The organism is Lacticaseibacillus nasuensis JCM 17158, from assembly GCF_001434705.1.
In the GTDB taxonomy this organism is placed as follows: domain Bacteria; phylum Bacillota; class Bacilli; order Lactobacillales; family Lactobacillaceae; genus Lacticaseibacillus; species Lacticaseibacillus nasuensis.
In genome coordinates this window covers 57,057-114,727 of the sequence record NZ_AZDJ01000003.1, presented here as the reverse complement: position 1 = coordinate 114,727, position 57,671 = coordinate 57,057, and the positions used below count along the sequence as shown (strand labels likewise).

Sequence of the window (57,671 nt, the reverse complement as noted above, 5' to 3'; positions counted from 1 at the left end):
CGCAACATTACGTCGCCTTTCGGGGGACTCGCGCCAGTTTCGTCGACTGGAAGGAAGACTTTAACCTCACCTACACCCGCGTCATCCCGTCCCAACGGGCAGCAGCGGTGTACCTCGACGAGATGCACCGCCGTTACCCGGGCCAGCTCTTCGTCGGCGGTCACAGCAAAGGTGGCAACCTGGCAGCCTTTGCGCTGGGACACAGCCTGCCTGCCACCCAAGCCGCCATCGCCATGGCGTATAACTTTGACGGGCCGGGACTACAGGAGCCCTTGCCCAACGCGTTACAAGGCAAGCTTTTGAAACTCGTCCCGGAGAATTCCTTAATCGGCATCATTCTTGATCCCGCGCAGGATTTCGGCGTGGTCAAAAGCACCGGCAGTGGCTTTCGCCAGCACGACCCCTTCACCTGGGTCGTCAATGGCACCAACTTCACCTACCTTGCCGCCACCGACCGCCGCACCCAATACGCGCAGCGCACGTTGGCCACGTGGCTGGCTGGGCTGGATGACACCACCAAGGCCCTGGCGTTGAATCAGCTGTACGCCGTTATTCAAGCCACCGACGCCCAGACCTTCGCAGAGCTGCAACAGCGCTGGCCGCAACACGCCAAAACTATCCTCGCCGGCCTCACCCACGCCGATCCCGCGGCCAAGGCGGCGTGGCGGGCGGTGGCCGGTCAGTTGTGGTTAGCGCTGACCGCAGACATCCACCCGCCGGCGCCACTGGCCGCCTGGCGCGCCCATCATGACCACGAAAAATCGGGACTGTGACGAAAGCCACAGTCCCTTTTGCGCATCCGAGTATTCCAGTGATGTTACGTGCCAAAAGGCCGGCATCGAGCTGATAGCTAAACCAGCCACTAGGTCCAAAGTGCGGACCCAGCGTCTGGTTAGGCTATCCGTCGATGCCAAAACCGCCTTTTGTCACAGCCCGTTTTTGTCACTTCACCAGTTCGGTGTCGATGCCGTCCAGCTTGTACGCCGGGTGCGCCAGCGAGTTCTTCGTGAAGCGCAGGAACATGCCGTAGCTCACCGTCACCGGCAGCGGCTTGGTGGCCTTCACCTGATAGACGAGCTGGTATTGGTGCGGCTTGGCCGTTTTCGCCACGTATAACGCGTCGTCTTTCAGATTAGCCCAACTCGCCGCGTCACCGTCGCCCTTAGTGCCGCGCTTGGCCGCCTGGCGCGCGATCCGCCAAAAGCGCGCCTCTTGCTGGTCGGTGAGGTGATCCGCCTTGTTCGATAACAGCACCTTGGCCTTGGTGCTGTTATAACTAGGAATGGTGGCCGGTTTGGGCTTGGCGGTCGCGCAACCAGCCAGCCCCACCAGCAAACCACCAATCAATATTTCTTTTCGCATTGTCTGGTCCTCCATCATGATGGTCGCAATCTCTGCGCCATCTAGGGACCTGTTTTTCTTGCGAATGGCAAAAAAAAGACCCGCCGAGGCGAGTCTCATCTTGATTAGTCTTCTGCAACGAATGGCAGCAGACCCATGATCCGGCTGCGCTTGATCGCAACCGTCAGCTTACGCTGGTTCTTGGCGCTAGTCCCGGTCACCCGGCGTGGCAAAATCTTGCCGCGTTCGGAAATGAACCGTTCCAGCAGGTTCGTGTCTTTATAGTCGATGTATTCGATATGGTTAGCGGCGATGAAGTCTACCTTGCGGCGACGACGACCACCACCACGACGTTGTTGTGCCATGGAATGTCACTCCTTTTCTGTGGATTGGGTAATTTCGTTAAAATGGCAAATCATCATCTGAGATGTCGATCGGCTGGCCGTTGTCGGCAAACGGATCGCTGCTGTTCGCCGCGGCGGTGTTATTAGCACCGGAGTTGGCGGCAGGTTGCTGGAAGTTGCTTTGGCTTTGCGGCGCAGGCCGGTTCGCCTGCGGCTGCTGGTTACCGAAGTTCGGGGCGCTTTGGCCGCCGAATTGGTTCCCACCACCGAAGTTGCCTTGGCCAGCCGCCTGCGGATTGCTCCCTGCAGGTTCGCTAGGCCGCGCTTCGGTGACCGCGCGACTTTCCAGTAAGGCGAAGTTTTCGACGACGACTTCAGTCACATACACACGCTGGCCCTGGTTGTTCTCGTAGTTACGAGTTTGGATGTGCCCTTGCACACCCACCATTGAGCCTTTGCGGGTAAAGTTGCTGAAGTTCTCGGCACTTTTTCGCCAAATGACGCAGTTGATGAAGTCCGTTTCCCGCTCCCCTTGGGCATTGGTAAACTGGCGATCAACGGCGATGGTGAAGGTGCCAACGGCTGTCCCACTTTGGGTATACCGCAGATCAACTTCTCGAGTCAGCCGACCCGTCAACGAAACCGAGTTAATCATCGCAAACTCTCCTTTCTCAGATAACGGATGCTTAGTCTTCGCGCTTGACGATCATGTGACGCAGAATGTCGCCACTGATCTTGGACAAACGATCGAACTCATTAATTGCAGCTGCATCAGATGCAGTTGCGTTCACGATATGATACGTGCCTTCGCTGTACTTGTTGATCTCGTACGCGAACTTACGCTTTTGCCAATCCTTGGAGTCAATGATGGTGGCACCATTTTCCTTCAAAATATTGTCAAAACGTTCAACCAATTCTGCTTTACCTGCTTCGTCGATATCAGGACGAATGATGTAGGTAATTTCATATTTGGTTTCAGCCATGACGGTTCACCTCCTTATGGTCTTTGGCCCCTAGTCTGTCTAGGAGCAAGGAGCAGTACAGCCTAAAAAAGGCCATACACTCACAAATTAGTAATATACCATAGAATCGCGACCAGCACAAACGTCGCATCCCTTAATACATACGCGAATCGTCACAGACTCACTGTTTGAATCCGCATAATATTCTTGTTCAGCGAGATGTCCTCGATGATGTCGGCGTAATTCATCGCTTTGGGAATCGAAATCTCGTAGATGCTGGTGTAGATTTGCGTGTCCTCGGATTGTGTCACCCGGAAGTTGACGTCGTTGACCTCGATTTTGTGCTTGTCGAAATAGTTCTGGATAAACTCCTTGGTTTCGAGCTTATGCCGGTACTGAATCTCGATTTTCTTCATGGCGTTGACGTGGATGATCTTCTTCAACCCCACCAGCACGATGAGAATCACCACGGTGGCGGCCAGCGCAATCTCGTAGTTACCCATGCCGATGGCCAAGCCCAGCCCGGCCACGGCCCACAGACTCGCGGCGGTGGTCAAGCCACGCACGGTGCGGTGCTGCACGATGATGGTGCCGGCGCCAAGAAACCCGATGCCACTGACTACCTGGGCAATCAACCGGGCGTCATCGGCGCGCACGACACCAGCCAGCTTCGGGTGGGCCAAGGCGATGTTCAAGGCGTTAAAGCCGATTTCTTTTTGGACCAGCGCCATGATGCAGGCCCCGACACACACCAGCATGTGCGTCTTGATCCCCGCGGGGCGATTCTTGTGTTCGCGGTCGTAGCCGATGAAGCCGGAGACGATGGTGGCCAAAATGAGCCGGCCAATAATTTCGATGAGACTTAATTTGAATGTGTTCACGACTTGCCTCCTGTCTAGGACTACTATACCAGACCTAAATTTGGAAGTTCATCAACACTCGCGACTGCGAGGGATTTTCGCGCAAGGTTTGCAGGGTGTGGGCGAAATCGCGCGCAGCAGCCACCAAGCCTAAGCGTTGAAACTCACGCACCACCGCTACGCCTGCTACGTGAACCAAATCACCTATTACAGCCACACCTAACTGTGCCGTGCCGAATCACGTTTCTGAGTAGCAATCAGTTCCCCTTGCAGGAAATCAACCAAGTCTTTAACGGCCTCGTTGGACCCGCGGCGAACATTAATTGTGGTATCCAAGGCAATGAAATTTGACGGAATTGGAATCAAGTTGAAGTCTAGCTTGGGGAAAACTTGCTTGGCGGTTGCCAAAGTTGTGATGGTGGTTGATTCGGATGTTGTCGTCACCGCTCGCAACGCATCTGCAATGGTCGGAACAAGCATGTGCGTTGTCAAAGAAAGGTTTGCCTTTTGGAAGCTCATCTCGACGTATCGCTGGAAACTGCTGTGATCGGCCAACCCGACGTACTTTGTCTGATTGAGTGATTTGAAGATGGCGCTGGAATACGGCTGATAGAGCTGATGCGGCTGATAACCCAGACAGTTGCTGGACAGGAAGAAGTAGAGCTGACGCACTGGCAAATCAAGTGACATAAAGTCACTCTCCAGCAATTTTTGCCCGATAACAATATCAAGGTGCCGCATCTCTTCAGGGTCGGCATTATCAGCAAGTAATCTCACTTCAAGTTTGGGTCGCCTGTTCGCTTCGGCATATACGCTTGCCAGCTTGGTCACCTGACTGCTCATGAATGGATCGGTCACCGCGATGGTGAGCGGCGGCCTCTCTGCAGTCGCCAGCGAGTCGATTGCTGTCACCAACCGGTCTTCCTCGCTGATGATAGCTTGCAGTCCATTAATCATGGCCTGCCCGGCTGCGGTGAGTTTGATTGGTTTCGTTCGGGTGATCAGTCTGGCCTGGTAGGTCACCTCCGTCTTCTTTAATAGATTGCTGATGTATGGCTGACTAAGATAAAGCTTGTCAGCCACTTCAGAGATCGTTTGAGAATAGTTCACTGCTTTCAAAATTTGTAAAAGTGTCCGATCGGCTTTCATAGTCCCTCCGCAGATTTATAACAATTCTAAAATAATCTAATCAAACTTACCTATTGGAAGTTTAATTATCGCACGAATACAATAGCACTAAAAGAGGAGGAACAGAAAAAAATTAACGGACCGGAATAATTTCAGTCGCTTCAAGCTCGTCGTTTTGTCACCAGTGTCTCGTGATTTGGCGGCAAAACCAAGGGGCCTAGTTGAGTGAAGCGGCTAGAGTGGGACCGGCGAATCCCACATGAAGGAACCTACTAAAGCACACAACAGTTGGGACATGCATCAATCAGATAGAGGCGTAAGATCATGAAAAAAACTCCAAAACAAGATCAAATGTACATGCAACCGGCACCGCAGATTATTGTCTCCGTTCGTGATAAGAATGGGCGTAATAACGCGCAGACTGTCGGCTTTGCGGGCAATGCAAACTATCATCCTGATATGCTGATGATCAGCATTATTCCTGAACATCTGACTTATGACATTCTTCGGGAAACTGGGTGTTTTGTCGTTAACTTACCAATGGAGAATTTTAAAAAGGAGCTATATTACATTGGTTCACATTCGGGTCGTGATGTTGACAAGTTTGCTGCTCTTGATTTGAAGTGGGAGAACGGCTCAGTTGTCGATGCCCCGCTACTCACGGATTGCCCCGTCAACATCGAATGTCGTGTTGTCATGTCGATCAAACCAGAGCCGGGCCACAATGAGATATTCTTTGGTAAAGTGGAAAAAGTCCATGTAGATGAAGAGTATCTCGATGAACAAGGTCACATCCTGTGGGAGAACATGGACTTATTCTCATCATTGGGCTCCATGAAGAAATATCGCGATGTCGCACCAGAATAATGATCGGGTTGTTTCAGGCAACATCAAGTTAATTGTAACAAGCTGTCACTTAAGCCCATTAACATCGATTCATGCATCATTGAATATTGAACAGCACAAAGACCGCTAGACATCCAAGTCTAGCGGTCTTTGTGCAATCACACGCTCTGCGCTGAAGTCACCTTACTGGCTTAACGCATAAAAGAATATCTCGTCATAAGTCCGCCCCATGCGAGGCAATCACCCGTTGGTACCAGGCAAAAGAATCCTTGCGCACCCGCGCCATCGAGCCATGGCCAAAATCGTCGGCGTCGACGTAGATGAAGCCGTAACGCTTCTTCATTTCCCCGGTGCTGGCCGACACGATGTCTAAGGCACTCCAAGCGAGGTACCCCATGACTGGCACCCCGTCGCTCAGTATGGCCAGCCGCATTTGCGCCAGGTGCGCCCGCAAATAGTCGATGCGATACTGGTCGTGGACCTGGCCGTCAACCAGCGTCTCGGCGCCGCCGATGCCGTTTTCAACGATGAACAACGGCAGGTGCCAGCGCGCATTAGCCCAATTCAAGGCGTAGCGTAATCCCACCGGATCGATGGCCCAGCCCCACTGCGATTGCGGCACATTGGGATTGGTGGTGAGATCCGTCGCCTCGTTGTAGGTGTAATCGGCATCGGCCGCTTGGTGCTTGAGCGTAAAACTCATGTAGTAGCTGCAGCCGACGAAATCGACGGTGCCCGCCGCCAGAATCGCCGCGTCTTCTGGGGCCTGGTGAATCGTTAGGCCATGCTCGGCCCAATACGGCGCCAGCCAAGCCGGATAATGCCCTAGCGCCTGCACATCCCCGAAGTAGTAGCGATAGTCCATCGCCTTGCTGGCCTTCAACACGTCTTGCGGCGCCGGCCCAGCCGGGTAAATCGGGCACAGGGCCAGCATGCCGCCGACTTGCAGCGTCGGAGAAATGGCATGGGCGATTTGGACGACTTGCGCGCTGGCCACCAGTTCGTGGTGCGCGGCTTGAAACATCGCCTGCTCCGCATTTTCCCCCGGTTGCAAGAGGAGCCCGGAGTCTTGCAGTAAGGCGTGCGGGTCGCGCCAGTTGGCTTGGTTGTTGATTTCGTTAAACGTCAGCCAGTACTTGACCTGGTGGTGGAAGCGGCGCAGGCACACCGTGGCAAAGCGCACAAAGGCGTCCAGCACGTGCCGACTAGCAAAGCCTCCATAGGCCTGAACCAGATGCAGCGGCAACTCGAAGTGCGACAGCGTCACCATGGGCTCGATGCCATACTCGTGGCAAGTCGCAAACACGTCGTCGTAGTACTGCAGCCCCGCCTCGTTGGGCTCGGGGTCGTCGCCATTGGGGAAGATCCGCGTCCAGGCGATGCTGGTGCGAAAACACTTGAAGCCCATCTCGGCCATCATGGCGATGTCTTCACGATAATGGTGATAAAAATCGGTCCCCCAGTGATTCGGGTACACGCCGTCTGCCGTCACCGTGGGCGTCACCGCGCGCGGGGTTTGGCGGTCGCCGGCCAACATCACGTCGGCAATCGATACGCCTTTCCCATCGGCCTGCCAGGCGCCTTCGGTTTGGTGGGCGGCCACCGCCCCGCCCCACAGAAACGACGCGGGGAACGCTGGGCCTTGCATTGGCTGTTTTGTCATCACGAACCTCCTATTGTTGCGGTTTGCGCCGCAGAAGTAACGCCTCGGTGCCGGTCAGGGCCACCGTGCGCGCGTCGGGTTGGCCGATGCCAACATAGACATCGCTACCGACGTTAGGCGTCAAGGTTTCCCCAGTGGTCGAAACGACGCTGAACGCGTCCGGGGCTAACGTCAACGCGACACGCTGACTGGCGCCGGCGGCTAACGCCACCCGCTGAAAGGCCACCAGCCGCGGATGTAACGGGGCCAAGTCACTGTCGACATGGGCGTAGACCTGCACCACTTCTTCGATCGCGGTGTCGCCAGTATTGGTGATGGTCACCGCCACGCCTTGGTACGCCCGCTCACCGGTCAGCTCGGCATCGCTTAGGGTGACATGGCTATAGGTCAGCCCGTAGCCAAAGGGGTACAACGCCTCATGCGTCATGTAGCGATACGTGCGGCCGGTCATGCGGTAATCGGTGAACGACGGGAGTTCCTCGGTGGTGCGATAGAAGGTCACCGGCAACTTACCGCTCGGTGATACTTTGCCGAACACCAAATCCGCCACTGCGACGCCGCCTAACGCGCCGGGGTACCACACGTCGAGAATCGCCTTCAAGTTGGGGTTGGTTTCCGCCCCGCCCAGCGTCAACGCCGAGCCGGCGGTGAGAATCAAGACAATCGGCTTGCCTAAGGCCAAGAGCTTATCCAACAGTTGTTGCTGGTGGCCGGGCAGCCGCAGGTCGGTTTTGTCCCCGGCGGCTTGGGCATTGCCCGCATCGCCTTGCTCGCCTTCAATGCTCGAGTCTAGCCCGAGGCACAAGAAGGTGACGTCACTGTGCTCGGCGGCGGCCAAGGCTTCGGCCTCACGGTCATCGGCCTGGGCCAAGGGCTCAACGCGATCGAGGAACAGGTGACAGCCGGCCGCGTAGTTCACCCGCGTCGTCGGCGCCACCGCCTGCCGCAACCCCGCCAAAATGGTGACGGCGTTTGACGGCGTGCCGGCGTAGTTGCCTTGCAAGACCAGCGTCGAATCGGCGGTTGGGCCGATCACGGCGATCGCCTTAAGCTGCTCACGCTGCAGGGGCAAGTAATGGTCATTTTTCAACAACACGGCGCTTTCCCGGGCGGCCTTCAACGCTAACTGGTGATGCGCTGGTGAGTCGATTTCGGTGTAGTCAATGGCTTGGTAAGGGGCGTCTGGGGCGTGCAGGCCCAACAGGATGCGGGTGGTCATCAGCCGCACGGTCGCCTGGGTAATGGCGGCTTCGCTGATCAGCTGCTCCGCCAGCGCTTGCTTCAGGTACTGGGCAATGTGGCCGGCGCACAAATCACACCCGGCTTTAATCGCCAGCGCCATGGTTTCGGCGTCGCTAGCCGTATAGTGATGCGCCGTGCGCACGTCTTCTTCAGCACCGTAATCGGACACAATGTGCCCGGCAAAGCCCCACTCCTCACGCAACGTCTTGGTCAACAGCGTCTCAGACACCGGCGCCGGCACGCCGTCAACCGCATTATACGCCGCCATGACGCTTTCGACGTGTCCTTCTTGCACCGCCGCCTTAAACGCCGGCAGGTAAGTTTCATGGAGGTCTTTTGGCGTCGGGGCCACGTTAAAGCCGTGACGAATGCCTTCCGGGCCGCTGTGCACGGCAAAATGCTTGGCACACGCCGCCAGCTTCAGGTACTTGCCGTCGCCTTGCAGCCCGTGAATATAAGCCACGCCGTTGCGCGCCGTCAGATAAGGGTCTTCGCCATAGGTTTCGTGGCCGCGACCCCAGCGCGGATCGCGGAAGATGTTCACATTCGGGGACCAAAACGTCAAGCCCTTATAGATGTCGTGATCGCCATGCGCCACGGCCACGTTGTGCTTGGCCCGGGCCTCGGTGGCCACCACATCGCCGATGTCGTGCACCAACGCGGGATCAAACATCGCCGCCAGCCCAATGGACTGCGGAAAAACGGTGGCCGTCCCGGCGCGGGCGACGCCGTGTAAGGCCTCGTTCCAATAGTTATAGGCTGGTATCTGCAGACGCGCGATGGCCGGGGCATCATATTCCAGTTGCCCGATTTGTTCATCGATGGTCATCTTGCCCACCAGCTCGGTGGCTTGCTGCCGCGCCACCGCGCGACTCATGCGTTGTTCTGTCATGACTACTTTCTCCCTTCAATCAATGGCTGCACGGCTTGTTCCCCTGCATAAAGGCACCCGGCCTGGAGCCGGTGAAACAATGCCGGCACCGTGACAAAGCTGTACTGGGCGGCCGTCAACCGCTGCAAAATCTCCGGCAAGGCCTGCACAGTGGCGGGCTGGCCGTCGTGCATCAAGACGACATCCCCTGGCTGCGTCAACGTCGTCACGCGCTGGATGATGCTCGGGGCATCATGCGACCGCCAGTCCTCCGAGTCCACCTGCCACGTCACCGCCGGGCGCCGCGCCGCCGCGGCCACGGCGGCATCGATATCACCAAACGGCGGCCGGAAAAACGTGGTGCGCAAGCCCGTCGCCGCAAAGACGGCTTCATCCGTGCGCGTCAACTCGGTTTGAATCTCGCCGGGCGACAACCCCAGTAGCGACCGGTGCGTATAAGTGTGGTTACCAATGGCATGACCGGCCGCCACGATTTGTTTCACGAGGTTCGGAGCCGCCGCGACGTGTTCCCCCCACAGCATGAAGGTGGCCACGGCATGATAGCTAGCCAGCGTGGCCAGAAGCGCCGGCGTCGTCACCGGATCCGGGCCATCATCGAATGTTAACGCTACTCGTTTCATTTTTTCCTCTACTGAAAATCCAGTAACCCAGCCGTGATCGGTTGCGTCGCCGCGTATACCTGCCGATACAGCTGGTACAACTGCGCGTACCGCGCCACGTTGGCGGGTTGTGGTTGATACACCGTCTGCGGGGCGATGAACGAATCGGCGCAAGCCTGCAGGTCAGCGAACCAGCCGCTGCCCACCGCCGCCAGCATCGCCGCGCCCATGCCAGGCCCTTGCTCGCTGGCAAGCCGCACGATCGGCTTGTTCAAGATATCGGCTTGAATCTGCAGCCACAGCGGGCTTTTCGCCCCGCCACCAATCGACACCAGTTGCTTGAAGTCCCGCCCATTGGCTTGGTAAATCGCGAGGATATCCCGGAACGAGAACACGATGCCTTCGAGCACGGCCCGGACGAAATCGGCCCGGGTTTGCTTGCTGTCGACGCCGATGAAGCTGCCCCGAATCTTGGCGTCGGCATACGGCGTCCGCTCGCCCACCAGATAAGGCGTGAACAACAAACCGTGAGCGCCAATGCTCGACTGCGCGGCGCTAGCCACAAAGGCGGTGAAGTCGTCGCTTGGGCCGAAGGTTTGCTTCAACCAGCTTAAACTATACCCCGCCGCCAGCGTGACGCCCATCGAATAATACGCATTTGGCACGGCGTGGTTGAACAAATGTAACTGGCCGTGATAATTGACGTTCGCCGTGGGTTCGTAGGTCAACACGACGCCTGATGTGCCGATGCTGACCATGGCAGAATCCGCACGTAAAATGCCGGCGCCGATTGCGCCACACGCATTGTCGGCGCCGCCGCCAAACACCGCCGTGGCACTGGTGAGCCCAACCGTCGAAGCATACGCCGGGGTCAGCGACCCAACGTTGGTCGTGGCCGTGATGAGCGGCGGGCACAACCGCGCGGGGAGGCCAAACGCGTCGAGAACCGCCTGACTCCAAGTCTGGTTGGCCTCATCCAGCATCACCGTCCCGGCCGCATCGGAAAGTTCCATCGCCAACTGCCCGGTCATGCGGTAGCGCACGTAATCCTTCGGCAGCAAGAAGTGCGCCGCCTGCGCAAACAGCTCGGGTTCGTTCTCCTTGACCCATAACAGCTTCGGCAAGGTGAACCCTTCCAGCGGCCGGTTGCGGGTGATGGCGATGAACCGCTCCCCAAGCTTGGCCGTGATCTCAGCCGACTGCGTGGTCGTGCGCGTATCGTTCCACAGAATCGCCGGGCGCAACACCGCGCCGGCCCGGTCTAGCAGCACCAACCCGTGCATCTGCCCGGAATAACTCAACCCGCTGATGGCCGCCGGAGCCACGCCGCTATCGGCCAGCAGCTGGCGCAGCGCGGTCGTCGTCCCGGTGACCCAGTCCTCTGGATTTTGCTCGCTATACCCTGGTTGCGGCTGGGCTAAGGGATAAGCCGCACTCGCCTGGGCAACGACTTGCCCGGTTTCGTCGACCAGAAGCACCTTCACGGCACTCGTGCCTAAATCGACCCCAATGACATATTTCATAGTTTTCCTCCACCAAAAGCGCCCGCCTCGCTGACGCCACTGCTTGCACAGCGTGGGCAGCGAGGCGAGCGCAGAATCCGTCTCCGGTAAATTTACTTCAAAGTATCCACGATGTAGTGGTTCAACGTCGCTTCGAGTTCTTCCCAGCGACCGGACTTCGTGGCGCCGCGCAACGCGGCTTGCGGCTTATCCAAGACCAGTTCGTTCAAGGTCTTGAAGCTTTGCTTGCCGGCTTCGATTTCGGCACCAACGCCACTGTCATAGCTGCTGTAGCGCTCGGTAATGAAGTCTTCAAAGACCTTGTCTTGCTTCAAGCGCAAGGCCACCTTCAAGCCAGCGGCGAAGGTGTCCATGCCGGTAATGTGGGCATAGAACATGTCTTCTGGCGTGAATGAGGAGCGCCGTGGCTTGGCGTCAAAGTTCAAGCCGCCCTTGCCCAGGCCGCCATTTTCAACGACTTCGTACATTGCCAAGGTCGATTCGTACAAGTCGGTCGGGAACTGATCGAGGTCCCAGCCAATCAGCTTGTCGCCTTGGTTGGCGTCCAAGGACCCCAGCAAGCCGGCGTCCCGGGCCACGCGAATCTCGTGTTGATAGGTGTGCCCAGCCAAGTTGGCATGGTTGCCTTCCAGGTTCAGCTTGTAGATGCCATCCAACCCGTATTCCTTCATGAACGCGATGGTGGTCGCGGCATCGAAGTCGTATTGATGCATCATCGGCTCTTTCGGCTTTGGTTCCAGCAGCAGCTGGCCCGTGTAGCCGATTTCCTTGGCGTAATCCGCCGCCATGTGGAAGAAGCGGCCGAGGTGATCCTGTTCGCGCTTCATGTCGGTGTTCAACAGGGACTCGTAACCTTCACGGCCGCCCCAGAAGACGTAGTTCTCAGCGCCAACCTTCTTGGCGGTATCGAGGCCTTCCTTGACTTGCGCCGCGGCATACGCGAACACATCGGCAAATGGGCTGGACGCCGCCCCGGCAACAAACCGTGGGTTGGTGAACATGTTAGCGGTGTTCCATAGCACCTTCATGTGCGAGGTCTTTTGGTAATCGACGAACATGTCGGTGATTTCTTCGATATTTTTGTTGGTTTCCCGCAGCGTGTCGGCTTCCGGCGCGATGTCGCGATCATGGAAGCAGAAGAAGTCAACGCCGAGCTTGTCATAGAATTCAAAGGCCGCATCGACCCGGGCCTTGGCCAGGTCCATGCCCGTTAAGCCATCCCACGGGCGAATCGCGGTGCCATCGCCGAAGATGTCATCGAGTTTTTGGCCAAAGGTGTGCCAGTATGCCACGGAGAAGCGCAACCAGTCGCGCATCTTCTTGCCACCGACTTCCTCGTCGGCGTTGTAATAATGAAAGCCTAACCCGGCCTTCAACGACTTGGTGCCAACGAACGGCACCGCTTCAACGTTAGGAAAATATGATTTTGTCATGCTAAACCCTCCAAAAAAATCATGATGTTTACTTGTTTGTTGTTCAAACCAACTTACTTAGCCAAAAAATTTTGGCTATTCCTTCAACCCACCGGCAGTGACGCCACCGATGATGTACCGCGACAAGAACAGGTAGATGATGATCAACGGAATGACCGTCAACCCAATGCCCAGGTACATCGCCCCGAACTCGGTGCGGTAGATGTTGGCCGTGAGTAACTGGACCAACATCGGCAAGGTGTACTTCGACTGGTCGTTGATCAAGATCAACGGCATGAGGAAGTTGTTCCATGAGGTCACGAAGGCGAAGATGCCCATGGTGGCCAGCCCCGGCTTCATGATTGGCAACATGATGCGGTGGAAAATCTTGAGCTCGTGCGCCCCTTCCAGTCGCGCGGCATCCGCGTAATCCGGCTGGTAGACGGTTTCCATATACTCCACGAGGAAGAACACGGTGTTCGGCGCCGCAATCGATGGAATGATCAGGGGAATGAAGCTGTTTAACAGATTCAACTTCGTCATGAACTGGTAGAACCCGATCATGCTGATCTGCGGTGGAATCATGATCAATCCAACCATGACACTGAACAGGAGCTTCTTGCCCTTAAAGTTGTAAGCCGTAAAGGCGTAGGCGCCTAGCGCGGAAAAATAGACGGTCAGAATGGTCGAGCAGGCGGCGATGATGAAACTGTTGCCCATGCCTTGCCAAACGTTAAACCCCTGGTTCATCAAGACGTGCCAGTTGTGCACCAGGCTGCCGCTAGGTAACAGGGACAAGCCTTGGCGAATCTGTTCGACCGAGCGCGTCGCGTTAACCAACAGAATCCAAAACGGCAAGATGCTCAGCAGGGTCAAGATGCCGCAAATGACGTAGATGAGCGTACGCCGTGCGCGTAATGCTTTTTGCATTATTTGGCCCTCCCAACTTTAGTTCTGCCCTTGAACGCCCGGAACATTAACAGGCTCAAGACGATGGAAATCAGCAGCAGGATGACCGAGGCCGTGGCCGCCAAGTAGAAGTTCCGGTTGCCTTGGAAGGCCTGCTCGTAAATGTACATGGTGATGGTCAACACGGAATTATTCGGCCCGCCTTGCGTGAGCAAGAACGGAATGTCGAAGATCTGCAGCCCCCCAATCAGGGAGGTGACCATCGTGTACAACAGGATCGGTTTGATCAGCGGCAAGGTAATCTGCCGGAAAATCTGGCCATCCGTCGCCCCATCGACCCGGGCGGATTCGAATAGCGATTCGTTGATGCCAAGAATCCCGGATTGAATGACGATCATCGTTTGCCCGTACCACATCCAGAACTGGATGAAGGAGACAATGAAGATGGTGGCCCAGTTGCTTTGGAAGAAGTTGTTCGCGGAGCTAATCAGCCCCAACTTGATCAATAGCATGTTGATTGGGCCCATTGGGTAGCTGAACAAGGCTGAGAACAGCACCGCCACAGAAGCAGCCGTGATCACGTTCGGCAGGTAGAATGCCACCTTGAAAAACGTCGTCCCCTTCAGCTTCAACTTCTGGTTCGTGAACCACGAGGCCAGTAGCAGCGCAAAGCCGATTTGCGGGATAAAGTTTAAGATCCACAACAGGAACGTGTTCTTAATAGCCTTGATGAACAAGTCGTTGTGAATGATCGCGAGGTAGTTCTTGAACCCGACGAAGTTCGACGTCGTGTTCCATCCAGCCAAGTCTGTGAAACTCAGATAAATCGTATAGATAATTGGATACAGCGAGAAAATCAAGAAAACGATGAAGAACGGTGTGAGGAAATAGTAGCCATAACGGTTATACCGTTCAAAATGACCCTTATGGTTCGGCTGTAAATCTGCAGGTGCCGTTTTCATCCAAACCCCTCCTTTGGTCAAAGTTATGTGTAACCCAGACGCCGCGAGTCTACCCGCGCCGTCAGACTACTTAACGGTGATATCAGGGAAGGCGTTTTGGACAGTATCCTTGAAGGCTTTTAGCGCAGCGGCCTTGGAAATCTTACCTTGAGAGTAAGGCGTCAGGGCGTTGTCGACGAAGGCCTTTTGAATCGTTTGGTCGTACTTGGTCAGCAACTTGCCGTCGATGTCCTTAGCGGATTCAGCAAACTGCTTGTACTGATTCTGACCACCCAGGAACTTGCTGGTGAACTGTGGCGTGATCTTCTTAACCACGGTTTGGTTCGAGACAAAGTCGTTTTGATCCTTCGCCCACTTCGTCTGGAACTTCGGATTCGTGGCGACCCACTTGGCAATCTTGGCTGCTTCGTGTTCCATTGGTGAATTCTTCACAGCGCCAAGGTACGTGCCACCCCATGAATAGGACCATGGGCCTTTAACGACGCGCCAGTCACCAGCAGTGTTGTTGCCGGTCTTAGAAGACTTAGCGTTTGGCTGTAACCAGTAGAACAGGCCCCATGATGGCAGGCTGTAACCCATGATGTTGTTGCTGGACATGCCAGAGAAGTATTCACTGGACTGCTCAGTGGTGTCTTGGGTCAACTTGCCACTAACGAATTGCTTGCTCATGTCCATCAGATCCAACATGCTCTTATCGATCTTCAGCTTGTTGTTCACGACCCAAGGCGTCTTGCGGGCCCCAATCATGGGTTCGAACAGGTCGCTGATACTGGAAGTCATGAAGATTTTCCCATTGGACTTCTGGTTCACTTCTTGGGCGGTCTTGGTAAAGTCAGCCGCTGTGTCAACCTTGGCTTGCATCTGTTCAGGCGTGGTGACGCCGAGGTACTTCTTCGCAAGGCTGGCGCGATAGTAGTAAGCCCCTGGTGTCGCTTGCCAGGACAAAGCGACTTGATGACCCTTGGCGTCTTGGCCGACTTGCTTCACGTAGTTCGTGGTGTTGGCACTGGCTGACTTGATGCCGACCTGGCTGAGGTCCGCCATCTTGCCGGAATCCACGTACTTCTTCACGAAGGAGGCATCCAAGGCAATCAAGTCAGGCCCATTCTTGGTCCCCAGTACTGGATCAAGTTTCGTCTGGAAGTTCTCGAATGGCACGACAGTAATCTTGATCTTGTAATCCAAATTTTTGTGCATCGGCTTGTAATAGTTATTGATGATCTTCTTCATGTCCGTGGTGAATGTCCACACCTGTAACGTCTTGCCCTTGGTGCTGGACTTCGAACTATTGGCGCTGCTATTCCCACAAGCAGCTAGCGTGAGCATCGAAGCGGTCAACAACATGGCCCCGGACGCAATTTTCCAAATCCTCTTATGCATAATCTCGTTACACTCCTTTTCTCTATACCCCTAAAACCAAAAAGACTAGTGACAGACAGCAACTTCAAAAGGTTGGTTGGTTAAACAAACAAACTTAAACAAGAAGAGCTTAACACCTCGTCAAGTGGGTTGCAATCGTTTTCATTTAAAAAAACAATCAGCGGACAAAAAAAGACCGGTTGCCCGGTCATTAACTTGGTGTGATTAGTGATGATGATCAGTTGATTCAACAGTCGTCTCTGTACTGTGAGTGCGGTGCAACCCGAAGATGCGACTCACCAACACCGCGGTGCCGCCAAGTAGCGTCCCCGTGTACGGATTGGTCGAAAATTCAACGTTGGTCGTTTGCCCCGTGATGGTCGTCACCTGCTCCGGAAAGCCCGATAATAATTCCGGAATTTCGGTGATGATGTCCGAGGTCAGCACGACCACAGACGGGCTGAAACTCAGAATCAGGTTGCGAATCAACACCAACAGGTACTTGCGGAAGCGCTGCACGATCCGCTCGGCGTTAGGATCATGCGCCGCCAGCAAGGCGTGAAGCTCGGCAGTCGTCAAGGTCGGCAACTGGCAGGCCGCTTTAACGTCTCTGAACAACGCAGCCTGCGTACAGATCTCTTCGAAACTCGCCTCTTGCCCCTCCGGCGTGAGGTAGGCCGTCGTGTGCCCGATTTCCCCTGCCTCGCTGTTGCGCCCTCGGTACAAGGCGTTGTTGATGATGATGCCAGCCCCAATCCCGTGGTGAATACTCAGCGTGATCAGGTTGTTGCGGGCGGTGGTGCGCTCGGCAAAGTCGCGCTCGTAAATCGCGCTTAAGTTCGCCTCGTTTTCCAGCACCACCGGCACGTGAAAAGCGGCAGTCAACACGCCGTGCAGGTCGATATCCGCCATCTTGACGTGTGGCGAGTACAGGACCTGATTGTTGTGCACGATGCCGTGCACGGAGATGACGATGCCGGCCAAACCCGCTACCGACGGCCGATCCAGGTGCGCTTGGATGAATTGGCGCACCATCTCTTGGCGCTGCGTTGGCGACTCTGTCGGGGTGGCCACGCGCTCATAATCCAAGGTGTGCCCCGCCAAGTCGTTGATCATATAGGCGATGAAGTGATAGCCGAAATCGACCGAAATGGTGAACGCATAGTCGGCATTGAGTTGCAGCTGAAGCGGCTTGCGCCCGCCGCTGTCCGAGCTTTCGCCTTCGCCGACTTCAACCACCAAATGCTTGGCAATCAGTTCCTTCAAGACGTCAGAAACCGTCGCCTTGTTCAACCCGAGTTGCCGGGAGATCTCCGCCCGGGAAATCTGGGGATGGTTGTAGATCTGATTTAACACTGCCAAAACGTTGACGCGCCGCATCGTTTCTTTCTTCATGCTAGTTACCTCGCCTGAACCACATCACCAAGTCGCCATTGCGAATGACCCTGTTCACCCACTCGAACCAGACCAGGACGGCTTGGCGCGATAGGTTAAGTTAGTCAACTTACTAATTGGCCCTATCATGACATATTCGCACCGCCGCGGCAATTATTTGCTCAGATTTGACTATCATGACCAAATATTTCGGCTAATCTGACCAAACGAATAAATAACAGTGCTTACTTGTTTCAAACAAAAAACCGGCGCTGCTTACACCGGTTCTTACTCATCACCGTTGGACTTTCAACATTGCCAACGTGGCCCGCAACGCCTTGCCGAAGCCACCTTCCTTGTAGATCAAGACGTTAGCGCGGTACACCCGCACCGTGAACCAGGTGAACAAGCCGAGAAAGGCCACGCTCACCCCTAAGGCCAACCAGCCTTGCCAGCTCGGGGCGTACCCCATCGTCACCCGGACCGGCATCACCGATGGGCTCAAGAACGGGATGTAACTAGCCACCCGCAGAATCGGCGAATCGCCGGCTTGCGCCATTAACGCCCCGAAGTATCCAAGCATGCCCAAGATCGAAATCGGCATCACGGCTTGTTGCACCTGCTCTTGATTGGCCACCAGCGATCCGGTCAAGGCCGCCAACACGGCGTAACTTAATGTCCCGACCAGGAAGAACAAGAGAATCTGCGCGCCGTTTACCGACAGCAACGCACTGAAGTCTAACCCCGCCAACAGCTGCCGCACCATGGCTTGCCGGTGCAACAGGGGCCACGCAATGGCGCCGACGACGGCGTAGATTCCCAGCTGCGTCACCAGCAGCAACAAAATGCCGCAGAGCTTGCCGAAAAACTGGGTCGTGGCACTCACCGCCGACAGCAACATCTCCATGATGCGCGACCCTTTTTCAGTGGCAATTTCCTGGGCCAAGATGCTGCCGTATACCAGCATGAAGATCATCATCAAAATGGTGATGCCAAACGCAATGCCGCGGTTAACCGCGTCGGTGGAAGAGGCTTTAGCCACCTGCTTGCCGTCCTTGATGGCCACCGCCCGGGTGGTGAGCTTGGCGGGGCTGAGCAGTTGCTGCAGCTGAGTCGCCGACAGTTTCAACTGCCCGGCCTGGGTTTGCGTGTTCAGTTGGTTCAACGCCCCTTGAAGCGCGGCTTGGTCGATGGATTGACCCCCGACGCGCGTGACCAGCCGCGCCGTTAGCGGATTGGTGTTGGTCACGGTCAAGACGCCATCGAGTCGTTCGGCTTGCAGCGCGGACTTGGCCTTCGCCGGCGTGTAGGCGCTGGCGTGGGCGTCGCTACTTTGGTCGAGGACGCGCACCACCGCTGCCGGCGCGTTTACCACCGCCAGCTTAGCCGCCTTGGCTGAGTGATTCATCAATAAACCGACGCCTAAAATAATGGCGGCAAAAAACAGCGGCGACACCACCAGGAACAGCCAGGAGCCACTCTTGAGATTTTTCTTGTACACCTGTTTGGTGACGATCCAAAATTTATGCATGTCCTGCCTCCACTTTCAGCCGGAAAATCTCGTCGAGCGTTGGGGGTTGCTGACTGAATTCGGGAATGTAACCCTTCGCCGTCGCCGCGGCAAAAATGGCCTCTCCCGCCGCCGGGTCGCTCAGCGTCACCACCAGGCGGGCGCCATCGCGTTGGACGCTTTGCACGCCAGCAAACTCTTGCACCTGCGCCTCAGTCAGCGCGGATTCAAGAAACAACTTGGTGCGCCCGAAGCTGTGGCGAATCTCTGGCACGGTGCCGGCCAGCACCACCGCCCCGTCTTTCAACATGATCAGGTGGTCGGACAAAGCCTCGACGTTACTCATGTTGTGGCTAGAGTAGATGATCGCCGCGCCGTCATCGCGCAGGCGCTTGATGCCGGCCTCGAGGACGCTTGCGTTCACCGGGTCGAGGCCCGTGAACGGCTCGTCGAGGATGACCAGGCGCGGCTGGTGAATCAAGGCGGCAATCAGCTGCACCTTTTGTTGATTGCCCTTACTCAGGCTTTTCACCTGGTCGCTGGGCTTGCCCTTCACCTGAAACCGGTCGAGCCACTCTGGCAACGCCGCCCGGACCGCCTTGCCGCTCATGCCGCGCAGCTCCGCGAAATATTGAATCTGGTCGGCCACCCGCATCTTCGGGTACAACCCACGCTCCTCGGGCAGGTAACCCAGCTGGTTATAATCCGCCGCCGTTAACGGGTGGCCCTGCCAGCTAACGCTCCCACTATCGGGTCGCAAGAAGTTCAGAATCATGCGAAAAGTGGTGGTTTTCCCCGCGCCATTTTGGCCAATCAGCCCCATGATTTCGCCGGGCCGGACCGTGAAGCTTTCATCCGCAACGGCAGTCATGGTGCCGAAGCGTTTCGTTAAGTGCTGGACCTCTAACATGTCGCCCTCCTACCTCAATCGCCAAGTCAGGCGCATCGGCCCATACTTGACGCGGTGAACAATAATCATGCCAATCAATGTCACTACGCCGCCGGTGACGCCACCCCAAAAAGCCGCCCCTGGGCCGATGATGGCATACATCAGCCCAATCATCAGGCCGACCACCAATCCAGACAGGCAGACGTTGCCAGGCGTCAAGGTGCGCACCACCGGCCGTCCCCGCAACCGCTGATAGCGGCGCTGACTCGGCCCCACCGCCAGCAAACTCGCCAACATGATCAGCGTCAACGCCAAGCGCACCAGTACCGGTAACGCAAACCCCGGTACCTTGAACAACGACAGGTACACCAAGCCGGTAATGGCGATGTCGACGCCCGCCACCGAGTAATACACGAGGCGCGCCTCTTTGCGCATCGCGTCTTCGCGCACCAGGCTCGCGGTCACCGCCGTATCTTCGCGCACCAGCGTGTCTAACGATAAGTGATAGGCCTCTGCCAGCGTGATCAGACTGGTAATATCGGGATACGAGCGGCCCGTTTCCCAAGCCGACACCGTCTGTCGGCTCACGTGGCACTCGTCGGCAATGTCTTGCTGCGTCAATAAATTATCGCGCCGGATCTGGCGCAATCGATTGCCTAATTCCACCGTCCTCACCTCCAGGTTCACCACTAAGATACCCGAAACCGCTTCAAAAAACGAGCTATCATTTTTGACACCGCGCCAATCCGAGGATTGCCACAAAAAAAGCACGACCATTTGGCCGTGCTTGCTCATTTCCCGGGAAATTATTCGTCGTCACTATCGTCGCTTGCATCCGCCGGTGAATCGGCTTCGGCGCGCCGCAACAGTTCGTTGACCTGCGCATCAGCAGCACCATTCGGTTCAGTTGGCGTAGGCGCATCGGTTGCACCGTCGCCTGTTGGAGCTGACGGCGCTGGCGCGTCGGTGTCGTCGCCATCGTCTGGCTCTTCGGGATCGACCTTGGCCATGGACACGACCTTGGCCCCATCGTCAACGCGCATCAGCCGCACGCCAAGCGTTGCCCGCCCGGTTTGGCTGACCGTGTCGATATTGAAGCGAATCATCACCCCAGAGTCCGTCATCGCCAGAATGTCTTCGGTGCCGGCCACTGTCGTCACGCCAGCCAGCGGGCCATTCTTCTCGGTAATATTGGCAGTCTTGATCCCCTTGCCGCCGCGACCCTTGATTGGGTACTCGCTGGCCGGGGTCCGCTTGCCGTATCCCTTTTCGGAAACGACGAAGACCTCATCGGTGTCGTGCAAGATGTCGGAGCCAACCACGTAGTCGCCAGTGCGCAACCGCACACCGCGGACCCCGGTGGCAGTCCGGCCCATGACCCGCACGTCACCTTCCTTGAAGGTGACCGAGTAGCCCAGGTGCGTCCCGATGAACATCGTGTCGTTGCCGGTGGTCGGAATGACGTTATTCAGCGTATCGCCTTCCCGCATCTTCAGGGCAATTAGGCCGTTCTTGCGAATGTTCAGGAACTCGGCGACCGGCGTGCGCTTCACGACGCCGCCAGTCGTGACGAAGAACAAGAACTTGTTGTCGGCTTCGTCGGGTTTGACGTTGATGACGGTTTGCACCTTTTCGTCGCTGGCGATCCCGAGCAAGTTGATGATTGGAATTCCCTTAGCGCTGCGGCCGTATTCGGGAATCTCATATCCCTTGCTGCGATAGACCTTTCCGTTGTTGGTGAAGAATAGAAGCACATCATGCGTCGAGCTGGACACCAGGTGCTCCATGAAGTCGTCGTCGTGCACGCCCATGCCTTGAATCCCGCGGCCGCCACGATTTTGCGCCTTGAATTCCGTTTGTGGCAGGCGCTTGACGTACCCGTTATGCGTCAACGCGATGATCACGTCTTCCTCTTCGATCAGGTCCTCGTCTTCGATGTTGAGGTCTTCACCGACTAACAGTTCCGTGCGGCGCTTGTCGCCAAACTTGCGTTGAATCTCGAGCAATTCGTCGTAAATAATCTGATGAATCCGCTCTGGCCGGGCCAGGATATCCTTGAAGTCCGCAATCGAAGCCTGAACATCGGCCAACTCGTTTTCAACCTTTTCGCGTTCCAAGCCGGTCAAGCGCACCAACCGCATGTCGAGGATGGCCTGGGCCTGCTTGTCGGACAACTTGAACTTGTCCATCAAGATGACCTTGGCCTTGTCCCCGGTTTCGCTGCCGCGGATAATGCTGATGATTTCATCGATATGATCCAGCGCAATCTTCAAGCCTTCGAGAATGTGCTCGCGAGCCTGGGCCTTCTTCAGGTCGAATTGCGTCCGGCGGGTGATGACCTGCTCTTGGTGCTGCAGGTAGTACTGCAGGATTTCCTTGAGGCTCAGCGTCTTCGGGGCGCCGTCGACGATGGCCACCATGTTGAAGGAGAACCCGGTTTGCATCGGGGTCAGCTTGAACAGGTTGTTCAACACCACTGTCGCCGACATGTCGCGGCGAATATCGATGGTAATCCGCATGCCGTCACGGTCGGATTCATCGTTTAAGGCGGTGATACCATCGATTTTCTTGTCCCGCACCAGTTCCGCAATGCGCTCGACCATCTTGGCCTTGTTGACCATGTACGGAATCTCGGTGACGATGATGCGTTCCTTGCCGGACTTCTCGGTTTCAATTTCCGTCTTGGCGCGCTGAATAATCGTGCCTTGCCCGGTTTCATAGGCGCGGCGAATGCCGGATTTGCCCAGCACTAACCCGCCGGTCGGAAAATCGGGTCCGGGTAGCGCGGTCATCAGATCCGCCGTGGTGGCATCCGGATTGTCCATCAGGATGTGCAAGGCGGAGATGACCTCAGCCATGTTGTGCGGCGGAATGTTGGTGGTCATCCCCACCGCAATCCCGGTGGCGCCGTTGACCAGCAAGTTCGGGAAGCGCGCCGGCAACACGACCGGTTCTTTTTCCGTGCCATCGTAGTTGTCTTGCCAATCGATGGTGTCCTTGTTGATGTCGCGCAACATCTCCATGGTGATGCGGCTCATGCGCGCTTCGGTGTACCGCATCGCGGCGGCCCCATCACCGTCGACGGAGCCGAAGTTCCCGTGCCCGTCGACCAGCATGTAGCGGTAGGAGAAGTCCTGCGCCATGCGCACCATGCCTTCATAGATCGAGGAGTCACCATGCGGATGGTATTTCCCCATGACATCCCCGACGATCCGGGCGGACTTCTTGTAAGGTTTATCCGGGGTGACCCCCAGTTCGTTCATTCCGTAAAGGATCCGCCGCTGCACCGGCTTGAGGCCGTCGCGGACATCGGGCAAGGCCCGCGCCACGATGACACTCATCGCATAGTCCAGGAAGGAATCCTTCATCGTTTTCGCCAAATTGACGGTGGTAATGCGACTTTCTTGACGATCGTCCATAAACTCTTGTCTCTCCTCTCAACGCGCCGCGCATGAAGCGCTGACGCTGGCGCCAACCCCCATCAGCGCGAATTACGCATCCAAGTTCTCCACGTACTTCGCGTTTTCCTCGATGAATTTCCGGCGCGGTTCGACTTTATCGCCCATCAGCATTTCAAAAATGCCATCGGCGGCTTCGGCGTCTTCTGGCGATACGCGCAACAAGCGGCGTTTCTCCGGATCCATGGTAGTTTCCCACAGCTGCGACGCGTCCATTTCCCCAAGCCCCTTGTACCGTTGAATCTCCGGCTTCGGGCTCGGTTGCAAGGTGCCTAAGACCTCGGTCAGCTCTTCATCGGAATCGATATAGCGCATCATCTTGCCTTGACGCACCCGATACAGAGGCGGCTGGGCGATGTAGACAAACCCAGCGTCCAACAACGGCCGCATGTAGCGATAAATCAGGGTCAACAACAGCGTCCGAATGTGGGCGCCGTCGACATCGGCATCGGTCATAATGATGAGCTTGTGGTAGCGCGCCTTTTTGACGTCAAATTCCTCGCCAAACCCGGTGCCCATGGCCGTGAACAACGTGCGAATTTCTTCGTTGGCCAAGATGCGTTCCATGCTGGCCTTTTCGACGTTCAAAATCTTCCCACGAATCGGCAAGATTGCCTGGGTCAGTCGAGACCGGCCGGACTTGGCGGAACCGCCGGCGGAATCCCCTTCGACGATGAACAACTCGGAGATTTCCGGATCCTTGCTGGAATTATCCGCCAGCTTGCCGGGGAGATTGGAGATTTCAAGGCCAGACTTCTTGCGCGTCACTTCTCGCGCCCGCTTGGCAGCAGCCCGCGCCTTGTTGGCCAACATCGCCTTATCGACGATTTGCCGGGCCTCGGTGGGGTGCTCCATCAAGTACTTGTTCAAGTGCTCAGAGAAGGTGCGATCCGTCACCGTGCGGGCGTCGGCATTACCGAGCTTGGTCTTGGTTTGGCCTTCAAACTGCGGATCCGGGTGCTTCACGGAAACGACGGCAGTCATGCCTTCGCGCACGTCTTCACCAGACAGCGCCTCGTCGCTCTCCTTCAACGCCCCGGACTTGCGGGCGTAGTCGTTGATCACGCGGGTCAGCGCGGTCTTGAAGCCCGTTTCGTGGGTCCCGCCTTCATAGGTGTGAATGTTGTTGGCAAAAGTCATCAGCGTGGTGTTAAAGCCGTTGGTCGTATATTGCAGCGACACTTCAACCGTGATGCCCTTGGCTTGGCCCTCAACGTAAATCGGCTCCTTCAGCAGGTTTTCCTTCTTGCGGTCGAGGAACTCGACGTATTCACGAATCCCCCCCTCGTAGTGGAACACCAGCTTCTCGGCGGTATCGGCCCGCTTGTCGGTAAAGGTCAGCTTGAGCCCCTTGTTCAAAAAGGCCAGCTCGCGGATACGCTGGGTCAGGATCTTATCATCGTACACGGTGGTTTCGGTGAAGATATCCGGATCCGGCACAAAGTGAACCTTGGTGCCGTGCTCGTGTTCCGGAGCATCCCCAATCACCTTCATCGGCGTCTTCACCTTGCCCCGGGTGAAATCGATGTAGTACCGCTTGCCACCGCGGGTGACCACGGCGTCTAATTCGGTAGACAAGGCGTTGACGACCGAGGCGCCGACCCCATGCAGGCCACCGGAGACCTTGTAGCCGCCACCGCCGAACTTGCCACCGGCGTGCAGAATCGTAAAGACGGTTTCCAAGGCTGGCCGCCCGGTTTTCTTTTGGATGTCGACCGGAATCCCGCGCCCATCATCGATAACGGTAACCGAGTTGTCAGGTTCGACCGTGACGTTGATCTCGCTGGCAAACCCAGCTAACGCCTCATCAATCCCGTTGTCGATGATTTCCCACACCAGGTGGTGCAGGCCTTGGGTGCTTGTGGAGCCGATGTACATCCCCGGCCGCTTACGCACGGCCTCGAGCCCTTCGAGGACTTGAATCTGGCTGGCGTCATATTCTGCCGCCTTTTCTTCTTTGGCCTCTAAGGCTTTTTCTTGATCAGTCATGGGTGCCTCCTCATAAACACTTATTCTGCGGTCAGTGCACCGGCTTGAACCCGGAACACCGCTGGCGAGTCGATCAGCTCTTGGGCGATGCCGTCCAGGCTGGTGGTTGTCAGAAAGGTTTGAACTTTATTTTGAATCGCCTTGAGCAAATGCGTTTGCCGCGCGTCGTCGAGTTCCGACAGCACGTCATCTAGCAACAACACCGGGTATTCACCGGTTTGTGCCTTCATCAAGTCGATTTCGGCGAGCTTCACCGCCAACGCCGTGGTGCGCTGCTGGCCTTGGCTGCCGAAGTTGGCGACGTTTTTGCCATTGACCAGAAACACCACGTCGTCACGGTGCGGGCCGACCAAGGTCGTCCCTTGCTCGATTTCGCGCGCCTGGTGGCTGGCGAATAACTCGCCAAGCGCCGCATATGCGGCCTCGGTATCTCCACGGGCGGCTTCCGGGACCTGGCTTTGGTAGCTGAAGCTCAGCGCTTCGCGGTCCTTGGTGATGTCGCCGTGAATCGTCGAGGCATACGTCGCCATCTTCGCCAACAGCGCAGTGCGCGCAGTGACGATTTCGGCGCCAAACGCGGCCAGCTGGTCACTCAGCACGTCGAGAAACACGCGGTCTTTGGCCTGATGAAACTTCAACTGGCGCAAGTACGCGTTGCGCTGGCGAAGCATCGTGCGGTACTGCGTCAGGTTGTAAAGGTACTTGGCGCTCATTTGGCCAAATTCCATGTCGATGAAGCGCCGGCGATTTGCCGGGCTGCCCTTCACGATGGCGAGATCCTCTGGGGCAAATAACACGACGTTGAGCCGTCCAAGGTACTGCGACAGCTTCGGCTGCTCGAGGCGATCGACCCGCGCGCGCTTGCCTTGCGTGCTGATGATTAGCTCCAACAGGCTGTCACCGCTGGCGCGCGTGACCGTCCCGCTGATGCGGGCAAAATCGGCGCCGAACTGAATTAGCTCCCGGTCGTTATTCGTGCGATGCGACCGCGCCAAGGCGAGGACATAGATGGCCTCAAGCAGATTGGTTTTACCCTGCGCATTTTCACCAATCAGGATGTTGATGTGCGGGGAAAAATCGACAGCAACCTGCTCGTAGTTCCGATAACTGCGCAGCGCGAGGTGCGTGAGCTTCATTGGCGAGCGGCGATGGTGACGGTGGTGCCGTCAGCCAGCGTCACCGCGTCGCCTGCGCGTAATTTTTTGCCGCGCCGGGCCTCGAGTTCGCCATTCAAGGTCACCGGGTGATCAGCCAGGTACCACTTGGCCTGACCGCCGGAATCAATTGCGCCGACTTCCTTGAGTACCTGGCCCAGCGTGATGTAGTCATCGGTTAGTGTGATCGTCGCCATGGTTGCCTCTACTTTCTCGCTCAGTTGCGCAGAATCCGCGAATGTATTACCTCGTTATTATACCGGTTTTGACCAGTGAAAACAATTTAGCTTCGCATTTATGCGCGTTTTAAGCCGATTTAAGCCATAGTCGCCCCCCTGTATCGCAAACACTCAAAAACGGCGAAATCAGCTGATTTCGCCGTTTAATCTCATTGCGTCGTTTTTTTCGGTCATTTTTCCGGTTTACGGGCCACGAATGACGGTAACCTGCAATACCCCACGATAAAGGCCGGGAACCAGTCGATTATTCGGTAAAATATTCAGCTGCCACTCGCCACTGGTCGCCTGCGCCGCCGTCACCGTCTGCGTCGTGCCCATGGGAATGATCAAGGCGCCACTGACCAGCTGGACGACCATCACAGCCGGACCGCTCACCACGCCCACGGTGATGACCAGCTGCTCACCTGGGGCCACCACGGGTAGCCAGCCCGGCGGCAACTGGAGCTTCGCACCCGTGGTCGCCAAGGTCGATAACGGGAGTGTTGACCAGGAAAGTAGCGGCGCGGTTAGCGGCGCAAGCGCGTTAACCGTAAGGATGCCTTTACCACTAACAAACGTTGCCGAGTTCTTCGTCGATGCGTTTTCATATTCCAGCTTCAGTGTATAGTCATAAACACCCGGAACAGATGGCGCTGTAATCGTCACCTCTGGCTGGTTCACCTCACCGATAACGTCTTTCCCGGCGATTGAGGCCAGAGTCCTCACCGTTACCCCCGGGGCAGCTGGCCGGTGCCGGTAAGGGGCAAGTGTCACAGATTGGCCTGGCGTGGCGGTAACGGGAGGTAATTGGTTGACGTTAATGTGTTGGTCTGGATGTAATAAATCAAGAGGGTCTTTCGGGTCGGAGTCACCCGAATTAAAAAAATCGACGACTGTCCTTAAAGTCCGGCCCAAGCTCCCATTGACCAACTCCACGCCAGGGACTTCGGGAGAGGTGTTCGTTAAGGTAAATCCTTCAGGTGCCGACAAGTCGACTTGCGCCGGATTCAGTTCAATCGATTGTAGATTAGTGGGATACGCGACAATCTTAGTGGTCACACTGTATTGCACGGTCTCAGAGAAAAGAAAGGTTGTCTTCACCACCAGGGGCAACTCGCTCACGTTCAAGTCTACCCCCGCATTACCCCAAACCGTTCTAGGAATAAACAGCTCTGTGCCATTCTCCCGTTGAATCGTTCCGGTCACACGAGGTTGTTTGGATGGTAACTCCGAAAGTAGAACCGGTCTAGATCTGTCCCACTGCTCGACCAGAAACGGCAACTGAATCCTGTCACCGATCTTGGCTCCAACCACCGGCGGCGGGACCGCCACCACCACCGGGCTATCTTTCGTCGGGTCCAGTCCCAATTCAATCTCGGCCTGCACGACCTGCCCCGGCCACCACCAAACCACCAAAATCAGCCACCAATACCAGCGCATGGCACTTCCTCCTTTTTCAGGAGATTTCGCCTTGAAGCATAAAAAAACCGCCACGGCATCGTGACGGTTGCGCAATTGTTCCTAGAACGTTCTCACTGGGGTGATCAGCTGGATGAAATGCGCTTGATCTGCTGATGGGACCAGAGTAAACGGTCGAAGCGGGGCGGTGAAGGCAACCTCAACTTCGGTTTGGCCAAGGCTTTGCAAGGCATCCTTCATGTAGTCTGGATTGAACGAAATGTCCAAGTTATCGCCGGTGAGGTCGTTAAACTGCAGCGCTTCTTCAACGTTCCCAACGTCTGGAGAGTTCCCGAAAATCGTTGCGGTTTGGGCGGCGGTGTCCAAGCTCAGGCGCACGACGTTGTTGGTGCTTTGGTGACTCATCAAGCTCGCGCGCTGAATCGCTGCGAGTAACGCCGGGGCATCGAAGCGAATCGTCGTCGTGCTGCTCGTTGGAATCAAGCGCGTCGTATCAGGATAGTTGCCTTCCAACAGCCGAGAATAAAATGACAAGTCGCCCGCGATGAATAACACCTGATTGTCGGTGAAGCGAATCTCAACGTTGTCGACGTCGGGCGAGAGCGTGTGGCTCAACTCGGCCAAGCTCTTGCCGGGAATGATGACGTCGTAGTCGGCATCTGCCGCTGCGGCCAGCTCCAAGGTGCGCTGGGCCAAGCGGTGCGAATCGGTGGCGACTGCGACGAGTTGGCCATTACCAATCGTCAGGTGCACCCCGGTCAGAATCGGCCGGGACTCTTGGTTGGATACCGCGATGACGGTTTGGTTGATAAGCTGTTGCAACACATCAGCCGGCACGGTCATGGCCTGATCGGCCCCGATTTCCGGTAGACGCGGATAGTTGTTGGCGTCGAGGCCATTAATCGTGAATTCAGCCGAACCTGAGGTCAACACGGTTTGGAAGTTCTCCTGAACGTCCAGCGTCATCCGCGCATCAGGCAACCGCTTGACGACTTCGGTAAAGATTCGCGCAGGCAACACGATGCTCCCCGTCGATTCGATTTGCAGATCGTTGGTTTCACTATTGGCATCGATCCGGACTTCGATGGAGATATCCGCATCGCTGCCAGTCAGCACCAGTGCCGATTCGGTCAGCACCAGCCGTAATCCGGTGAGAATTGGAATGGTGGTTTTCGTTGAAATGGCGCGAGAAACGTCATTTAGGGCCTTGATGAATGTATTGCGAGTAATCGTGAATTTCATGCTGCACCTCCAGTGAACGCACACGTGATTGATAGTCGGTCGCTTTGCGCCGCTATTATATATTTTAAGCTTTTAAGAGTCGTAGTAGTAGGGCCTGGGAATTCTGTGGAAAACCAGTGAAACAGCGGCAAGTTAAGTTATCCACCTGTGGATAAGCAGTGGGATAACTGCCGCCGGATTTTGCGAGTTATTCACAACGCGTTAGCCGCGATTTTGCAGCCGGTTTTTCAACTCGACGACAGCGGCCTTGAGCGCATCATCGTGATCCAAGTCGCTGGCGATTTTTTCGTGCGCGTGAATGACGGTCGTGTGATCCTTGCCGCCAAACGCCTGCCCAATCTTCGGCAACGAGCTGTCGGTCATTTCCCGGGCCAGGTACATGGCAATCTGCCGGGGCACAACGATTTGCTTCACGCGCTTTTTCCCTTTCAAATCGCTGACGCTGATTTGGTAATACTTCGCGACGACGGCTTGAATCTCGCCGATTGACAAGGTGGCGTCGTGGCTGTCGAGCTTCAGGCCCTTCAGCGCATCGGCGGCCAGGCTAGTGGTGATGTCGGTGCGCTTGGTGGTGGAGAAAGCCTGCACGCGCACAAGCGCGCCTTCCAGTTCGCGGACGTTACTATCGATTTGGCCCGCGATGTAAGACAAAGTGTCGTCTGGAATCGAGAGTTGTTCGGCGTCGGCCTTGTTGCGCAAAATCGCAATGCGCGTTTCGAGATCCGGCGGGGTGATGTCGACGGACAGGCCCCATTTAAAGCGTGACACCAAGCGCTCTTGTAGCTTGGGAATCTCGTTGGGGAGGCGATCGGAAGTGAGCACAATTTGTTTCTTCTCTTCATATAAGGCGTTGAAGGTATGGAAGAACTCTTCTTGCGTGCTTTCCTTGTCGGCGAGGAACTGGATGTCGTCGACAAGCAGTAAGTCCACGTTGCGGTACTCTTGCCGAAATTGCTCCGCCGTTTTGGTTTGAATCGAGTTGATGAAATCATTGGTGAAGGCTTCGCTGGTGACGTACTTGACGTTGGCACTCGGGTTGTAGGCCAGCAACTGGTGGCCGATGGCTTGCATCAGGTGGGTTTTGCCGAGACCCACGCCGCCATAAAGAAATAGCGGATTGTACAGCACGCCGGGCTCTTCGGAGACGACTAACGCCGCCGCATGGGCCATTTGATTGCCTTTCCCAGTGACGAAGGTGTCAAAGGTGTAGCGACTGTTGAGGTGGGTTTTCTCTTTAAAGGTGGGTACCGGCGCAGTAGGGCGGGGGCCCGCTTCAGCGTCAGGGGCCGGATCGGCCGCACCGATTTGTTGGACCTTCGGCGTAATCTCGAGGTTGGCGAATTCGTAGGACCAGGCCACCACCTTGGTTACCAGTTTAGAATTCCAGTATTCGAGGTGCAGCGGACTGGGCACGCCGATGGTTAATGTCGTGGCGGTCAGGCTAATGGGTTTGGCCGCCGCAATCCAGGTGTTATAGCTGACATCCGTCAGGGTTTCGTGGAACTTGTCCTGGATAAAAGCCCACAAATCGTCGATGTTCGTCACGTTAACTCCTCCGCTTCCCAGAAAAAAACTGTCACGCCATGCAGGCGAGAACGAAGTTAAGTTTAGCATTTTGACCAAGAGTTTTCCACAGCTTCAGCAGTTTTCCACACCTTGGGGACCAAAAAAAGCGGCTGTCCACGACCCGGGGGAAAACTTGTTCACATGGCCGGGGAGAAAACCGCGGGCTAGCGGGTTTTCCACCAGTTATCCACACGCGGGTGTGAAACGGGAAGCCTATTACTATGCATGTTTCACGAGTTAGCCACAAGCGATTCACGGACTGTGGATAAGTTATTCCGGCCTTGGGGATTTCCGGATAACTTGAGGATAGCGCGGAAAAACCCCTGGATTCAAAGGGGTACTGTGCACAGGTTATCCACAGCTCATCCCCAATGACGCACAGCTATCGGCCTCGGCTGCCGGGAGAAATTATGAAAACCGCTTGACGCTAGCCCGGGTCGTCCGTATAATGGGAAGATGTTTGATAAGTGAAAGCAGCGATTCATAAATAGACTAAGTCATAGGAGGTGTCGTTATGACTACCAAGCGTACTTTCCAACCAAAGAAGCGCCATCGCGAACGCGTACACGGCTTCATGAAGCGCATGAGCACTAAGAACGGCCGTAAAGTTTTAGCACGTCGCCGTGCTAAGGGCCGCAAAGTCTTATCCGCCTAATTACCCACTGACCGCGTCAGTGGTTTTTTTTTGCAAATCAAGACCACGCGTCGTTTCTACCTATAAAGTGGTGTCGCCCCCTCGCGTCTGGCCGGTGTTTCTTGTATACTAAAACTCAGATTGTGAGGGAGTTTGCGTGCGAAAATCTTACCGAATCAAAAAAGAAGCCGAGTTCCAAGCAGTTTTTGATCACGGCCAGTCCGTGGCGAACCGGAACTTCGTGATTTATTACCTGCAGCGAGAGCAGCCGCATTTTCGCGTCGGCATTTCGGTCGGCAAGAAAATCGGCCACACCGCGGTGATGCGTAACCAGATCAAGCGCTACATTCGCCAAACGTTGCTCGAGGCTAAGCCAGAATTGAATCCGCACGCCGATTTTCTCGTGATTGCGCGCAAGGGGGCCAGTCGGTTAGATATGGCCGGCACCCGCCGCAACTTGCGCCACGCCTTGCACCTGGCGGGGTTATTGCAAGATCACATCGAAGAAGTCTGATAAGGGGAATGATTTTGAGTAAACGAACGAAACGTATCTTGCTCGGCGGTGGCCTCATCACCATGATGTTGTTGTTGGCCGCCTGTGGGACCAGTACCGTGACGCAAAGTAGCACGAACTGGTGGGACCGCTACGTCATTTATAACGCCGCGCTGTTCATCTTGTGGCTTGCCAAGTTGTTCGGGGGCAACCCCGGCGTCGGCATCATCGTCTTCACGCTGCTGATCCGAGTCGTCATCTTCCCGCTAAGCTACATGCAGATCAAGAGCATGGGCAAGCAGCAGGAACTAGCCCCACAGCTCAAGGAGCTGCAAAAGCAATACAGCAGCAAGGACACGGAGACGCAACGGAAGCTGCAAGAGGCAACGCAGAAGCTGTACGCCGATAACGGCATCAACCCATTGATGGGGTGCCTGCCGCTGTTGGTCCAGATGCCGTTCCTGTTCGCCTTGTACCAGGCGATTGCCCGCACGGACGCGTTGAAGCAAGGGACGTTTTTATGGATGAACCTGGCCAAGCCTGACCCGCTGTTCATCCTGCCGATTCTCGCGGCGATTTTCACCGCGTTGACGACCTTGACCTCGACGTTGGCGCAGCCGCAACGCACGGCGACGAGTTGGATCATGGTGGCGGTATCGCCAATCATGATTTTAGCCATCGCCTTCACGATGCCCAGCGCGATTTCGATTTACTGGGTGGTCACCAACGCCTTTTCCCTGGCCCAGACCTTCTTGATCCAGAACCCATTCAAGCTCAAGCGGGAGCGCGACGCCAAGGCCGCGGCCGAAAAAGCGCGGCAAAAAGCTTTACGCAAGGCCTATAAGCGGGCGTTGAAGAAGTAGGAGGAGCCGAGTATGCCAACCTTTCAAGGGGCCACGATTCAAAAAGCCATCGATGCCGGGTTAGCCTCGCTCGGTGTCGCCCGGTCGGCCGTGACGGTCGACGTGATTCAAGAAGGCAAAAAAGGCCTGCTGGGCATTGGGCGCAAGGCGGCCATTGTCAACCTGCAAGTCGTCGAACCCGACCCCACGCCGGCTCCACCGGCCAAGGAAAGTCGGGTGCACCTGCCGCATCCACACCTGCCGGCTCGCGAAGACGGGCCAAAGCGGGATGACAAAACCGGCATCGCGATGGTGCAAAGTTATTTAGAAGACATCACCGCCGCGCTGGGGGTGCCAACCGTAATCACCAACGAGAAGCGGCGCGATCAGGTCTGGTTCCAGCTTGCTACCGAGAACGAAGCGTTTCTCATCGGCAAGCACGGCAAGATCATCAACGCGATTCAATTTCTGGCGCAAACCGAGTTCAATCATTATGGTCGCAGCAAGTGGACGATCATGCTCAACGTTGGGGACTATCGTGAACGCCGAGAAGCTGCCGTGACGCGGCTGGCCGAGCGCTCCGCCCGCGAAGTGTTGGCCTCAGGACGCAGCGTATACCTCGACCCGATGCCATCGTTTGAGCGCAAGGCGATTCATGCCGCGCTGGCAGACAGCGCCTATGTGCAGACGCACTCCGAAGGCACCGATCCCCGCCGGTACGTCGTGGTGACGCCGCGACCACACCACAACTTTTGACATGGCCAGCTACTTTTAGTAAGATGGCCTCAGTTAAATCCCGATGAAGTAGTCAAAGTGCTTTGTCCATTTCAGCCCATACAGGGGCGAAGTGGATGGTGCGCTTTTTTTGTTGATTAGGCCGCGGCTCTCGCCGCCCCAAGGAGGAACTCATGCCTGAAACCGTTACTGCAGCTGAAACCATCGCCGCGATTTCCACCCCACCTGGCGAAGGGGCCATCGCCATTGTGCGCCTGTCTGGGGCGACGGCTGTGGCCACCGCTAACGCTGTGTTTCGCGGTGCCGACTTAACGCAAGTCGCCAGCCACACGATTCATTACGGGCACATCATTGACCCGGCCAATCGGCAAGTCGTCGACGAGGTGATGGTCAGCGTGATGCGGGCGCCGAAGACCTTTACCCGCGAAGACGTCATCGAGATCAATTGTCACGGCGGCATCGTCGCCACCAACCGAATTTTGCAAATCGTTTTGCAGGCCGGGGCGCGACTGGCCGAGCCCGGAGAATTCACCAAGCGCGCGTTTTTGAACGGGCGTATCGACTTGACCCAGGCCGAATCCGTGATGGACATCATCCGCGCCAAAACCGACCGGGCGATGCAGGTGGCCGAAAACACGCTGGATGGCGACTTGCGCAAGCTGATTACCACCTTGCGCCAAGACATCCTGGAGGTGTTGGCGCAAGTCGAGGTGAACATCGACTACCCGGAGTACGATACCGACGAGCTCACTACCAAGCTGATGTTGGCCAAAGCGCAGGCGGTGTTGACCCGAGTGGACGCCTTGCTGGCGACGGCAACGACCGGCAAGGTGCTTCGGGAAGGCCTCGCCACGGCCATCATCGGCCGGCCGAATGTCGGCAAGTCGTCGATTCTCAATCGCCTGTTACATGAGGACAAGGCCATCGTCACCGATGTTGCCGGGACCACGCGCGACGTGCTCGAGGAATACGTGAATGTCCAAGGGGTGCCGCTAAAGCTGGTCGACACCGCCGGCATTCGAGACACCGCCGACAAGGTGGAAAAAATTGGCGTGGCTCGGTCCAAACAGGCGCTAACCGCCGCCGACTTGGTGCTACTGGTGCTCGACGCCAGCCAACCGCTGACGGCAGACGACCGCGAATTGATTGCGTTGACGCAAACGAAGCGGCGGATCGTCGTGTTGAATAAGCAAGATCTGCCGGCTCAACTCGACCGCACCGAGCTGGCCCAGTTGGTGCCACAGGCGGAGTGGCTAGAAACCACCGCCACGAGCAGCGTCGGCTTAGCGCCGTTAGCTTCACGAATTGCGCAACTATTCAACACCGGTGTCACCAACAGTCAAACCCAGGTGATGGTGGCCAACGCCCGCCAAGCCGATTTGCTGCGGCAAGCGCAAACCAGTTTGCACAGCGTCATCGACGGTATCCACGCGGGGATGCCCATCGACCTCGTGCAGATCGATATGACCGCCGCTTGGGACCAGCTCGGTGAAATCACCGGCGACGCCGCCCCGGACGAGTTAATTACCCAGTTATTCAGTCAGTTTTGCCTCGGCAAGTAAGGAGTGCTCATGCCAACAGTTCAGGAATACCCTGCAAAAACCTATGATGTCATCGTCGTCGGCGCCGGCCACGCCGGTTGCGAGGCGGCGCTAGCCGCCGCCCGCATGGGGCAAGAGACCTTGCTCATCACCATTAGCCTCGAGATGCTGGCGTTTATGCCCTGCAACCCGAGTGTGGGCGGGCCGGCCAAGGGCACCGTTGTGCGAGAAATCGACGCGCTTGGTGGCGAAATGGGGAAGAACATCGACCGCACCTACATTCAAATGCGGATGTTGAACACCGGCAAGGGCCCGGCGGTGCGCGCCTTGCGCGCCCAGGCCGACAAGGCGGCCTACCACCGCAGCATGAAGCAGGTCATCGAGGCGCAACCGCACCTGGATCTGCGCCAAGGGCTGGTGGAGCGCCTGTTGGTTGAAGACGGCGTGTGTGTTGGTGTGGTGGCGGCCACCGGGGCGCAGTATCACGCCAAAAGCGTGGTGCTCACTGCCGGCACCAGCAGTCGCGGGAAGATCATCATCGGCGAGCTGATGTATAGCTCCGGCCCGAACAACTCGCTGCCTAGCATCCACTTGTCCGAAGACCTTGAGCAGTTGGGCTTCAAGCTACGCCGTTTCAAAACCGGGACGCCACCGCGGGTCGAAGGCAGCACCATCGATTTTGCCAAAACCGAGAAGCAACCTGGGGATAAAACGCCGAATCATTTTTCCTTCACCACGCCAGACAGTCGCTACCGCTTGGATCAGCTGTCTTGCTGGATGACCTACACCAACGCCACCACCCACCAGATTATCCGGGACAATCTCGACCGGGCGCCGATGTTCTCTGGCGTCATCAAGGGCATCGGGCCGCGTTACTGCCCGTCGATTGAAGATAAGGTCGTCCGCTTTGCCGATAAGCCGCGCCACCAGCTGTTCCTCGAGCCGGAAGGAGAGGACACCAGCGAGTACTATGTTGGCGATTTCTCCACGTCGATGCCCGAAGAGGTGCAGCTCAAGATGTTGCATAGCGTTGCCGGGCTGGAACACGCAGAGCTGATGCGGCCGGGGTATGCCATCGAATATGATGTCATCGAACCCTGGCAGTTGCGCCACACGCTGGAAACGAAGGTCGTTGCCAACCTGTTTACCGCTGGGCAAATGAACGGTACCAGCGGCTATGAAGAAGCCGCTGGCCAAGGGCTGATTGCCGGCATCAACGCGGCGTTGCGTGCCGCGGGCAAGCCAGGTTTCACGCTGAAGCGGTCGGACGCCTACATCGGTGTCCTCATCGATGATTTGGTCACCAAGGGCACCAACGAACCTTATCGTTTGTTGACCAGCCGCGCCGAGTACCGGTTGTTGTTGCGCCACGACAACGCCGATTTGCGCCTGACCCCCTATGGTCATGAGTTGGGGCTGATCGATGACGCTCGGTATGCCGCCTTTGAAGCCAAGCGAGCTGCCATCGAGGCCGAACTCGCGCGGCTCAACCAAGTGCGCCTGACGCCACGTCAGGTCAATGAGTGGCTCGAGGCGCAAGGCGCTGCGCCATTAAAGGACGGGGTGCTGGCCGCCGATTTTCTGCGCCGGCCCGAGGTGAGCTATGCGGACTTGATGCAATTCATTCCTACCCCACAGCCGTTGGATCATCGCGTAACCGAGCAGGTCACGATTCAAATCAAGTATGCTGGCTACATCGCCAAAGAAGAAGCCAGCATCGCCAAGCTGCGCCGGCTCGAGGCTAAGCGCATTCCGGCCAATATCGACTACAATGCCATCACGGGGTTGGCCACCGAGGCGCGGCAGAAGCTGACCAAGATTCAGCCAGAAACCATCGCCCAGGCTGGGCGCATCAGTGGCGTGAACCCAGCTGATGTGGCGATTTTATCCGTGTATATCGAACAAGGCCGCATCGCCAAGGTGCAGGCCGGGTAAATCTAAAAATGCGGCACTTCACACGAAGTGCCGCATTTTTTAATCCACCGGCACACCAAGGTTAATCGTGCCGGAGAGGCTGAGAAAAAATAGGGTGAGCTCTGTTGAAGCAGTTACAGAACCGCCGGGACCACGCCCAGTGTTGGTATGCGGGATGACAATCTTCTTATCCAGCGTTATCGGTGGTTCAGTAGGCAAGGAAGCGCCGGAGAGCTTTGGTGCGGTAGGCAAAAGGGGTTGAAGGGCGACGTCGACGGTTTGGGGACTGCGCAGATAGCGCCGTGGCTCCTTGCGTCCATCCATTACCACTTGGTAACCGGCCGGGATTGGTGTGGCACCGAAGCGTACTGCGTGACCGATGGAGCCGTGGTACTGTTGCTGGCGAAGCACATGTCCTGTCGCTAAATCAATGATGCGTACCGTGACGGTACCAGTAGCAATGGGCGTTGACCGCTTCGGCGTACCCAGTCGATACACACTGATGGATAGGGGCTCATTATTAGCGTGCCTGAAGGTGTAGGTGAAAGTCGTTGCGCGGCCGAGCCGGTAGCCAGCAGGCGCATGTAAGGTTACGGTGATTGTTTGGCCCACAGTACCGGTGACCGGTAAGGTATCGATTACGCGTCCCGTGGTGTCGTCGACATAGGCGATGGTTGCCTTGGCCACAACCGGCTTCTTAGGTTTGGTAGCTGGTTTCGTGGCAGGCAAAGGAGACTGTGTTTTAGCTGTCTTAATCAGGTGAAAAGTCATCGTCCCTGGCGTGCTAGAGGTGAAGCGGAAGGTGACGGTATGGTAGTCGCCAACCACCCGGTAGCCTGCGGGTGGTGTAATGGTGTAGGACGTAGCGCCCCCAACCGTGCCAGTGACGCGCTCTGCCTTGACGATGCGTCCGGTGGCGTCATCGACGTACCGGACAGTGGCTGTGGCCTGAGTATCGCGGCTAGCAACCTTGGCGGCGCGTACTTGAGGCGCTGGGGCTGCCCAGGCGGCGAGACTCAAAGTCGTGACGGATAATAGGAGCAGGTGGGTAAGGGTGAAGCGCTTAGTGGTCATGCTCGGCCTCCTTTCTGCTGGGTGCAGTCCAGAATTAAGGCTGCAAGTTGCGACCAATCATGTGGGGTCGGTGGATTTTGCCAAATTACTTGAGGAATGGTTAGATCGTCGGCGTGAAAGTCGGCGATGTAGATGTCGGTGTTGGCGTCCAGATTCTGGGTGACACGAATGTTAGCGTGACCGAAAGCAGCTAGGCTGCGCATGACATAATCCGAATATAACGCGCCTGCGGAGAAGTCGACACAGATCTGAATGACCTGCGTTAAGGCGGTGCTAGGAATGGTATTGATCAAGGCGAACATGTCACTAAAGTACAGATTCGTCAGCATGTTCTCGCTTAAATTGAACTCTGGTCGGGCCTTTAAACCATTCAGAAATCTGGTAATGACGGTTTCGAATTCAGGGTACAAGTTGGCGAAGAAACTGACCTGGTCCGCAGCGATGAAAGTGGTCGGCTCTAGATAGAACGTGGTGAAGCGCAAGTGAATCTGCATTAGCCGGCTAGTGAGGTCGCGCAAAATGGGTTCAGTCAAGGTGGCCACGTTGCTTTGCGCCAGTTGTGCAATGAACTGCCGAGTCAATTCGTCTGCCAATGGAAATAGCGTCGGTAACTGCGCCGCTGGCAACTCGAGGTAGTGTTGCGTGACCAGAAATTGATAAAGATAGTCGCATTCTGCGGTAGGAACTGGGGACTCGCCAGCCGTTTCGAGCGCTGCGCTTAAGGCGTCGTAACCGCCCGCGGTATAGTGGCGCGGGGTTGCCGGCAAGTTGTCGCCGTTGCGGCGGCGCAACAGCCACACCTTGATGAATGTCGTGAGCTTCACGCGCTGAGTTGGCAACAAGGAATGGCCGATGATGTGGATGCATGCCTTGAGATAAGGTGCTACCTGATCCGCCAGTGCCGGGAACGGCGTGGCAATGCCGGTGTATACCGTGTAATACAGCCCAAACAGCCACTGGCGCAATTCGAACTCACTGAATTTTGTATTAGCCCGACCGAGGTCTTCACCGAATTTTGCCTTCAGCACCTTGGTTTGACGAAAGAACACGGCCTCGGTGAGGTAATGATTCTTCGCATACGCCGCCGTGGTTTGCGCATTGGATTCGAAGCAATAGTAATTGAGCACCTTAAAGGCGGCGCTTTGTTCCAACAGCCATAGCGTCACCTGTTGAACGCAATAAGTCGTCAGGTGATGGGCACGCCAAAGGTCCTTAGTGGTTTCCTCCAGGTAGCAAGGAGGTTCACCACCAACCGCTTGGAAGGCGGCGTTGATTGCGTCAAACAGCCGATTCTGCTGATAAGCCGTCAGATTGTATTCGGCAATCAAGGTGTTCTTGGTGATCGTGTTGGTCGCATTGGTATTGAGTTGGCGAATGACGGCTAAGGTCAGCGCGTCATTTTTATTAAAAAGATAGTCAAAATCCATGTGGCTTCCCCCGCTTTAATCACGCTAATTACATTGTAGCGCACCTGCTGTACGAAAAAGACAAGCGGTGGTTACGTGCGACTATCGTTTTTTTCCCAAATCAAAGAAATAGTGATAGCGGCAAGCCCTTATTTTTCTGTGCTTATAGGGTTATGATACGAGGCGTGAAGTTGGCAAAAAATATTTTTCGTTTTATAACTAGGGTAACAATGGTTTGGGAGGAATCGAAATGACAAAAGAATCTCAACAAGCTCACACTCGGATGGAACGAGCAACACTCAATCGTAAGGAACATTTTCGGCTCTATAAAGCTGGCAAACAATGGGTATTTGCCGGAATCTTCGCCTTAAGTGCAACAATCGGCATGAGTCAGTTAAATCAAGTTTCTGCGGATACACAGGCTCCGGATGCGACAACTCAAAGCGGTGAGCAAGCCAGCACCGCTAGTCCCACAGCGAAGCTGACTACTAGCCAAACTGCAGACAGTACTGCCCAAGCAACCAGTGACCCGGCAACTCAAGCGCCAACGACCGACCAGCCGGCTGCGCCTGCAACTGCCGAAGCAACTGACCCATCAGCCGCCGAAGCGACTACTCCGACGGTTGAATACAAGTCCGGGGATGCTGACTATGGGCAATCGCAACGTGATTTGAGCAATGCGGCGGCTGATGCCACTGCTGCGGGGCTTGATGTCACCAAAGATGCGAATGCAACGGAGGACGCCACAGCTGGGGCAGATTACGAACAAAAGGCTGCAGACGTGGCGACCAAAGCCGAAGCAACTGCGCAAGCGTTAAAGACGGCAACAGCAGCGCAACAGGCAAACAATAAAGCTTATGACGACGCTCTCAAAGCACGTGAAGATAGCATTAACCAAGCAACGACTGCTAGTTTTACTGGCAAGGATCAGTCAGAAGTTAAGAAGTTCTTTGGCTCCGATCTGGACACGATGACTGCGATTCGTGCAATCGATTCACCGACTGCCTTAAATGATGCCGCAAAAGCCACAGATGCTGGTGAAAATGCACAGGATGGGGCGAAGTGGGTGTACAAAGGCCAGTTGGTGGATGCTAAAACCGGTCGGGCGATTGATGTCATTGAAACCATTACTAATATCAAGCCGTATGCGGGACAAACCGAGACTGTCCTTAAACATAATGATGTCGGTTTTTCGATTGATATGACGTCGAAAAACATTGAATCATATACGGTTAACTTTCAGTATCTGTATTCTGATACCCAGGAACCGGCTAGCATTAACAGTTATATTGACTTTACTGATTTGGATGAAAACCAAATCACCTCGTTTGATAAAGGGGATGTAACACGTTCGCTATATGGCGATGACATTACTGAAACCGATGCGGATGGCAAGCAGGTTTATACGAGCAGTATGCCTAATGATTCCGGGGAAATGGGAATCGATGAGCTATGGGTTGCCCAGATGAATAGTACTGGAACGACTTTCACTGTCACCTATCCAGTTTATGCCAAGGGCCCTGGTGGCTGGACGGACTTCACATACAATGGCTTTGCCTTGAAGAACGTGCCAGAAAAAACGCTTGTCGATAAGACAACCTATCCTGCCACATATCAACTGACAGACTTTAATGTCACCTCTACCTACACGGTAAACTACGTTGGTGGCCCAAGTGACGGTACCAAGAGTACCCAGACCGTTGTGTGGACAAGCACAACGGACAAGGATGGAAATGTTACTTACACACCGGATAAGACCAATATTGCCGTACCAACACCAACGGTTGCTGGGTACTCTGCTGATACACCGGTAGCCTATTCCACTGCACTGACCGCTACAACAACTGCGCCAAGTAATCCAGAGGTCACGGTGACCTACACTGCGACTGCAGTACCAGCCGACATGACGGTAACGATTTATGATGACACTACAGGCAAAGCTGTTGGCTCAACCACGGTTAACGGAAATGTCGGAGAAAACCTGGCGAAGGCCATCACGGCTAAAGGCTTAACTGGCTACAAGTTATCGACGACGCAACCGGATGCGACCAAATTTACAGCGAGCATCGCTGGCGATGTGCTGACCATCAACTCACCCGAAACCTTTGCGGCCGATGACAGTGACAATTTCGTGGTGCATGTGGCGCATATTATCGATCACATCACGCCACCAACAGAGACTGGAGACAAAAATTACGATGCGACGCATAAAACATACACCGTAACGGTAACTGGTGTAGCACCAGCTGGCGTCACTAGTGATCTCACGCCGACGAATGGCAATCAAAGCTTTGTATTGACTCGCAGTATCGACATCGATGAGGTGTCCGGCAAAGTCACCGCTTCAGCCTGGCAGCCGGCTAAAAACGCTGCGCAAACGATTACCGCAGTGCCACTAACCGACTACACGGCCAGCCCAGCAAGTATTACTGCTGACACGATTACGAATAAACTGACCGCATTTGCCGCGACGAATACCGATGATGATGGTAGCTACACCGATACCATCACATATACTGAGGCCGCGACGGATCAAACTGTCAATATTCACTACGTTTACCAAAACGTAAACGGACCTGAGCTGAGCAAAACGGTGACCCTCACCGGGAAAGCCGGAACGACGTATTCGTTCAAGACTCCAGCGACCATTGAAGGGCCGAATGATGACAAAGGCGCAGCATTACCTGATGGAGATGGTAAACTTGATACCAGCACGCTGTATTATTACGCTACTTCAGATTTGAATGGTGGCCAATACAACACGCTGGCCGACGATGGCGCAACCGATGGGCAATTTGGCACTAATGGCCAAGACGTCTGGGTAATGTATGTTCCCGCTGAGAAGAAGCTTGGCGTCATTACCAGTGAGCCAAACGCGGATGGTAACATCGTCGTTACCTTGACCGATGGTTCTACCTTTACTGTACCAAAGGGTACCGATGGTAAGGATGGTAAGGATGGTGTCGATGGCCAGACGCCACAGGTTAAGTTGGTAACGAACACTGACGGCAGTAAGTCCTATATTTTCTATACGACTGACAAGGATGGCAACGAAACAACAATTAGCACGGTACCAGCTCCGGTCGACGGAAAAGATGGTAAAGATGGTACTGATGGCAAGGATGGTGTCGATGGCCAGACGCCACAGGTTAAGTTGGTAACGAATACTGACGGCAGTAAGTCCTATATTTTCTATACGACTGATAAGGATGGTCATGAAACAACGATTAGCACGGTACCAGCTCCGGTCGACGGGAAAGATGGCAAGGATGGCGTCGATGGCACCAATGGCCAGACGCCAAAGGTTAAGTTGGTAACGAACACTGACGGTAGCAAGTCCTATATTTTCTATACGACTGACAAGACTGGCCATGAAACAACGATTAGCACGGTACCAGCTCCTGCCGATGGTAAGAATGGCAAAGATGGCGCCGATGGCCAGACGCCGCAGGTTAAGTTGGTAACGAACACTGACGGCAGCAAGTCCTATATCTTCTATACGACTGACAAGGATGGCCACGAAACGACGATTAGCACGGTACCGGCTCCTGCCGATGGTAAGAATGGCAAGGATGGCGCCGATGGTAAAGACGGAAAAGATGGAAGCTTTGATGTTGATTGGGGTGGTACGCCAATCATGACAACCACTGGCCACCATATTCCGAATACTGAAGGCGGCATCACCACCAGTAAGACAACCACGCGCAGCTACAACGGTGGTTCCGGCGTTAGCACGTCGCTCACCGGTGGTGATGGTACGACACTAGGCGCTAGTTCCACGCTGGTGGCTTACGCCGGCGATGCGTCAAGTGCAAGCGGCGTTACCACTTTACCAGCTACTGGAACTGGCTCGGCGGGTAACCTGCCGCAAGCTGGGGATGCTGGCACAGATCTGGGTATTGCTTTAGTTGGTGCAGGGCTCACCGCCATGGCAGCCATTTCTGCTTATGGCGCGACGAGGAAGCGTCGGGAAATGCATAGCGATTTGTATTAAGCAATGGAGGGATTAGATGGCAATCCGGTTGAGCATCATCATTCCAATCGATAATGCACCGTTGAGTGAGCTGACTATGCCTCTGGCTTCGCTGAACAGCCAGCTTGGTATCGACGGTCAAACCGTCGAGGTGCTTTTGGTTGACAACGGTGAATTTCATTTGGAAGATACCGCGGCGTTGCACCTCTTTACCCAGTTACACTTGCGCGTGTTGGCTACACCGAAGACGTGTGGTCACATGGGCGCGCTGGCCTTTGGGCTAACTGTGGCTAAAGGTCAGTACGTCATGCTACTAAATGCCAACAATCAACTATACCAACCCTTCACTTTACAGCAATTGCTGGGATTATTGACTCAGCATCCGGATACCGATCTACTAGGCGGCACCACCTTGTGGCAAGGACAAACCAGCAGTCGTCAACCCGTTTATCGGGCGGGGCAAAGCCTGACTAGCTTAGCCGGATGGCTGATTCGGCGGGCAGCGCTGAGTAGTAATGCTGTGACTTTAAGTGACGACTTTGGTGAGTTCAGTGAAGAATTGGCTACGCGCCTGTTGCGCGCGTCGGTTGGCGGCACGGTTACTACCGAAGCTACGGTGTGTGTGGTCTTTGCCAGCCGCACCCATCCAGTCAGTGGGACCCAGCCCGTGATTAACGAGCAATGGGTCAGCATGATGGCGGCGTATCTGGCTACGCTTAAAGCCCAAAATCCGGCTCAGCTGGATCATGCTTTCGCTCAGTTCATCGTGCGCTTTTACTCGCAGATTCTGCGGGTGCCGGCTGATTCACGCGCACCATTAACGACGCAGGTGGCCGGTATCGTGCAGGCTCATGCCGGGTCTTGGCCGGCGGTTACGGCACTAGTGGATCGCGAAAAGGTTGCCGACTCATCGCCGGCAGCTCCATGGAATGAGAATCCCGGTGAGTTTAACCATTACCTAAATCAGCTGGCAAACATCGCTGCCAAGGAAATTGCCATGAGGAGGTGAAGGCGATGTCGGTTCACCCGCGAGTCATCGACCTGACCGGTCAGTGCTTCGGCCGCCTCACGGTACTACAGCGCAGTAAGCAAAATGCTCCGAACGGCAATGCACGGTGGTATTGCCGCTGCGACTGTGGCCAATATGTCACGGTCGACGGTTATCGGCTTAGGCATGGGATGACAGCATCTTGTGGTTGCCTCCGGGCGGAAAAGTCCCGGAAACGTGCCTATCGCGACTTGCTGCCTTATGTAGATCATGAAGGTAAGACGTTGAAGAACGCTGACGGTACCTATTACAGTTCACTGGTGCGCTCAAAGCGCAACCATAGTGGTACCGTCGGTGTGTCTTTTGACGCTACTAGTCAGCGCTACATCGCACGACTCCGCTATCATGGCCGCTATGTCTTGAACAAGGCTACTGCCACCAAGGCGGAAGCCGTCGCTTTACGCCAAGCCGCGGAGCGCAAGTACTTTCACGCGCAGAATTGTTCGTTGTTGTCATGAGAAAAAATTCCGGCCCGCAGGGGTCGGAATTTTTTACGCTATTGGGCTTCGACCAGTTGCATGGCCGCGACGACTTGCGCCGGTGTGATGGCGGGGTCGACGAGCTTGAAGGACTCTGCGTCGCTGGCTGCGGTGGCGGCCACCGTGGCCATTTTTTCGTCCACGTCGGTGGTGATGTTCAAATCGGCCAGTTTAGTCGGCAAGCCGATGGCGCGATAAAACGGCAGAATAGCCTGGATTTCAGCCAAGTCGCCGGTGTGGGCGAGCTGCACGAGAATCCCGTAGGCGACCTTACTGCCATGCAAAACGGCGTGGGTTTCGGGGAGGTGCGTCAGGCCGTTATGCACGGCATGAGCACCGGCTTGACGGCCATCCGCCACACCGAAGCCGCCGGTGGTACCGGCCACGCCGATGATCGTATCGGCCACATCGGTGAAGGCAGGGGTCACCTCACCGGCATCAAGGGCCGCCAAAGCGTCTTTGGCCTGCGTTTTCAGCGTGGTCAAGATCTCTCCGGCAATCGCCTTGGCCACGCGGCTAAACGCCGGTAACTGGGCTTCTCGGCCACGAGTCAGGCCTTCAAGTTCGTACCACTTGGCGAGGGTATCACCGATTCCGGCGATGAAATAGTCCCGCGGAGTGGTCACAATCAACGCCCAGTCGACCACCGTCGCGTACGCGGCTTGGGTGAAGTAGGCGACGTGCTTGAAGCTGTGATCGGGATGATAGATTGCGGCGATGGGCGTGTAGGGCGCGCAGTTCGAGGCCAAGGTGGGGATGCTGACAAAGGGCCGACCAAGCAGCTCGGCAGTATCCTTGGCGGTATCCAGCACGCGCCCGCCGCCGATGCCAATCACGCAATCCGCGGCCGGCGCGGCTTGGGCAATGCGGGCAGCGTCTTCATCGGAGGCGGTGCCGTCATAACGGAATACCGGGTAGGCCAGCTCAGGGGCGACGGCCGTGAAGGCGGCGTAGGACTTAGTGCCGGTGACGATGATCGGCTGGGTGAATGGTGCTAGGAGGGTCGGGAGCTCATTCAGTGCGCCTGCGTAGTTCAGGTAACGATTCGCGCCAGGGCGAATTTCGGTGGTCAAAGACATAGCATGACTTCCTCTCATTTTAATCTCATACTCTCATGAGTACCTTATCAAAAAAATAAAGCGGTTGCAATCGCCACCGAAAATAAAAGCATTCACCGGTGAGTGAATGCTTAACGAACAATGAGTAAACTGATTAATACGCCAATTAAGAGCACCGCCACTGCGGCCTTGGCGCCACTGGCACCGCGGCTGAGTTGGTGGGTCCGCCATTCGGTCACCAACAGGCCGACGGTGGCAATTAGGGCCACCGTGACGAGGATCATTAACTTCGCAACAACTGGCATGATAGCCTCCTTAGACTTCCAAGTCGAAGTAGGGATTCAGGCGTTTTTGCACCTGATGAATCTGCATGAGGTCCACCGTGGGTAATAAGCGATAGATGAAGCTCGCAAACCCATCGCGGTGGAACTTATAGTCCATGGCGCCGATGCGCTCGCGCTTGTCCCCGGCGACCCGCCAGACCTGCAGGCTCGTTTGCTGGCCTGGGGTCAGGGTAATATAAAATTGATCATTCAACCATAATGGTTCAAACGGGGTCCCCTTACTCACGATGTTGTCCTCCAACTCTGACGATAATGGCTTAATTATAGCAGAGCCATTCGAGAGAATTGGGCTAAAATCTCAGTCGCCATGACTTGTGAAAGTTGATTCACAAGCTGGTAAATCGCACCGAATCGGCGTTTGGTTGTCAAGCCTAAATTCATGGGCAAAACTGTGAAACGACGGGAAACCGCGTTAGGTGGGACGTCGCCAAGTGGCCTATTTTTATTTCATTATCTAACGCTCAGTTATTTTTTCACAAGGTCCCCCGGTAGTCACAACAGCAAGGAGATAGCGTGGCCAATTAGGCTGACCCCGTACACCATGACGATGAGGCCTGACACGATGTTGACCCAGAGCAAGAATTTGCGCGGCAAGCGGTTCTTTAACCCACCGATGATCAAGGTGACGCCAAAGAACCACAGGAGCGTGCTCGAGAGAATGCCCAGTAAAAACGGCACCACCTCCCCTTGCGCGAGGGTGCTGCGCATGGCTCCAAACGATACGGAGGTATCGATGATGGCCTGGGGGTTGGCAAAGGCCACCGTCCAGGCGTAGGCGTTGGCCTCGCGTAGCGACATGTGCCGCCGGTCATTGCCAATCGCCGTTTGGCTCGCACCACGCAGGATGCCATACCCCATCCAAGTGACGACACCGCCGCCAAGCAGCAAGATGGCTAGCTTGAGCCAGGCATAACGGGTAATGATGGCACCGACGCCGAGAAAGGCGATGAGCGTCAGCGTGGTATCGGCGATCCAGACGAAGGTGGTGATCAATAGCGCGCGTCGCAGCCGGTTGCTCATGGCGGTGTTGAACACGAACAGATTTTGCATGCCAATCGAGCTGACAAGGGCGATGCTGATCAGCATGCCGCGCAGATAAATATTAAACATGGGGCCTCCTCACATAAAAAGCACGCCCCCTCCGGTCTTCCGACGCCACGCGCCGTGCCTACGACCAAAAGGAGTGTGCCTACACCGAGCGCCCGACGACGGCTCGGTCCAATAGCGAATTAAGTTGTGGCCAGTGTAGCAAGGGCTGGCGCTGCTGTCAATGTTAAATCAGGTGGAAGTGGGCCAAGGCATCGGGGATCCCGCCGTGTAAATAGTCGCCGGTTTGATAGTCGGCAACGGCAGCCACCTGGGGCAAGGCGTTACCCATGGCGATGCCGACGGTGGCCGCCTGCAGGATCTCGATGTCGTTGTTGCCATCCCCGAAGGCATACGTCGGCACGCCTTGTAGCTCTGGGCGACGCATCAGGTAGGCCAAGCCACTGGCCTTGGTGATGCCGTTGTTCACCAGGTCCATGGTGTCTTCGGCGTTGCGGTAAAAAGCCAGCTCCGGAAAGGCCGCCTTGAACTCAGCGCCGATGGCATCGCCGGCTGGCGTACGAGGCACAAACAGTAGCATCATGCACACCGGTTCGTGTTCGTAAAAGTCCGGCACGACCGGCGGGTGCGGCTGCTTCACGAAGCCGAGAAAGTTGCGCTCGGTGGCGGCATTGCGCCGGGTCACGGCGACGTGTTGGTCATTGAAAAATGCCATGGCAACGTTGTGCTCGTCGGCCATTTTGACAATGCGGCGAATTTGAGGCTGACCAATCGGCTGCTGCATCAGGTGGACGCCGTCGTACATGATGTCCGCGCCGTTTGCCCCGATGGCCGAGTTCAGGCCACCGATGCGGAATAAGTCGTGCAACTCCCACAGATTGCGGCCGGTAGACAGCATGGGTAACACGTCGTTGGCGCGCAGCGCGTGCAGGGCGGCCACGTTTTCCGGGGCGATTTGCTTGTCATCGTTGAGTAGCGTCATGTCCAAATCAAACAGCGCAATTGCTTTAACCATCATATCCTCCAGAGCTTTACTGCGTTTCATTGTACCAAACTCGGTGCAAACGAAAAAGCCCGCCACAGCGGGCGGGAATTACTTGTTCGTGAGCTTGCTGGCCGCGGCTTCATCGATGATGATGGTGGCGTTGGCGTGGTTTTGCAAGACGGAGGCCGGAACGTGGGTGGTCACGGGGCCTTCGATGGTTGCCTGAATGGCGTCGGCTTTGTCGCTACCATAGGCCATCAAGATGATCTGCTTGCTCTTCATGATTGAACCGATACCCATGGAAATCGCCTTGCGCGGGACGTCTTTTTCGTCTGCGAAGAAGCGCTTGTTGGCTTCGATAGTCGATTCGGTGAGGCGCACCTCGTGGGTCAATTCGTCGAATGGCGTGCCGGGCTCGTTGAAGCCGATGTGCCCGTTGCGCCCGATGCCGAGAATCTGAATGTCAATTGGGTTGGCTTCGATGATTTTGTCATAGTCTTTGGCCGCTTGGTCGATGTCGGCTGCCATGCCTTCTGGAACGTAGGAATGCTTGAACGGCTTTTTGCTGAACAAGTTGTCTTGCATGAATTGGTGGTAACTTTGCGGGTTGTCGTAAGGCAGCCCAACGTATTCATCAAGGTTGACGGATGTCAGCTGACGAAAGTCCAAGTCACTTTTGATCATTTCTTGGTATAACGTGATTGGGGTGCTCCCGGTGGCCAGGCCCAAGACCTTGGCGCCGGTAGCGATGCCCTGTTGAATGATGGCGAACGCCGCTTGGCCGCCAGCTACTTTGTCCTTCACGATTTTGATATCCATGATGGTTGTCCTCCTTGTTTGGTCTAGTCCAATATAGGCCATTCGGCTGCCATTGTCAACTGATATGGTGGCCTAACCGCAAGGAAATTACGCAAAGTAAGGGGCGATGAACGCCGCGATGTGGTCGCGATAAGCTGTGGGGTCGACCCAGTAGCTTTCGGCGTGAATCGCGTCAGGAACGATCCACAACGCCTTGGGGCCGGCAGAGGCGTTGTAGTTGGTGATGCCCATCGCAGTCGGGACATAGACGTCCTTGGCCCCGTGAATGACCAACAGCGGCAAGTGGTTGTGGCGCAGGGCGCGTTTGACGTCGACTTGGCCGATGCCAAAACCTAGCCGGCGGTAGTTGATGAAGCTAGCTAGGGGCACCAAGGGCCGGCGCGGTAGGTGAAACAGTTTTTTTAACAGGTAGGAAAGCTCCTCATCCAGCGACGAGTAGCCGCAATCCGCCACGACAGCCTTCACTTGCGGAGGCAAGGCGGAAGAGCCGGCCACCATGCTGACCGTGGCGGCGCCCATGCTGACACCAAAAAGCAGAAGTTGTGCTTCTGGCCCCAGTTCCTGTGCCATTTTATCGAGCCAGCCGAGGTAATCGGCCCGATCTAACCAGCCGAAGCTGATATAATCGCCGTCAGATTGCCCATGCCCGCGGTCATCCGGCAGCAACACGGAAAACCCGAGCTCGTAAAACATCTGCGCGTAGTTGCTCATCGTGATGCCAGTGCCCTTATAACCATGGCCGATGATTACGGCCTTATGACTGTTCGGGTGAGCGAGCCACAGCGCAGAAAGGTGCTGGTGATCCGTCGTGTCGAGATGCCAAACAGCCAGGTGGTCATGCGTGGCCACCCAGTCGACGTGCCGATAATACGCCGTAGCATATTTTTGCATCTCGTCGCTGGCGTCAGGGACGTAGTTGATGCGCTTAAAGGCGAACGAGTAGAGCTTTTCCGCTGCCGCCAAGGCGCTCGCGGTGAGCAGCAGTGGCGTCACGGTGCCGATCAAACGACTTTTTTTCATGTGATTACCTCGGTTCAGGAGAATCGGTGAGATATAATTGGCGCAAATCGGTCAGGTCTTGCGCGCTAAGCCCCAGGGACTGGTGAAGGTACGCCGGCCAAGCCCCGTAGTTGGTGGTAACAAAGTCCTGCACGGCGGTGAAGTTAGCCACTTCGGCGGTGTGGGCGTTCATTTGATTCACAAAGGCGCTGGCGCCTTGCGTCAGATCCGCATGGGCGAACTCGCCGGGCCGCTCCAGCACCAAGTTGGTCAATAGGTAATCCTCACGTTGCGTGGCGGCTGGGACCCCGAGTGCCGCTTCAATCATGATGGCGGCCACTCCGGTGCGGTCCTTGCCGGCGGTGCAGTGGAATAACACGGCCTGCCGCGGTCCTGTCGTCGCCAGTAAAATGCCAAACAAGTCGGCGAACACTTGCCGCGCATGCGTATCCATCAGCAACTGCACATACGTTGTGGTCATCGTATTGCCCGTGCGGGTGGCGCGGCGCAAGCGCCGCGCCGCCTTGGTGAATCGGCCGTAATGATCGGCGAAGGGGTAGACCGACATGGGCCGGTAGCGCACCGTGCGCGGCAGCTGGTCCGGCCGGGTAGTTTGCTCGCCGCGAGTGCGTAAATCAACCACGGTACTGACACCGTAGCCGGCCAATTCGACGCCTGCAGACCGGTCGAGGTGGCCCAGCGTCCCGCTGCGTAACAGCTTGTGCCAGGCGATAAAACGCTCGCCAGCGGGGTAGCCGCCGAGCTCGCGCAGATTCAGCGCATTGGGTAGTGATAAAACGCGAGTGGGAAACATAAGCGACCTCCTAGCTGCCCTCATTCTACCAAAGACTCGCCGGAAGTTCGCGCTCAAGCTTTCAGGCTTAAGTAAAATTGCGTATACTAAAAGGGTAAACCGCTTGTTGTGACAAGCTCGTAGCCAACTAAAGGAGAAAACATGGCGAATCTGAAGCTTTTTACCTTGAATGGGAATCACCGCCTGGCGCATCGCATTGCCGATGAGGTCGGCGTGCCGTTGTCGCCGGCGTCCGTGAAGCATTTTGCCGATGGGGAAATCCAAATCGACCTTGATGTGAGCGTGCGCGGTGCGGATGTGTACGTCATTCAACCCGTCTCGGATCCGGTTAACGAGAACTTGATGGAACTCTTAATTATGGTCGACGCGCTGCGTCGGGCTAGCGCTCATCTCATTAACGTCGTGGTGCCATACTACGGTTATGCCCGCGCCGATCGCAAGGCTCGCGCCCGCGAGCCCATCACGGCGAAGCTGGTAGCAAACCTGCTAGAAATGGACGGCATCGACCGCTTCGTTGCCGTTGACTTGCACGCCGATCAACTCCAGGGTTTCTTCGACGTTCCCGTAGATCACCTCAAGGCTATGGTGTTATTCGGCCGCTATTTCCGGTCATCGTTTGCCGACGACCTTAAGGATGTTGTGGTGGTGGCCCCGGATCACTCCGGCACCAAACACGCCCGCGCCTTGGCGGAATACCTGAACGCACCGATTGCCATCATCGACAAGCGCAAGGAAGACACCGCCGCTGGAGTCATCGGGGATGTGGCCGGTAAGCACTGCATCATCATCGACGACATGATTGATACCGGGCTGCGGATCGTGGAATCCGTGGCGGCGCTCAAAGAAGCCGGTGCCCGGGATATTTGTGCCGCGGCGACGCACGCCGTCTTCTCACAAGGGGCCACCGAACGGCTTCGCGACTTGCCGTTGCGCAACATCGTCGTGACCGATACGATCGCGTTGCCGGAAGCGAAACAGCTGCCGAATATGCATGTGGTGTCGGTTGGCCCGATGATTGGTCAGGCGATTAAGCTGATTGCGGCGAATAAATCAATTCATCCGTTGTTCGAATTGGACTAACGAAACCCGTTTTTTTTATGAAAAACCTCTTGCGTGGCCTTTGGTGGCGTGATACTATATTTAAGTCGTCAAGGCGACCAACAGGTTTTATGGGTGGTTAGCTCAGCTGGCAGAGCAACGGACTCTTAATCCGTGGGTCCAGGGTTCGATCCCCTGACCACCCAGAATAGCACTTTTACCGCGGTCCGTGAGAGCTTGTTAAAGCCCATCACACCGCGGTTTTTCTTTTTTCGGTGTCCATCTATGGCAACGTGAAAACATGTAAATATCACCAGATATATCACCAAACATATCACCAGCAAATTGAATTCAGTGTGCGGGCAGGAGTGGCGTATTGAGGTGCCTGAGATGGCTAAGAATAAACAGAAAACAGAGTTAACCAATGCTGAAAGAATCGCTTTACTAACACAAGAATGGGAGGCTATTAAAAAGAGTCTCGACAACCAAGAAGTGATGGGGGGCGAAGATGATCGCTATTGGTCATTAGTGTTTATTGAGACTGAACTTGTACAGCTACAGATTGACGAAGAAGTGCGTAAGGCACTTGAGGATAAACCAGCAAAGTAGGTTAGGCGCCCTGCAGGCAGTGGGGCGCTATTGTTTTGCTCGGGATGTAGTGGTGATATGGGTGTATCACCAGCAGAGCAAAAGCGCACCCTCGGGGGATGCGCTTGGTGATATTCGATGTTCAGGACCTTACGGTGGGTACCGGTGGCGAGTAGTAGTAGTGTGATCCGCTCGCCGTCAATATTGTACCGAAGCAAACAGTCGTCGCTTCCGCTTCAGCGCTAGTTGAGTTTCTTTACGATTTCGTCTCTTTTGACAGCGATTGTATTCCAGTCCTTGGGAGAGCTGCCAACGGTCTACTTCAACATAGTCAGATTTCAGCGCAGGGTTTGCTAGCGGCGTCGGTGTCGGCCTGGGCGGTGGCGCGTGGCGATGCTGGCTAATCCGGCGATGACGACCACCCCTGCGCCACCTGCCGCCCAAGGCAACCACGCTTGACGCTTGGCTGGTTGCTTGTGGCGGCGGGCGGGAATGGTAATGGTGCGCTTGGCGCTGCTGGCCGTCAGGGTGACGTGGCGAGTTCGCGCGGTGCGCGCTAAGGTGAAGGTAAACGTCCCGGTTGCCGTTGTTCGCGTGGTGCCGATTTTCGCCGTACCCGCCATCGCGTTGACGGTGGTGTTGGCGGGGCCGGTACCTTGCAGGGTCAAAGTGCGCTTGGCTAACTTGCGCCGGGTGAGCGTGAGCTTGGCAGTGGGAAACTGAGCCGCCGCAAGCAGGTTTAGCTTGCGTTTGAGTTGCAGGATGCGCAGATCTGCGGCTTGTATCTGCTGGCGACTAATGGTGCCTTTCGCGACGGCGGCGGCAATGGCTGGAATACCGGTGGCGTAATCATTGTGCAGGATGATGTCGTTGCCGGCTTGCACCGCCAACACGTCGGCGGTGGCGAGGTGCTGGGCGCGCGTAAAGTCACCGATAGCGCCCATGCTGAGGTCGTCGGTGATGATCACGTTTTGGTAATGCATTTGCTGGCGCAATAGTTGGGTGACCACTTTCGCAGACAGCGAGGCCGGGTAATTGGGGTCGATGGCCGTCATGATAATATGCGTGACCATGATTCCGTCGACCCCGGCGTCGATACCGGCTTGGAACGGTAACAAGTCTCGTTGCTGGAGTTGGGCTAACGGCCGTGCCGAGGTGGCAAAGCCCACGTGGGTATCACCCTGATCACCATAACCCGGGAAATGTTTGAGGGTTGCGCCAACCCCGGTTGATTGCATCACCGGCACCACCTGCTTAATGTAGTCGGCAGTGGCCTGATAGTTTTGGCCGAAGGTTCGCGCATAAATGAAGCTGGCCGGGTTGGTCGAAACGTCGGCAACCGGTGCAAAGTTCCAGTTGACGCCGAGTGCCGCCAGGTCTTTCTGGGCGGTCGTCGCGGCGGCGAGAACCTTGGCCATGCCGCCGACGCGGTTGGCGGCTTGCGGGGAAGGAAATGGCGTGTTGGCGTAGGTTAGACTGCTACTCAGGCGCGATACGCTGCCGCCTTCCTGGTCGGTGGCGATGAGTAACGGGACCTTGGCCTTGGCTTGATCGGCACGCACGACGGTAGCGACTTGGGCCGCGGTTTTTCCAGTCAGGTCGCGACCAAATAAGATCAAGCCGCCGAGGTGGTACTTCGCCACGGCGGTTTGGGCGTCCGTTGGTGAGGCCGGCGTCGGGGCCACGAATAACTGGCCGATTTGTTCTTCGAGGCTCATGCGATTGATGTAATCGGTGAGTTGCGCGTCAGTGATGGTCGCGGCGGCTACCGGCTTCGGTCCGCTCATTAGCACCCCTGCTATTAGCGCGAACACGATGACTTGTCCGAGTTTCATTGGTCCCCTCCAGTGATTGATAGGTTTATCATACTCGACTTTCCGTTGCCGGGTGAGCGCCCCGTGAATTTTGCCCGATGAGAACCTTGGTTTTTCCTAAAAAACGGCGCGGCAGCTAGCCGGCGTGTCGTCGCCGCTAGGGTGTTATGGTATGCTAGCTCTAGCAATTCTTAGAAGGGGTCCCGACATGCCGAACAAGCGGCGGTGGTGGCGCTTTGGATTGACCGCGGTGCTCAGCGTCGCGTTGGTCTGTTCGATCGCGTTCAACCTCCTATTTCAAATCGATTATACAAAAGGGGTTTCCATGGCCCCAACCTTAGCCGATGGGCAGATGCTGGTGGTGTGGCGACCTAAGGCGATGGCGACGCTACACGTCGACTATCACGCCGGCGACATTGTCGTCGCCAAGAACGAGTCGGCCAAGCTCGGCTTGAAAGAAGGCGATTTGCTGGTGAAGCGGCTGATTGGCTTGCCTGGGCAAACCGTCGGCGTGACGCGCAGTACCGTGGAGATTAACGGCCGGCCGCTGGGCGAGCCGTATGTGGTGCACGCCATGGATAACGTGGACTATGCCTATGGTGGCGAGGCCAACGGCGGGAGCTACTTCCGCACGCCGGGCTACACCGCGACGACGAAGCTCACTGCGCACCAGTACTTTTTGCTCGGAGATAACCGGCCACAGTCTGCGGATTCGCGCTGGTTCGGCCCTGTTCGCCAAGCGCAATTGCGCGGTAAGGTGGCGGCCATTTTGACTTTGGATTATCAAAACACGCCTCAGCGGCTGCTCGGGAATGCGTTAACGGCGGCACCATTTCTCTTGGTGGCCCTGTTGATTCTGGTTGGCAGCATCGGCAGGCGGCAACCGCAAGCTTAGCAAGGGGTCATGACCCCTTGCTTTTTTGCTGTCAACATCTAACACTTTTGTTATCTTGACATCAATTGTAATGAGCAGACCTGACACCTGTGGTATTCTCATAGCAGTGATTGATCGGCATGGGGCCGGTCGGGAGGAGCAATTATGGCAACGATATTGAAGGTTACGGGCCTGAAGAAGGCGTTCGGGCATCATCAGGTGCTGCGTGGCGTGGACTTCACGGTTGAAACTGGCCACATTGTCGGCTTGGTCGGCCCAAATGGTGCTGGGAAAAGTACCATCATGAAGGCCGTGTTGGGCTTAATTCCGACCAACGCCGGGACCATCGAAATCGACGGGCAAGCGGTGGCAATCACGAGCCACCAGGCGCTGAAGCAGGTTGGGGCACTCATCGAGTATCCCGGCATCTATCCGTTCTTGACTGGGATGCAGCACCTGACCTTGTTTGCCAAGAAGAAGAATCGGGCCGAGCATATTCAGCGGATCGTGGCAGGGCTCGGCATGGGGCCGTACATCAACGCCAAGGCCAAGTCCTATTCGCTGGGGATGAAGCAGAAGCTCGGCATTGCCCAGGCGCTGGTGAACCGGCCACGCTTAGTGATTCTCGACGAGCCGATGAATGGGCTGGACCCACAGGCGGTGAAGGACCTTCGTGATCTGATTCAAGCCGAGGCGAAAAATGGAACCAGTTTCCTCATCTCGAGCCATATCTTAAGCGAACTGGAAAAACTGGCCGATGACGTGTTGGTCCTCAACGAAGGCCACATCATGCAGGAAACGAGCATGACCGAGCTGGAAACGGCTAACGGCGTGTTGTACACGTTGCATACGGTCGACGATGCTGCCGCGCGGACGGCCATTACCGCCGCTGGGCTGACGTTGGAGGCAGGACCGGGACTAACAGTTCGGCAAACCACTAACGCGACGACGCTGAATCGGACGCTGGTGGCCGTGGTCAATGCCGGCATCAACATTCAAAGCATCGACCAGTCGCATCCGGACTTGGAGTCGACATTCCTGCAAATGGTCGCGCAAAGCAAGCAGAAGGAGGCCTAGCTCATGGGGACATTGATTGGCCAGGAATTATTCAAACTGGTGCACAAGGTCGGCACCTGGATTGCAGTGGGCGTAATGGTCGTCATTCAGTTTGCCTTCATCGCGGGCGGTTTGATTTACCCGAAGGTCTTCAATCAGGCGGGGATGATCACCAGCGATTTTGTCGCAGACAGCATTATCGTCTTCATCATGATTGCCAGCACCGCGAGCATCATCGCGATGGAGTTCCAGTACGGGACCATCCGGCAATTGCTCTACCGGCAGTATTATCGTAGCCAGGTTTTCATCAGTAAATTGATCACGCTGGTCATCCAGTTGGTCTGCCTGCACCTCATCGCCTCGTTGGTGACCATGGTGGCTTCGCTCGTGGCATTCCCCGACTTTGACTGGACAGCCGGTGATCACCTGAAGAACTACGCCTTGACACAAGGTGGCGAAACGTTAACGCTACTGTTGCTTCTGAGCGCCGTGTTGCTATTGGCGACCTTGTTTAAAACCAACGCCGCCGCGATTGCCGTGGGTTTTGTCGGCTATTTTCTCGTTGAAATCGCGGGCACTATCCTCATTTCCCTGATTCAAAAATGGGAATGGCTGAAGTGGCTGCCGTTCACCATGTTGATGACTAGCAGTCAGATTCTGACGCCCGGGCTGAAGTCGATGACCAAGCTCGACTTGCCTTGGATGATTGGGCTGACTTGTGCGTACACCGTCTTGTTGACCGTGATTTCTTACCTCAGTTTCCGCCGGCGGGCGGTTTAAGGAGTAAACAATGGCAGATATTCTGGTGACCACTACCGAGCGGGTGCCTGGACATGACTACGAGGTGATCGGTGAGGTTTTTGGCCTGACCACGCAGTCGAAAAACATGTTTAGCGACATCGGGGCTAGTTTGAAAAACATCGTGGGCGGTGAAATCAAGGCCTACACCAAGATGTTGCAGGAGTCGCGGGCAACGGCGATTGAGCGACTCCAAGCCGAAGCCGCAGAACGTGGCGCAGATGCCGTGGTGATGATGCGGTTCGACTCCGGATCGATCGGTGCCGATATGCAGTCCGTGGTCGCTTATGGCACGGCAGTTAAGTTTATCTAAGTCAGTGATGGCGGGTGACAGCAGTCACCCGCTTTTTTCGTGCAGCGTGGGCAAACTCGGCGAATTCCGTGCTTGGTCGCGCCATTCTCCTCATGATAGCGGTACAATAAATGAAAAGCATCAC

53 protein-coding genes and 1 tRNA gene (1 of these 54 only partly in view) are annotated in these 57,671 nt (G+C 56.0%); 18 read left to right on the top strand and 36 right to left on the bottom strand.

Translation table 11 applies throughout. The features are described from left to right. Nucleotides 1-773, top strand: partial view of an Mbeg1-like protein gene (locus tag FD02_RS02285; RefSeq protein WP_056950099.1) — the 3' portion only. 334 nt of this gene lie to the left of the window's left edge; only the last 773 of its 1,107 coding nucleotides appear in the window; its start codon lies off the left edge, out of view; its stop codon occupies nt 771-773. Between the two features lie 169 nt (nt 774-942). Here the strand turns inward: FD02_RS02285 and FD02_RS02280 are convergent, their stop codons facing one another. The 6 genes from FD02_RS02280 to FD02_RS02255 form a co-directional block, all read right to left on the bottom strand. Continuing rightward, nucleotides 943-1,362 (bottom strand): hypothetical protein, encoded by a 420-nt coding sequence (locus FD02_RS02280; RefSeq protein ID WP_056950097.1) that lies wholly within the window; start codon nt 1,360-1,362, stop codon nt 943-945. A 104-nt stretch (nt 1,363-1,466) separates the two neighbouring features. Next, entirely contained in the window at nt 1,467-1,706 is a 240-nt protein-coding gene (rpsR, locus tag FD02_RS02275; protein ID WP_054721294.1) for a 30S ribosomal protein S18, read from the bottom strand. Nucleotides 1,707-1,743: 37 nt separating this feature from the next. Beyond that, nucleotides 1,744-2,340, bottom strand: a complete 597-nt coding sequence (gene ssb, locus FD02_RS02270; protein ID WP_056950095.1) for a single-stranded DNA-binding protein — start codon at nt 2,338-2,340, stop codon at nt 1,744-1,746. Nucleotides 2,341-2,371: 31 nt separating this feature from the next. Then, nucleotides 2,372-2,668, bottom strand: coding sequence for a 30S ribosomal protein S6 (gene rpsF / locus FD02_RS02265; protein ID WP_054721296.1), 297 nt, complete (start codon nt 2,666-2,668; stop codon nt 2,372-2,374). A gap of 152 nt (nt 2,669-2,820) precedes the next feature. Next, a complete protein-coding gene (locus tag FD02_RS02260; RefSeq protein ID WP_056950094.1) occupies nt 2,821-3,528 on the bottom strand; it encodes an MgtC/SapB family protein in 708 nt (235 codons plus the stop codon). A 198-nt stretch (nt 3,529-3,726) separates the two neighbouring features. Beyond that, the gene (locus FD02_RS02255; protein WP_054721298.1) at nt 3,727-4,656 is read right to left on the bottom strand and encodes a LysR family transcriptional regulator; all 930 of its coding nucleotides are present in this window, start codon (nt 4,654-4,656) and stop codon (nt 3,727-3,729) included. A gap of 303 nt (nt 4,657-4,959) precedes the next feature. Here FD02_RS02255 and FD02_RS02250 point away from each other — a divergent pair, with 303 nt between their 5' ends. Then, nucleotides 4,960-5,502 carry a flavin reductase family protein gene (locus FD02_RS02250; RefSeq protein WP_056950092.1) on the top strand — a complete coding sequence of 181 codons (543 nt, stop codon included), beginning with the start codon at nt 4,960-4,962 and terminating at the stop codon, nt 5,500-5,502. A 193-nt stretch (nt 5,503-5,695) separates the two neighbouring features. Here the strand turns inward: FD02_RS02250 and FD02_RS02245 are convergent, their stop codons facing one another. From FD02_RS02245 to dnaA, 19 genes are all read right to left on the bottom strand, one after another. Beyond that, the gene (locus FD02_RS02245) at nt 5,696-7,144 is read right to left on the bottom strand and encodes a 6-phospho-beta-glucosidase (RefSeq protein ID WP_056950090.1); all 1,449 of its coding nucleotides are present in this window, start codon (nt 7,142-7,144) and stop codon (nt 5,696-5,698) included. Nucleotides 7,145-7,154: 10 nt separating this feature from the next. Next, a complete protein-coding gene (locus tag FD02_RS02240) occupies nt 7,155-9,278 on the bottom strand; it encodes a glycoside hydrolase family 3 C-terminal domain-containing protein (RefSeq protein WP_056950088.1) in 2,124 nt (707 codons plus the stop codon). Nucleotides 9,279-9,280: 2 nt separating this feature from the next. Beyond that, nucleotides 9,281-9,898 carry a polysaccharide deacetylase family protein gene (locus FD02_RS02235; protein WP_082603274.1) on the bottom strand — a complete coding sequence of 206 codons (618 nt, stop codon included), beginning with the start codon at nt 9,896-9,898 and terminating at the stop codon, nt 9,281-9,283. Between the two features lie 8 nt (nt 9,899-9,906). Next, nucleotides 9,907-11,400 carry a xylulokinase gene (gene xylB / locus FD02_RS02230; protein ID WP_056950086.1) on the bottom strand — a complete coding sequence of 498 codons (1,494 nt, stop codon included), beginning with the start codon at nt 11,398-11,400 and terminating at the stop codon, nt 9,907-9,909. 92 nt (nt 11,401-11,492) lie between these two features. Next, entirely contained in the window at nt 11,493-12,833 is a 1,341-nt protein-coding gene (gene xylA, locus FD02_RS02225; RefSeq protein ID WP_056950084.1) for a xylose isomerase, read from the bottom strand. A 75-nt stretch (nt 12,834-12,908) separates the two neighbouring features. Then, entirely contained in the window at nt 12,909-13,742 is an 834-nt protein-coding gene (locus FD02_RS02220; RefSeq protein ID WP_056950082.1) for a carbohydrate ABC transporter permease, read from the bottom strand. Then, nucleotides 13,742-14,683, bottom strand: coding sequence for a carbohydrate ABC transporter permease (locus tag FD02_RS02215; RefSeq protein WP_056950081.1), 942 nt, complete (start codon nt 14,681-14,683; stop codon nt 13,742-13,744). Before FD02_RS02215 ends, FD02_RS02220 begins: the two co-directional genes overlap by 1 nt. Before the next feature lie 66 nt (nt 14,684-14,749). After that, nucleotides 14,750-16,063 carry an ABC transporter substrate-binding protein gene (locus FD02_RS02210; protein ID WP_054721302.1) on the bottom strand — a complete coding sequence of 438 codons (1,314 nt, stop codon included), beginning with the start codon at nt 16,061-16,063 and terminating at the stop codon, nt 14,750-14,752. A gap of 204 nt (nt 16,064-16,267) precedes the next feature. Then, a complete protein-coding gene (locus tag FD02_RS02205) occupies nt 16,268-17,437 on the bottom strand; it encodes an ROK family transcriptional regulator (protein WP_054721304.1) in 1,170 nt (389 codons plus the stop codon). Between the two features lie 274 nt (nt 17,438-17,711). Beyond that, on the bottom strand, nt 17,712-18,947 hold the full coding sequence (locus FD02_RS02200; protein ID WP_054721306.1) for an ABC transporter permease: 1,236 nt from the start codon (nt 18,945-18,947) through the stop codon (nt 17,712-17,714). Beyond that, on the bottom strand, nt 18,940-19,836 hold the full coding sequence (locus FD02_RS02195; RefSeq protein WP_056950077.1) for an ABC transporter ATP-binding protein: 897 nt from the start codon (nt 19,834-19,836) through the stop codon (nt 18,940-18,942). Before FD02_RS02195 ends, FD02_RS02200 begins: the two co-directional genes overlap by 8 nt. A 9-nt stretch (nt 19,837-19,845) precedes the next feature. After that, on the bottom strand, nt 19,846-20,481 hold the full coding sequence (locus tag FD02_RS02190; RefSeq protein ID WP_054721308.1) for a helix-turn-helix domain-containing protein: 636 nt from the start codon (nt 20,479-20,481) through the stop codon (nt 19,846-19,848). Nucleotides 20,482-20,621: 140 nt separating this feature from the next. Then, a complete protein-coding gene (gyrA, locus tag FD02_RS02185; protein ID WP_056950073.1) occupies nt 20,622-23,234 on the bottom strand; it encodes a DNA gyrase subunit A in 2,613 nt (870 codons plus the stop codon). A gap of 72 nt (nt 23,235-23,306) precedes the next feature. Further along, entirely contained in the window at nt 23,307-25,262 is a 1,956-nt protein-coding gene (gyrB, locus tag FD02_RS02180; RefSeq protein ID WP_054721310.1) for a DNA topoisomerase (ATP-hydrolyzing) subunit B, read from the bottom strand. A 20-nt stretch (nt 25,263-25,282) separates the two neighbouring features. Beyond that, the gene (gene recF / locus FD02_RS02175) at nt 25,283-26,398 is read right to left on the bottom strand and encodes a DNA replication/repair protein RecF (RefSeq protein WP_054721312.1); all 1,116 of its coding nucleotides are present in this window, start codon (nt 26,396-26,398) and stop codon (nt 25,283-25,285) included. Next, the gene (gene yaaA, locus FD02_RS02170; RefSeq protein WP_056950071.1) at nt 26,395-26,613 is read right to left on the bottom strand and encodes a S4 domain-containing protein YaaA; all 219 of its coding nucleotides are present in this window, start codon (nt 26,611-26,613) and stop codon (nt 26,395-26,397) included. Before yaaA ends, recF begins: the two co-directional genes overlap by 4 nt. Nucleotides 26,614-26,838: 225 nt before the next feature. Further along, nucleotides 26,839-28,074 carry a hypothetical protein gene (locus FD02_RS02165; RefSeq protein ID WP_056950070.1) on the bottom strand — a complete coding sequence of 412 codons (1,236 nt, stop codon included), beginning with the start codon at nt 28,072-28,074 and terminating at the stop codon, nt 26,839-26,841. An 81-nt stretch (nt 28,075-28,155) separates the two neighbouring features. Continuing rightward, nucleotides 28,156-29,295 (bottom strand): DNA polymerase III subunit beta, encoded by a 1,140-nt coding sequence (gene dnaN / locus FD02_RS02160; RefSeq protein ID WP_054721317.1) that lies wholly within the window; start codon nt 29,293-29,295, stop codon nt 28,156-28,158. Between the two features lie 201 nt (nt 29,296-29,496). Further along, nucleotides 29,497-30,840 carry a chromosomal replication initiator protein DnaA gene (gene dnaA / locus FD02_RS02155; protein WP_056950067.1) on the bottom strand — a complete coding sequence of 448 codons (1,344 nt, stop codon included), beginning with the start codon at nt 30,838-30,840 and terminating at the stop codon, nt 29,497-29,499. Nucleotides 30,841-31,375: 535 nt separating this feature from the next. Here dnaA and rpmH point away from each other — a divergent pair. The 6 genes from rpmH (at nt 31,376) to mnmG (ending at nt 37,041) form a co-directional block, all read left to right on the top strand. Then, nucleotides 31,376-31,516, top strand: coding sequence for a 50S ribosomal protein L34 (gene rpmH / locus FD02_RS02150; protein WP_003568442.1), 141 nt, complete (start codon nt 31,376-31,378; stop codon nt 31,514-31,516). Between the two features lie 136 nt (nt 31,517-31,652). Then, nucleotides 31,653-32,009 carry a ribonuclease P protein component gene (gene rnpA, locus FD02_RS02145; protein ID WP_056950065.1) on the top strand — a complete coding sequence of 119 codons (357 nt, stop codon included), beginning with the start codon at nt 31,653-31,655 and terminating at the stop codon, nt 32,007-32,009. An 11-nt stretch (nt 32,010-32,020) separates the two neighbouring features. Then, nucleotides 32,021-32,851, top strand: a complete 831-nt coding sequence (yidC, locus tag FD02_RS02140; RefSeq protein WP_056950325.1) for a membrane protein insertase YidC — start codon at nt 32,021-32,023, stop codon at nt 32,849-32,851. Nucleotides 32,852-32,863: 12 nt separating this feature from the next. Next, nucleotides 32,864-33,586, top strand: coding sequence for an RNA-binding cell elongation regulator Jag/EloR (gene jag, locus FD02_RS02135; protein WP_056950063.1), 723 nt, complete (start codon nt 32,864-32,866; stop codon nt 33,584-33,586). Between the two features lie 152 nt (nt 33,587-33,738). Then, a complete protein-coding gene (gene mnmE / locus FD02_RS02130) occupies nt 33,739-35,127 on the top strand; it encodes a tRNA uridine-5-carboxymethylaminomethyl(34) synthesis GTPase MnmE (protein ID WP_056950061.1) in 1,389 nt (462 codons plus the stop codon). Nucleotides 35,128-35,136: 9 nt separating this feature from the next. Further along, nucleotides 35,137-37,041, top strand: a complete 1,905-nt coding sequence (mnmG, locus tag FD02_RS02125) for a tRNA uridine-5-carboxymethylaminomethyl(34) synthesis enzyme MnmG (protein WP_056950059.1) — start codon at nt 35,137-35,139, stop codon at nt 37,039-37,041. A 39-nt stretch (nt 37,042-37,080) separates the two neighbouring features. On the opposite strand, the gene FD02_RS02120 is transcribed toward mnmG, so the two are convergent. Together FD02_RS02120 and FD02_RS02115 are read right to left on the bottom strand one after the other, a co-directional pair. Beyond that, on the bottom strand, nt 37,081-38,094 hold the full coding sequence (locus tag FD02_RS02120; protein ID WP_054721319.1) for a mucin-binding protein: 1,014 nt from the start codon (nt 38,092-38,094) through the stop codon (nt 37,081-37,083). Next, nucleotides 38,091-39,521, bottom strand: coding sequence for a hypothetical protein (locus FD02_RS02115; RefSeq protein WP_056950058.1), 1,431 nt, complete (start codon nt 39,519-39,521; stop codon nt 38,091-38,093). The genes FD02_RS02120 and FD02_RS02115 overlap by 4 nt, the downstream gene beginning before the upstream one ends. A 229-nt stretch (nt 39,522-39,750) precedes the next feature. Here FD02_RS02115 and FD02_RS02110 point away from each other — a divergent pair, with 229 nt between their 5' ends. The 3 genes from FD02_RS02110 to FD02_RS11430 all read left to right on the top strand — a co-directional run bounded on the left by FD02_RS02110 (nt 39,751) and on the right by FD02_RS11430 (nt 44,979). Beyond that, nucleotides 39,751-43,494: a KxYKxGKxW signal peptide domain-containing protein gene (locus FD02_RS02110; protein WP_082603273.1), complete on the top strand. Its 3,744-nt coding sequence runs from the start codon at nt 39,751-39,753 to the stop codon at nt 43,492-43,494. A 16-nt stretch (nt 43,495-43,510) separates the two neighbouring features. Beyond that, nucleotides 43,511-44,482, top strand: coding sequence for a glycosyltransferase family 2 protein (locus FD02_RS02105; protein WP_054721329.1), 972 nt, complete (start codon nt 43,511-43,513; stop codon nt 44,480-44,482). Nucleotides 44,483-44,745: 263 nt separating this feature from the next. Continuing rightward, the gene (locus FD02_RS11430) at nt 44,746-44,979 is read left to right on the top strand and encodes a hypothetical protein (RefSeq protein WP_056950053.1); all 234 of its coding nucleotides are present in this window, start codon (nt 44,746-44,748) and stop codon (nt 44,977-44,979) included. Between the two features lie 38 nt (nt 44,980-45,017). Here FD02_RS11430 and FD02_RS02095 read toward each other — a convergent pair whose 3' ends face one another. From FD02_RS02095 to FD02_RS02065, 8 genes are all read right to left on the bottom strand, one after another. Further along, nucleotides 45,018-46,079 carry an iron-containing alcohol dehydrogenase family protein gene (locus tag FD02_RS02095; protein WP_056950052.1) on the bottom strand — a complete coding sequence of 354 codons (1,062 nt, stop codon included), beginning with the start codon at nt 46,077-46,079 and terminating at the stop codon, nt 45,018-45,020. A 110-nt stretch (nt 46,080-46,189) separates the two neighbouring features. After that, nucleotides 46,190-46,363, bottom strand: a complete 174-nt coding sequence (locus tag FD02_RS11145) for a hypothetical protein (protein ID WP_156408210.1) — start codon at nt 46,361-46,363, stop codon at nt 46,190-46,192. A gap of 10 nt (nt 46,364-46,373) precedes the next feature. Further along, complete coding sequence (locus FD02_RS02090) at nt 46,374-46,628, bottom strand: hypothetical protein (protein ID WP_054721331.1); 255 nt, start codon at nt 46,626-46,628, stop codon at nt 46,374-46,376. Between the two features lie 266 nt (nt 46,629-46,894). After that, nucleotides 46,895-47,512, bottom strand: a complete 618-nt coding sequence (locus tag FD02_RS02085) for a LysE/ArgO family amino acid transporter (RefSeq protein WP_054721334.1) — start codon at nt 47,510-47,512, stop codon at nt 46,895-46,897. Between the two features lie 163 nt (nt 47,513-47,675). Next, nucleotides 47,676-48,464 (bottom strand): Cof-type HAD-IIB family hydrolase, encoded by a 789-nt coding sequence (locus tag FD02_RS02080; RefSeq protein WP_054721335.1) that lies wholly within the window; start codon nt 48,462-48,464, stop codon nt 47,676-47,678. 78 nt (nt 48,465-48,542) lie between these two features. Further along, complete coding sequence (gene nagB / locus FD02_RS02075) at nt 48,543-49,253, bottom strand: glucosamine-6-phosphate deaminase (protein ID WP_054721337.1); 711 nt, start codon at nt 49,251-49,253, stop codon at nt 48,543-48,545. Nucleotides 49,254-49,340: 87 nt separating this feature from the next. Continuing rightward, a complete protein-coding gene (locus FD02_RS02070; RefSeq protein ID WP_056950049.1) occupies nt 49,341-50,273 on the bottom strand; it encodes an alpha/beta hydrolase in 933 nt (310 codons plus the stop codon). 4 nt (nt 50,274-50,277) lie between these two features. Then, nucleotides 50,278-51,066 carry a tyrosine-protein phosphatase gene (locus FD02_RS02065; RefSeq protein ID WP_054721339.1) on the bottom strand — a complete coding sequence of 263 codons (789 nt, stop codon included), beginning with the start codon at nt 51,064-51,066 and terminating at the stop codon, nt 50,278-50,280. A gap of 141 nt (nt 51,067-51,207) precedes the next feature. On the opposite strand from FD02_RS02065, the gene FD02_RS02060 reads away from it, so the two are divergent. The 3 genes from FD02_RS02060 (at nt 51,208) to FD02_RS02050 (ending at nt 52,713) form a co-directional block, all read left to right on the top strand. Further along, nucleotides 51,208-52,146, top strand: coding sequence for a ribose-phosphate diphosphokinase (locus FD02_RS02060; protein WP_054721341.1), 939 nt, complete (start codon nt 51,208-51,210; stop codon nt 52,144-52,146). A gap of 91 nt (nt 52,147-52,237) precedes the next feature. Beyond that, a tRNA-Lys gene (locus FD02_RS02055) sits at nt 52,238-52,310 on the top strand. Nucleotides 52,311-52,494: 184 nt separating this feature from the next. Further along, a complete protein-coding gene (locus FD02_RS02050) occupies nt 52,495-52,713 on the top strand; it encodes a hypothetical protein (protein WP_056950047.1) in 219 nt (72 codons plus the stop codon). A gap of 332 nt (nt 52,714-53,045) precedes the next feature. On the opposite strand, the gene FD02_RS02045 is transcribed toward FD02_RS02050, so the two are convergent. Continuing rightward, a complete protein-coding gene (locus FD02_RS02045; RefSeq protein WP_056950045.1) occupies nt 53,046-54,527 on the bottom strand; it encodes a glycoside hydrolase family 3 N-terminal domain-containing protein in 1,482 nt (493 codons plus the stop codon). A 151-nt stretch (nt 54,528-54,678) separates the two neighbouring features. On the opposite strand from FD02_RS02045, the gene lepB reads away from it, so the two are divergent. From lepB to FD02_RS02025, 4 genes are all read left to right on the top strand, one after another. Continuing rightward, entirely contained in the window at nt 54,679-55,401 is a 723-nt protein-coding gene (gene lepB, locus FD02_RS02040) for a signal peptidase I (protein ID WP_082603270.1), read from the top strand. 141 nt (nt 55,402-55,542) lie between these two features. Beyond that, nucleotides 55,543-56,457, top strand: a complete 915-nt coding sequence (locus FD02_RS02035; protein ID WP_156408208.1) for an ABC transporter ATP-binding protein — start codon at nt 55,543-55,545, stop codon at nt 56,455-56,457. 3 nt (nt 56,458-56,460) lie between these two features. Beyond that, nucleotides 56,461-57,216, top strand: coding sequence for an ABC transporter permease (locus FD02_RS02030; RefSeq protein WP_054721356.1), 756 nt, complete (start codon nt 56,461-56,463; stop codon nt 57,214-57,216). 10 nt (nt 57,217-57,226) lie between these two features. Then, nucleotides 57,227-57,547: a heavy metal-binding domain-containing protein gene (locus FD02_RS02025; RefSeq protein ID WP_054721357.1), complete on the top strand. Its 321-nt coding sequence runs from the start codon at nt 57,227-57,229 to the stop codon at nt 57,545-57,547. The last annotated feature ends 124 nt before the right edge of the window (nt 57,548-57,671 follow it).

What these genes read in the sequence shown, in the direction of transcription:
- FD02_RS02060 (WP_054721341.1), top strand. Translation starts at nt 51,208, where the DNA reads ATGGCGAATCTGAAGCTTTTTACCTTGAATGGGAATCACCGCCTGGCG.
- mnmE (WP_056950061.1), top strand. Translation starts at nt 33,739, where the DNA reads ATGCCTGAAACCGTTACTGCAGCTGAAACCATCGCCGCGATTTCCACC.
- FD02_RS02120 (WP_054721319.1), bottom strand. Translation starts at nt 38,094, where the DNA reads ATGACCACTAAGCGCTTCACCCTTACCCACCTGCTCCTATTATCCGTC.
- rpsR (WP_054721294.1), bottom strand. Translation starts at nt 1,706, where the DNA reads ATGGCACAACAACGTCGTGGTGGTGGTCGTCGTCGCCGCAAGGTAGAC.
- FD02_RS02220 (WP_056950082.1), bottom strand. Translation starts at nt 13,742, where the DNA reads ATGCAAAAAGCATTACGCGCACGGCGTACGCTCATCTACGTCATTTGC.
- recF (WP_054721312.1), bottom strand. Translation starts at nt 26,398, where the DNA reads ATGAAGCTCACGCACCTCGCGCTGCGCAGTTATCGGAACTACGAGCAG.
- xylB (WP_056950086.1), bottom strand. Translation starts at nt 11,400, where the DNA reads ATGAAATATGTCATTGGGGTCGATTTAGGCACGAGTGCCGTGAAGGTG.
- FD02_RS02205 (WP_054721304.1), bottom strand. Translation starts at nt 17,437, where the DNA reads ATGAAGAAAGAAACGATGCGGCGCGTCAACGTTTTGGCAGTGTTAAAT.
- FD02_RS02210 (WP_054721302.1), bottom strand. Translation starts at nt 16,063, where the DNA reads ATGCATAAGAGGATTTGGAAAATTGCGTCCGGGGCCATGTTGTTGACC.
- ssb (WP_056950095.1), bottom strand. Translation starts at nt 2,340, where the DNA reads ATGATTAACTCGGTTTCGTTGACGGGTCGGCTGACTCGAGAAGTTGAT.
- FD02_RS02095 (WP_056950052.1), bottom strand. Translation starts at nt 46,079, where the DNA reads ATGTCTTTGACCACCGAAATTCGCCCTGGCGCGAATCGTTACCTGAAC.
- FD02_RS02110 (WP_082603273.1), top strand. Translation starts at nt 39,751, where the DNA reads ATGACAAAAGAATCTCAACAAGCTCACACTCGGATGGAACGAGCAACA.
- xylA (WP_056950084.1), bottom strand. Translation starts at nt 12,833, where the DNA reads ATGACAAAATCATATTTTCCTAACGTTGAAGCGGTGCCGTTCGTTGGC.
- FD02_RS02105 (WP_054721329.1), top strand. Translation starts at nt 43,511, where the DNA reads ATGGCAATCCGGTTGAGCATCATCATTCCAATCGATAATGCACCGTTG.
- lepB (WP_082603270.1), top strand. Translation starts at nt 54,679, where the DNA reads ATGCTAGCTCTAGCAATTCTTAGAAGGGGTCCCGACATGCCGAACAAG.
- yaaA (WP_056950071.1), bottom strand. Translation starts at nt 26,613, where the DNA reads ATGGCGACGATCACACTAACCGATGACTACATCACGCTGGGCCAGGTA.
- gyrB (WP_054721310.1), bottom strand. Translation starts at nt 25,262, where the DNA reads ATGACTGATCAAGAAAAAGCCTTAGAGGCCAAAGAAGAAAAGGCGGCA.
- FD02_RS02165 (WP_056950070.1), bottom strand. Translation starts at nt 28,074, where the DNA reads ATGCGCTGGTATTGGTGGCTGATTTTGGTGGTTTGGTGGTGGCCGGGG.
- FD02_RS02240 (WP_056950088.1), bottom strand. Translation starts at nt 9,278, where the DNA reads ATGACAGAACAACGCATGAGTCGCGCGGTGGCGCGGCAGCAAGCCACC.
- FD02_RS02200 (WP_054721306.1), bottom strand. Translation starts at nt 18,947, where the DNA reads ATGCATAAATTTTGGATCGTCACCAAACAGGTGTACAAGAAAAATCTC.
- FD02_RS02280 (WP_056950097.1), bottom strand. Translation starts at nt 1,362, where the DNA reads ATGCGAAAAGAAATATTGATTGGTGGTTTGCTGGTGGGGCTGGCTGGT.
- FD02_RS02255 (WP_054721298.1), bottom strand. Translation starts at nt 4,656, where the DNA reads ATGAAAGCCGATCGGACACTTTTACAAATTTTGAAAGCAGTGAACTAT.
- FD02_RS02085 (WP_054721334.1), bottom strand. Translation starts at nt 47,512, where the DNA reads ATGTTTAATATTTATCTGCGCGGCATGCTGATCAGCATCGCCCTTGTC.
- FD02_RS02080 (WP_054721335.1), bottom strand. Translation starts at nt 48,464, where the DNA reads ATGGTTAAAGCAATTGCGCTGTTTGATTTGGACATGACGCTACTCAAC.
- FD02_RS02045 (WP_056950045.1), bottom strand. Translation starts at nt 54,527, where the DNA reads ATGAAACTCGGACAAGTCATCGTGTTCGCGCTAATAGCAGGGGTGCTA.
- jag (WP_056950063.1), top strand. Translation starts at nt 32,864, where the DNA reads ATGCCAACCTTTCAAGGGGCCACGATTCAAAAAGCCATCGATGCCGGG.
- gyrA (WP_056950073.1), bottom strand. Translation starts at nt 23,234, where the DNA reads ATGGACGATCGTCAAGAAAGTCGCATTACCACCGTCAATTTGGCGAAA.
- dnaN (WP_054721317.1), bottom strand. Translation starts at nt 29,295, where the DNA reads ATGAAATTCACGATTACTCGCAATACATTCATCAAGGCCCTAAATGAC.
- FD02_RS02215 (WP_056950081.1), bottom strand. Translation starts at nt 14,683, where the DNA reads ATGAAAACGGCACCTGCAGATTTACAGCCGAACCATAAGGGTCATTTT.
- FD02_RS02030 (WP_054721356.1), top strand. Translation starts at nt 56,461, where the DNA reads ATGGGGACATTGATTGGCCAGGAATTATTCAAACTGGTGCACAAGGTC.
- FD02_RS11145 (WP_156408210.1), bottom strand. Translation starts at nt 46,363, where the DNA reads ATGCCAGTTGTTGCGAAGTTAATGATCCTCGTCACGGTGGCCCTAATT.
- FD02_RS02065 (WP_054721339.1), bottom strand. Translation starts at nt 51,066, where the DNA reads ATGTTTCCCACTCGCGTTTTATCACTACCCAATGCGCTGAATCTGCGC.
- FD02_RS02245 (WP_056950090.1), bottom strand. Translation starts at nt 7,144, where the DNA reads ATGACAAAACAGCCAATGCAAGGCCCAGCGTTCCCCGCGTCGTTTCTG.
- FD02_RS02195 (WP_056950077.1), bottom strand. Translation starts at nt 19,836, where the DNA reads ATGTTAGAGGTCCAGCACTTAACGAAACGCTTCGGCACCATGACTGCC.
- FD02_RS02115 (WP_056950058.1), bottom strand. Translation starts at nt 39,521, where the DNA reads ATGGATTTTGACTATCTTTTTAATAAAAATGACGCGCTGACCTTAGCC.
- rpsF (WP_054721296.1), bottom strand. Translation starts at nt 2,668, where the DNA reads ATGGCTGAAACCAAATATGAAATTACCTACATCATTCGTCCTGATATC.
- nagB (WP_054721337.1), bottom strand. Translation starts at nt 49,253, where the DNA reads ATGGATATCAAAATCGTGAAGGACAAAGTAGCTGGCGGCCAAGCGGCG.
- mnmG (WP_056950059.1), top strand. Translation starts at nt 35,137, where the DNA reads ATGCCAACAGTTCAGGAATACCCTGCAAAAACCTATGATGTCATCGTC.
- FD02_RS02070 (WP_056950049.1), bottom strand. Translation starts at nt 50,273, where the DNA reads ATGAAAAAAAGTCGTTTGATCGGCACCGTGACGCCACTGCTGCTCACC.
- FD02_RS02025 (WP_054721357.1), top strand. Translation starts at nt 57,227, where the DNA reads ATGGCAGATATTCTGGTGACCACTACCGAGCGGGTGCCTGGACATGAC.
- FD02_RS02050 (WP_056950047.1), top strand. Translation starts at nt 52,495, where the DNA reads ATGGCTAAGAATAAACAGAAAACAGAGTTAACCAATGCTGAAAGAATC.
- rpmH (WP_003568442.1), top strand. Translation starts at nt 31,376, where the DNA reads ATGACTACCAAGCGTACTTTCCAACCAAAGAAGCGCCATCGCGAACGC.
- FD02_RS02235 (WP_082603274.1), bottom strand. Translation starts at nt 9,898, where the DNA reads ATGAAACGAGTAGCGTTAACATTCGATGATGGCCCGGATCCGGTGACG.
- FD02_RS02250 (WP_056950092.1), top strand. Translation starts at nt 4,960, where the DNA reads ATGAAAAAAACTCCAAAACAAGATCAAATGTACATGCAACCGGCACCG.